The organism is Streptomyces sp. M92, assembly GCF_028473745.1.
Classification (GTDB): domain Bacteria; phylum Actinomycetota; class Actinomycetes; order Streptomycetales; family Streptomycetaceae; genus Streptomyces.
In genome coordinates this window covers 1-57,671 of record NZ_CP101138.1, presented here as the reverse complement: position 1 = coordinate 57,671, position 57,671 = coordinate 1, and the positions used below count along the sequence as shown (strand labels likewise).

Sequence of the window (57,671 nt, the reverse complement as noted above, 5' to 3'; positions counted from 1 at the left end):
TTCTTGGGACCACCCCCGCGGGTGCGGGGAGCAGCCGGGGGCGAGTAGTCAGCGCGTGGTATCCGGGGGACCGTCCCCGCGGGTGCGGGGAGCAGATGACGGCCTCGGCCAGGCGCGGCGGCATCGCGGGACCATCCCCGCGGGTGCGGGGAGCAGAGTGCGGTGTAGAGGCCGCCGACCCGGTCCGGGGGACCATCCCCGCGGGTGCGGGGAGCAGTCCAGGCGGCCGTCTACCTGTACCTGGGGCTCGGGACCATCCCCGCGGGTGCGGGGAGCAGCTCGTTCAGCTCGTCGACCAGCTCCAGCACGAGGGACCATCCCCGCGGGTGCGGGGAGCAGTTCGTCTACTGACGGCCGGGGCAGCGCGCGACGGGACCATCCCCGCGGGTGCGGGGAGCAGGAATGGCTGTCGGCGACGTGGACCGACATCGTGGGACCATCCCCGCGGGTGCGGGGAGCAGGAGGATCTCGACGACTTCCCGATGCCGCAGCCGGGACCATCCCCGCGGGTGCGGGGAGCAGGGCGGTGTCGTCGGTCCCGAGAAGGTCGAGCTGGGACCATCCCCGCGGGTGCGGGGAGCAGCACGGGGGGTTGCACCAACTGTTGCGCCATCTGGGACCATCCCCGCGGGTGCGGGGAGCAGACTGCTTGACCTGCGTCTTTATGACTGCAGGGACGCGGTTTCAGTGACTTTTGCAGATTCCGACAAATAGGGCATGGGTAGCTCCGTAGCTACTTGGCGGGTCAGCCGCTCATGCTACGTCTCGAAGTGCCTTCTTCCTGAGTGCGTGTTTCTGATCCCGGGTTCTGAGTAGCCTTGGGTTCTACGCTGGCGTGGTGTCCGAGGGCACCGGGCGGGCCGGGGAGAGGAACTGTCGGGCTTGTGGTGACCGGCTGAGGCCGGGCTCGCGGCCTGACGCCTTGTTCTGTTCCGCGGCATGCCGTGCCAGGCAGTGGCGTACGGACCGGCGGTTGCGCAAGCTCACGGCTGCGGTGCTGGGCGGTGCGGGCGAGGTCGAGTGTCCCGAGTGCGGGGCCCGGTGGGTGGCCGGCGTCGACCGGCGGTCGAACGCCGTGTACTGCTCGCGCCGGTGTGTGGTGAGGGCCTGGCGACGCCGGAAGGAAACGTTTGGCGAACGGGCGCAGTGACCCTATCGCGAACGCATCCAGGGTCCAACTTCGCTCAGAATTCGGTCACTTGCGGTCAATCGTTGTGATTAGTGGATTTACGGTCTGACTCTCGGTGATGAGCGGGCCGTGTCCACGTCACGGACGTCAGCTCCGTGCTGCGGCCCGCATGGGTGGTGAAACCCATGCCGGAGGAGATCGACAAGGTCGGAAGCGTCAGTCAGTCCCGTTACGAGCAGATCGTGTCCGAGCTGCGGGACGTGGTGGAACAGCAGACGCGCGGGCAGTTCACGATCGGGGACCGCGCCCTGGAGATCGAGCCGATGAGGGAGCCGGGCGGCCACCACGCGGTGGACCCGGAGTGGTCGGTGACCACGACGCTCACACGGCTGGCCGAGGACATCGGCCTGAAGTTCAGCACGGTGAAGTCGGCGAGGTGGACGTCCTCGCGCTGGCCGGCCGACCGCCGGCAGAGGGGCGTCTCCTACACCGTTCACCGGATCCTGGCATACATCGAGGACGACCAGGAGCGGTTCGCCGCGATCCTCACGCCGCCCGGGGGCAAGGCCCGGTGGACGCCGGACGACGCCAGCCGTCGGGTCGGCAACCGGGTCGAGACGCCGGTGACGCCGAGGGAGAAGATCACCGCGATTCACACGCTGGCCCAGGACGATCAGGTGGCTGCTGCGGTGACCAGCGACTTCCTGATGCGGCCCGAGGTGACGGCCAAGGTGACCACGGTGGACAAGGCCCGGGTGGTGGAGGAGTTCACCCGCGACGAGCACGTGGCCACCACGGCGGCCACGAACCTGCTGCGCAGGCCGGACGTCGCGTTCAAGGCGATGAGCGACGACCACGCTCGCTTCCAGGTCAACCATGCCCAGGTCGAGCGGTCCCGGCAAGCCCGCGACCACTTCGAGGACACCAGCCCGGTCGCGCCGGCGGTGAGGAAGATCGACCGGACGGTGGAGTTCCTGGACCTCGTCACTGCCTGCCACTCCTTCGTCGCCGCGGCCGGCCGGGCCGTTCCCGGCCTGCGCGACCGTACTCTCGGCGAGGACGAACGCACGATCGTGCACGAGAACGTCGCGAAGGTACGGGCGACGCTGGACTGGATCGAGACCGCGGTCGACACGGGCAAGGTCGACATGGACGACGAGCTCGCCCGCATGCTGCGGGGCGAGTAGTCGTGCCCCGCGCTTCACGGCGCCGGGGCGAGGTCGCCCAGCGGCATGCGGACACCCTGCGGTTCGTGTTGTTCGAGGCCAGACCAGCGGGGCTGCTGTTTCCCCAGTTGACCCGCGCGAGTGGGCTGTCCCCCAGCCAGGTCCGGTCAGGGCTGGCGGCCCTGCGGGACATCATCGCCGAAAACGGCTGGCCACCGCTCATCTGGACCAGGGCCGACGGCTACCAGCTCGGCGCCGAACGGGCCGCGCTGGAGGCATACGAACGGGCCGTGCTCACCGAGAAGCTCACCGAGTTCCGCCGGTTCATCACCGGCACCGTCGCCCCTCACGCCGCCGCCCACCCGGGCGACAAGTGGGTACGCCACATCGTCGCCCAGCTCAACTCCATCGAATCCACCCTCGACCTCGTCGTCTCTGCCTGACCACCACCGGGGGCACCCGGCCGGAGGCCGGGCGCCCCTCCCCATCCGATCTGGAGGGAAGCCGCAGTCATGCGTCAGCGTCGCTATCCCTCCGACACCACGAACGCCGAATGGGACCTGCTCGAACCGCTGCTGCCGGAGCCGGCCTGCGAGACCAGCCGCGGCGGCCGGCCCGAGAAGCATCCCCGGCGGGAGATCGTCGACGCGATCCGATACGTGGTCGACACCGGATGCAAATGGCGGGCCCTGCCTGCGGACTTCCCGCCTTGGAGGACGGTTTGGGGGTTCATGGCGCGCTGGGCCGCTGCCGGGGTGATCGGACAGATCCGCGATCACCTGTCCGGCCGGATCCGCCGCGAGATGGGCAAAGGCCCCCGAGCGGTCGCCACCGTGATCGACTCGCAGAGCGTCAAGGCCGCGGAGACCGTCTCGAAGGCCACCCGCGGCTACGACGCAGGCAAGAAGATCAACGGCCGCAAGCGCCACCTGGTCGTGGACACCCGCGGCCTGCCCCTCATGGTCATGGTCACTCCCGCTGACCTGCACGACGCCGCCGCCGCGAAGGAAGTCCTCTTCCGCCTGCGTCTGATGCACCCCGAGATCACGATCGTCTGGGCCGACTCCGCCTACGCCGGCAAGCTCGTCGACTGGGCCAAACGACACCTCAACCTCACCATCAAACCGGTCAGCCGCCCCAAGGACGCCTCCGGCTTCGTCGTACTTCCCCGCCGCTGGGTCGTCGAACGCAGCCTTGCGTGGATGATGCACGCCCGCCGCCACGCCAGGGACTACGAACGGCTCATCCAGCACTCCGAAACCCTGATCACCTGGGCCGCCATCACCCTCATGACCAGACGCCTCGCCCGGAAAGGCGCTACCCCCAGCTGGCCGAGGAAACCGGCGTCGGCCGGCACCTGAGCTCAAAGGCCCAGGCCACGGACGCCCGCCGGGCGTCGAGCGGAGCACTATGCCACTTCGGGCAGACGGTCGAGGCGATCGCGGTGCACCGGGGGCATTTCGAGACGCTCCGCAACGAGGTTCTCCTCCAGGTGATCGATCCGGGCGGTGCCAGGGATTGGGAGGATGACGGGTGAGTGGCCGAGGAGCCAGGCGAGCGCGACCTGCGTGGGGGTGGCATCGAGATCGGCCGCCACGGAGGCGACCTCGGCCTTCGCCCCTGACTTGCCCCAGGCGACGGGGCGCCACGGCAGGAACGCGATTCCTGCCGCTTCGCAAGCCGTGAGCACGGGCTCGTGCTCACGGTCGAGCAGGTTGTATCGGTTCTGCACGCTCGCGACGTCGACGATCTCCCGTGTCTGGTTGAGTTCGTCGACGGTGACCTCGGACAGCCCGATCCGGCCGATCTTGCCCTCGGCCTGCAGGTCCCGCAGCGTGCCGGCCTGGTCGGCGAGCGGCGTTTCGGGGTCGATGCGGTGGAGTTGAAGAAGCTCGATCCGCTCGACACGCAGTCGGCGGAGCGCCTGCTCGACCTGCTCCCGCAGTACGGCCGGCCGCCCGTCGAGCTTCCACTCGCCTGAGGAGTCCGATCGAGCAACGCCAACCTTGGTGGTGATCACCAGTCCATCCGGATACGGGTGCAGGGCCTCAGCCAAGAGTTCCTCATTGGCTCCCCCGCCATAGAGATACGCGGTGTCGATCAGCGTGACACCCAGATCGACGGCCCGCCGGGCGACCGCGAGAGAGGTCTCGCGGGCCGGACCCGGTTCCGTCGGCAAGTGCATGGCCCCGAACCCCAGCCGTCGTACTTTCAGATCCCCGCCGATACAAAATGCAGTCGATGTCACGTGCCGCCTTCTTCCCCCTCGTCAAGCAGCAACGCTAACACCGCAGTTGGCCCCGATAAGCGTCCACCAGCAAGGATCGGCCACCGACCAGAACAACAGCTACCTGATTGACGACGGACTCGGTTCAGAAACACGCACTGAGGACTCTTCGAGCTGCCCTTCTCAGGCTCTCTTCACGGGGGCGTAGGTCCAAGGTCGAACGCTCGGGCGAGGCTTGCCCGGATCACTCTGTCTCCGGTGCCCACGACCGAGACGAGACCTCCTCGCAGCTCGTCCGGCATGCCCCCTCCCCCAAGGGCGCAGGCACTCACCAGGTCACGGCAATCCTGCGCTTGCCGGCCCGAGGCGATCGCGGTGAACAAGGGGCTGGTCAGGGTCTCGCGGGCCGCGTAGCCGTCCCGGGCCTTCGTCGTCCTGCGGTGAAGGTGGTCGACGATGCGGCGTGCGGCAGGTGTATCGGTTGAACCGGTCGCGTCGAGGGCTGTGAGGCCGAGGCGGGTGTCGAAGACGGTCATGCCCGGTTCGGGCTTCCTACCGATGTACGCCGTCACCAGGTCCGCCACTTGGCGGTCGACCGGCTGCCCGGCGGCGCGGCGGCACAGGACGGTCAGGCAGGCCGTGACGGTCTGTTCCCACGGGTCGCCGGGCGTCGTGTCGGCGAGGAGGGCAGCGGCCCGGGCGGTGTCGCCGACGGTGAGTGCGGCGAGTACCGAGGTCTGGCGTCCGTCGAGCATCCGGCTGCCGACGCCGCGATGGGCCCTGATGTGCGCTTCGGCCTCGGCCCACCGTCCCGTGGTCGTGAGGGTGCGGGTGCCGTCGGCGAGGAGCACGCGCCACAGCCACGCACGGACCTCGTGACGGTCCTCGTCCGTCGCGGTGAGGTCCGACGGTACGGCGACGCCCTCGAACTGGGCGAACGTACCCGCCTCGACCGCCGCGTACAGGTCGAGCAGTCGCCGACGTCCCTCGTCCGCGTGTCCGGCGCGGATCTGGAGGCGGGCGAGGTTGACGACGGGTTCCAGGCCCCGGATGGCGCTCATGCCAGGCAGGGGGCAGGCGTGGAGGTAGGCGGCGGCGTGGCGGTGGCACAGCTCGCGGGCGAGGTCGGGGAGGCCGACGTCGGAGGCGATGAGCGCGGCCTGGTTGCAGGCGGATGATGCGAGTCCCTGGTCGCTCTTCTCGACGGCGGTGCCGGCGAGCTCGACCAGGGCGCGTACGCGCTCGGGCAGAGGCAGGCAGGGAGGCCGGAATCGGGCGACGAGCGGGAAGCGTTGGGCTGTGGGTCCGTGCGGGTCCATGGGTCCCCCGGGTGGGAGTGGGAGATGGTGCCCGCCGGCCACATGCCGGCCGGCGGGCACCGTCCGTCCGCTGTGTGGGGCGGTGTCAGCGCCAGTCGACGACGATGCGGTTCAACGGGGTGTCGAGTGTGAACAGGCCGGGGCTCGGCTCGGTCGTGGGGGCGTCGAGGGGCTGGAGCTCGAAGGTGGCCTCACGACCGCGGTACTCCCGGTCCCAGGTGCGGACGGCTTCGGCGACCCGCGCGGCCAGCTCGTCGCCGCCGGGGCCGTGACCGATGACGCCGAACTCCCAGAGTTTGCCGCCCTCCGGTGTCTTCCGTTCCGACACGCGCCGCGCGAGGTAGGCGACGGCGCCCTTGTCGACGACCGCCGAAGAGGAGGGGTAGGGGTCCTCCGTGAGGAGAGTGCCCTTGGCGGTCCGGGGGAACAGCATCCGGATCAGGCCCGAGGGCAGGGAGCAGGTCACGAACAGTTCCATCCACTCGGGCGACTCCATGGCGCGGACCGTCATGCCGGTCCATTTCTCGGTGCGCGGCTGGTACAGGACGCCGGTGAGGGCGTCCGCGTCGATGTTCTGCCCGGCCGGGGCCTGCAGCCGTACGGTGCCGTCCGTGCTGAGCGGGATGACGCGGCGGGCGTCGTCGGCGATGCCGCGCCGCAGCGGCATGAAGGTGTTCATCTGGCTGCCGAGCGACACCCACCGGCCGTCGCGCTGCTCGTAGGCAACGGAGCGGGACACTGTGCCCTTGAGGCGCTGGGGCACGAGGAGGCGGCCGCCGGGCGCGAGTTGCCGCAGCCAGGCGTGCGGCACTCCGTGTGCGCCGACGGTGGCGACGATCCGGTCGTACGGTGCGCCTTCCGCGTGGCCGAGGGCCCCGTCGCGGGTCACCGCCGTGACGTTGCCGATCCCGGCGCCGGCGAGGTGCGCGCGGGCGCCCTCCACCAGGTCGTCGTCGACGTCGAGGGTGGTCACGTGGCCGCTCTCGCCGGTCAGGTGGGCGAGCAGAGCGGCGTTGTAGCCGGTGCCGGCGCCGATCTCGAGGATGCGCTCGCCGGGACGGACGTCGAGCTGGTCCAGCATGAGGGCCACGACGCCCGGCTGGGAGGCGCACGAGATCGAGGTGCCGTCGGTGTCGTACTTGATGTTCACCGGCGCGTCGGCGTAGGCGTCCTCGAGCGACGCGCCGGGCACGAACACGTGGCGCGGCACGGTCCGCAGGGCGTGCTCGACGGCAGGTGTACGGGCGTACCCCTGCGCGCGCAGTCCGTCGACCAGGGTGTTGCGGAGGCGTTCGGCGTCTGCCCCGGGGGTGGCGATCGTGTCGTTCACCCCGTGGACGCCCTCCCTCCCGGTCGCCGTTCCACTGGACGGTGCGGCGTTGTCGCTCGTTCCCATGACTACCTCTCGTGCGATGTCGGACATGGCGCTCTGGTCGTCCCTGAGGAGACCGGCGCGGTTGGAGTGGAAGATCGTGTGGTGGGCGATGACGGCTCGGAGACCGCGGGTGAGGGCGCCACGACCGGCGAGGGCGGCCAGCTCGGCACCCGCCCGCTCGAAGGCTGCCACCCATCCGCCGTGCCCTGCGAGCGGGCCGCCCGGGCGGCACAGGCCGTGGGCGTCCACCGTCATCAGTTTGCGCATGGCGGGGCCGAGTTCGGCGGCCCGGTCGCCGGGCGGACGGCCGGTTGCCGGCCGGAGGGCGGCGACCTTCGCCCACACGTCGCCCTGCTCGAACCAGTCCAGTCCGGCCGCCCGCATCATCGCGCTCGCCAGCAGCACGGCGGTTTCCCGGCGCCCGAGGCTTTCCGGGCCGGGCCGCCGGTGGGTGAGCAGGTGGCAGCTGTCCCGATGGAACAGCTCGTGGGCGACTTCCATGGCATCGGTTCCGCCGAAAGCCTCGGTCTCGGGCTCGTAGACGCAGGGCAGCCACGACACGACCGGGCCGCCGTCCTGGACGAGGTCGCTCAGCACCGCTTCCACGGCGGGTGACGGCTCGTCGGCACGGTACCGCAGCGGCCAGGGCTGCTTGTTCATGAACCACCAGCCCGCGAGCTGCCCGTCCTGTTCGGCGGCGAGGAGGACGGGGGCGATGCGCTCGGAGACGGCGCGCTGCGCGCTCTCACGGTCGGCGAAGGTGATGTTGTGCTGCTGCCAGCGGTCAGGGGGCACGCTGATGTCCTTCGGTCGGTGGTCGATCGTCGTGGTCGGTCAGGCGACGAGCAGGCAGGCGTCCCAGGCGGTTCGGGGCGGTTCGGCGGCGCCGGACGCGAGGAGGGCCAGCGCGATCCCGGCTGCACCGTCGAGGAGGCCGGGGCCGCGCTCCTCGTCCCGGATCAGCGCCGTGGCGGTGTGCGCCGGGTCGGTGCCGGGCGGATGTGCGGCGGCCAGGAGTGCCGGGATCACGAAGCGGAGTTGACCGGCCGTCGAGGGGTGGGCGTCGTCGGCCGCCCGGGCGGCGATGTGAGCGAGGCCGGCGAATCCGTGGCACAGGGCGTTGTCCGTCGTGGCTCCGAGCTGGACGGGATCGGTGAGAGCGGCCACGAGGGCGTTCTCGGCGTCCAGTCGGCGACGGGTGTCGCCGAGGGCGAGTGCGGCGAGTTGCCGGGCGCGGGCGAGGCCGGCGGTGCCGTAGCACCATGACGGTCGCCGCGGCGCGGACGGGGCGAGGCGGCCGGCGCGCAGCTCGGGCCGGGTGACCCAGTACGGCCACGCCGGGCCGTCGTCGGTGTCCTCCTGCCAGTTGTCCAGCCAGGTCAGGATCCGGCCCACCGCTTCGTACTGGCCCGCGACGGAGGTGCCGTGCCGGGCGGCGAGGGCCAGCAACGCCAGTACCCCGCCGATGCCGTGCGCCATGCCGCTGTTGGCGTGTCCGCCGGGGAAGCGTTCGTCCGGCCGGCCCGACGGATTCGTTGGCGTCCACCAGCCCGGCAGGGTTTCTCCGTCATGGGTGATCGGCTGGGTGAGGCGTACGCAGTAGCCGAGGACGGCGCGCAGGACGGAGGAGTCGGGGGCGCGGCGCAGGAGGTGGGCGCCGTAGCCGGTCAGGCCCCGGACGGTGTCGAACTCGGCGAGCGCCGGGAGGCGTCCGGTGTCGATCCGTCGGTGAGCGGCGTCGACGCGGCGTTTCGCATCGGCCGCCGTCTGCCGGTCCAGGGTGGCGAGAGCGCGTCGGTAGGCGCCGGGCAGGTGATCGGCGGCGCAGGCCAGTGCGTGCGCGAAGGCGGGGGCCCCGTAGAACGGGTGGCTGTCGGGACCGCTGGTGAGCGGCTCGCGGGAGGCGGCGGCGAGCCAGTCGTGGGCGCGCTGCCACGGGCCGAGGCCGGCCGCGGCCCGCTCGATGTGCAGGAGTGCGATGCCGGGGAGACCGAGGGCGAGGTGCTGCCGGTGTGCCGTCGGGAACGACACCCCGCCGGGGTCGGCGAGGTGCTCGGCGACGGCGTCGGCCAGGCCGAGTGCCGTCTGTGCCGTCAGTGCTGCCTGTTCTGCCTGTGCGGTCATGGCGTCCTCCCGGTGGTGCGGGCGGTCCAGGCCAGGGCGGCGGCTCGGGCGAGGTGGAGGCAGGCCTCTTCTTCGGGGAAGTTCACCGCGATGTGCCGTACGAAGTGGACGTGCAGCAGCGAGGTCAGGACGTCGTCGAGGGCGATGCCCTGCGTGTGGGGTCCGGGCAGATGCCTCCGGTAGGCGGCGAGCGCCGCGTCACGGTCCGCCCACGCCTGCACGATGGGCGTTCCTCCGGGGGCGGCGCGCAGGGCAGCCCAGTCATCGCCGGGGTCGGCCAGACGTACGGCGTCGGCGAACTGCGGGCGCGGTACGGGGCCGGGCGCCGTGGGCGGGATGTGGTCGATCAGCCAGCGCGTCCCGGCTTCCGTGCTGCCGAGGAACGCGGAGGCGATGGAGACGGTGTGCGCGGCCACCAGTGTGCGCTCGTGGGGGCGCCGCGGTTGGGAGAGCTGGGCGAGGACGGCCCGCGAGTCCGCGCGGAACACGTCTTCGGCCGCGTCCCATGCGGCGCCGCAGCCCCAGCGTCCCGTCTCCCGGTAGGAGGTGGGGTACCGCAGGTCCGCCAGCAGACCGGCGTCGCGCAGTTCGTCCACCCACACGCTCATCGTCCGGGCCGTCTCGGCGAATGCATCGGGCGTGGGGAGCGCGATGCGCAGGCGCAGGTGCTGCTCGGGGTCGCGGAAGCGGACGAACCACCACGGCGGGCCTCCGAGCCGTTCGAGCAGATCGGGCAGGTGGCGGGAGAGCAGCGTGTCCTGGCGGCGAGCGTCGCCGTACAACGCGGCCAGCAGCACCGACGATGCGGCCGGGGTCTGTGTCTGGGCCGTGGAGAGGGCGCGGGCCGGGGTGGGAGCGGGCAGCTCTGGCCACGGAGACGGGCGGGTCGCCCGGAGTGGCACCACCACCTCGTGGGCACGGTCGTCGCACCAGCCGAACGCCCCCGGCTCCGCCGCCTCGACGAGTACGGCCTGGCGTCTCCGGTCGAGGTGGTGGCGCAGCAGCGTCCGGTGGCCGGCCTCGTCGAGGTCGAGGAAGAGTCGCCGGTCGTCCTCCACGAGGTGGACCCGCCGGGGCAGTCGCCGTCGGGCCCGCCAGCCGGTGAAGGCGGCGTCCCATTCGGCCCGTGGGCGTGCGTGGCCAGGCAGCTCGGACGCCTCGAGGCGCCATCGGGCCGGGGTGAGCACGACGCGCCCGTAGCGCAGGCGCGGCAGGAACGGCATCGTCGCCGCGGCGCCCCAGTCGAACACGGTGACCTGCGCGCACTGGGCGCGGGGCAACTCGGTGAGGAAGCGCACGAGCGGTGGGGTGTGCGTGCGGAGGTTCAGCGCGTGCATCCCGACGGCCTCGATGCGTCGGCCGCGCTCCGGATCGGCCAGGTACATGCGGCGGCCGTCGCACCCCACCGCCAGGTCGGCGGGGACGAGGACGTCGGCGTCGGGTGCCCGGTGTTCTTGGAGGCTGATCACGGTCGGCAGGACTCGCGGGGTCCGCGTGACGTGGGTGCTCTCCGGCAGGAGCGGCGGAAAGGAGAGCTGCGCGGGCACGGTGGCGCCGTCGGCGGCCGGGAGGCCGGACAGTTCGGTGGCCAGGGCCGCACGGTCGTCCGGGGGCAGGGCGCCGAGGAAGCGGCCCGTGGTCACACCGGCGCCGCGGGACACGCTCACGATCTCCAGCCGGAACCGCCCGCGCCGCAGCTCGTCCACGTCGGCTGCATGGACCCGGACCCCCACCTCCAAGTGCGGCGGCACGCGAGGTTCGTCGGGCCCCACGTCCAGGACGTCGATCAGCTCGTCGGTGAGGAGCACCTCGTCACGGCCGTCGAGCGCGGCGGCCTGCGCCAGCCGTACGAGGGCGTCGTCCCGGGCGGAGAGGCGTGGCCGACGGGCGCCGGGCGAGGAGCCCGGGTAGCCCTCGGGGTAGCCGATGCCGCTGTCGGCGACGACTTCCTGGAGCGGCACCATCGTGCCGATGCCGTACCGCTCGTAGAACCGCTGGTGGTACGCGCCCCACGCCGCGGTGCCGTAGGGGCGGGCGCTGACGCGGGTCAGGAGCAGCGCGGCGCGCTCGGCTTCACGGGCGACGGCGTCCGGCAGTACGAGCTGCGCGTCCAGGCGCAGGTCGAGCGCGACGGGGTGGCGGCGCAGGCCGGGCACGAGGGCCCTCATCCGGGCTGCGGCACCCTCGCGCCCACTGCACGAAGCGCACCTCGTCAGCGCGGTCCGGATTTCCCCCAGTTCGCGCACCATCCCGGCGAGAGCGGGGAAGGAATCGGCGCCGGCCAGGCGGAGCTGGTCGAGGAGATGTCCGAGGGCGTCGGTCTCGGTGCTCGGCGCGTGCAGGCCCGTGATCAACACCCGACGTCGGATCAGCTCGGCCAGCAGCCGACGTACCTTCTCCGGTCCGGCTTCGGGGAACTCCGGCTCGAGCTTGTCCGCGAGCTCACCGGCCCGGACCGGCTCTCGCGCCGCGGCGAGGACAGCGCGCACCGGCGCGGTCAGGGCCAGGGACGCCTCAACCGCGCGAGGCCGCTCACTGCGCTTACCCCGGTCGCTCCGGTCGCCTCGGTCGCTCCGGTCGCCTCGGTCGCTCCGGTCGCTTCTGTCATCGGATTGGAACGGCACGACGAGCCGGTCACCGCGGCTCGTCACGGTGTTGTTGACGACAACGGGCAGTCGTTCGAGGAGGTCCGGGCAGGACTCCAACCGCTCGACGACAGCGGCCAGCCACTCCGCGCCCGCACGGCCGACGGCCACGTGTTCCCCACCCCAGGCCACACTCGCCTGCATGCCGAATCCCGCGACGGTCACACCGGCGAAGAGCCCGAACGGCGTCGCCCTGTGCTGGGAACGCAGCAAGTAGCGGGCGACGGAGAGCACAGCACGCCGTACGTCGCGCGCGGACGGCTCGGCGCCCCCCGTGGACAACTCAGCGGGCATGCAAAGGCTCCGTACCCGCGCGGCCAGAACCGGGCTGGCGTGTTCGAGTGCTTCGGCGAGGTCGTCGTCGGCCAGGACCGCACGCAGCCACGCGGTGCAGGCGGCGACTCCGGCGACGGAGCGATCGTCGAGGTCGGGTAGCGGAGGGCACGGTGGCGCCGGCCGGGCAACGGCTCGTAGAAGAGCGGTCGTGCCGGAGCGGAACGCCGGGTACTGATCAGCCACCACTACCTCCGTGTGTGCGGGACGGGACGGGGCGGCTGGTGCCGCTGCGCCGCGAGATGCGGCGGCGGCACCAGCCGCGAAGGCGCGGAGAGCGGAGTCTCCGGATGCCCTCGGGATGCTCAGGCGACGTTCGTGGTGCAGGCGCCGCAGGTGGATCCGCAGTTGTCGTCGGTCAGGTTGACCAGACCCGCCGGGTCGGCCACCTCGACGAGGGAGACGTCCAGGTCGAAGCCGTCCGGAGTCCCCGGGGCCGGCCGGCTCACCTGAGTGCTGTTCGGTACTACCGTGTTGCGGGTCATCTTCGACTCCTTGGTGGTTGTTGGAAGGTTCTGTGCGGTGCCGCCCGCCCCCGGCCGTACGGCAGGGCGCCCCATGACCGGAGGCGGGAGTCTGGTGGGGTGGCGGCAGTCGGCCGCCGCTCTCCGGGGGGGGGCATGCGGAGACGGGCGAGGTCAGTCAGGTCCGGGAGGCCGGGGCAGCCTCTGAGGCGCGTACTCACGCCCCGCTCCTCAGCAGGAGTTCGGCCCAGACCTCCTTGCCCCACGGGCGACTGCGCGGACCGTGCAGGTCGTAGCCCCAGCGGTCGGCGATGCCGTCGATCAGGAGCAGGCCACGCCCTGACTCGTCGTCCTCGCCGGCCCGCCCGAGAGCAGGTAGGCGTGAGGGCTCCCGGTCCACCACCCCGACACGTATCCGTGTCGCGCTCGGCCGCCCGACGATCAGGCGGATCGACCGGCACGTCGTGTGCGTGACGGCGTTCGCGACCAGTTCCGACATGATCAGCGCGGTGACGTCGGCGAGGTCGTCGAGGTGCCATACGCCGAGGGCGTCACGAACGAGCGTCCGGCCTGCTTCGGCCGTGGACGGCTCGCACGGGCAGGTCCGGCTGTAGGCGGGATGTCCGGTGGCTGCGGTTTGCATGAGAGTGATCAGACTCGTCATCGGGGTTGAGCCCTCGCGTCGTCTCGGTGCCCGGCCCACCCTGAGAAGGCGCCAGGAGAAGGCCGGACCGTCACCGGCCGCCCGCTCCGGAGAAAGGGGGCGAGCGGCCGACACCCAGACAACTCGCTCCCGTAGTCGGGTGGTTAGGACGATCCACCCTCCGCTCCGAGGAAAGACCTAGGGCGATTTGACTACTGCTTTACCTGGTGGGTGAGGGGTCGTCAGGGCTACGGTGCGGGCATGGACACCACGCGCAACGTCGTGCTCGAGGCGTGGATGGCCGAACACGGCTACAGCTCCAACAGCCTCGCCGATGCCGTGAACAGTGCTCTCGAGCTCCTGACGGGGCGGCTTGGCGGACTCGACGGCTCGTCGGTCCGAGCCTGGAAGGCGGGCCGCGTCATGTGGCCCAAATCAGCCACCCGCAAGGCGCTCGAGGACATCAGCGGCCTGCCCGCCGTCGCTCTGGGGTTCGTGCCACGGGGCCGGTCTTCGTCCACCCCAGCCCCACCGCAGCAGGAGGACCCCGACATGAAGCGCCGTACCCTCGTCGGCGGCATCGCTGCCGTTGCCGCAGCAGCAGCGGCCGCGCCCGGCACCGCAGGGCCCCGCCGCATCGGCATGAGTGACGTGGACCGCCTGAACAAGCGCTTCGCCGAGATCATCGCCAGCGATCACCGACACGGTGGGCAGCTCGGCATCGAACAGCGGGCGGCCGCGCTCGCCGACGAGGCACTGAACCTGCAGAACGCCGGCAGCGCCACCCAGCGCGTACGCAGCAGCCTCTACGCCTCCGCGGCGGCCTTCCGGTCCTCGGCGATGTGGGCCGCCATCGACGGCCGCCGCTACGACGTAGCCAAGGGGCACATGCGTGAGGCCCAGGCCCTGGCCGAGATGTCCGGCGACCAGGCGATCAAGTTCCGCATCTGGAGCCACACGGGCACCATGTACCGCCACATGGGGCGACCCGCCGACGCGTTCGCCGCGAACGACGTAGCCCGCAGCCTGCACATCACGCGCCGCGACCCGATGTTCGCTTCCCTCGGCATGGCCCGGCAGGCGGCGATCCACGGCGCGGCGCACGACCGCACCGGCACCCGCCGTGCGTTCGACCAGGCACAGGAAGCCATGCTGCGCGCCGACCCCGGCGACTACCGGCCCGTGTGGCTGCTCGCCTTCTACGACCAGGCCGAACTGCACTCCCTGGCCCTGTCCGCCCATCTGGCACTCGGCGACCACCCGACCGCCGAGTACCACGCCCACCGCTGCCTTTCCGCTCTGCGGCCCCACATGGTCCGCTCCCGGGCCATCACCACGACCCGTCTCGCGCACGCCCAGCTCGCCCAGGGCGCCGCCGACGCCGCCACGACCACCGCGATGAAGGTTCCCGCCGACGCCGCCACCCGGCACGCCCGGGTGACGCGCATGCTGCAGGAGTTCGGGGCCGCGCTGCGCGCCACCGCACCGCGCAGTTCCACCGTGCAGGCCTGGACCGAGCACACCGCCTCCTGGAGGATGGCCGCATGACCACGGCGCCCACCATCGAACTGCGCACGTTCACCACCCTCGACACCGCCCGCGGCGACCTGCTCGACGTCTACGCCGATGTGCGCGCCCCGCTCCTCCACCTGCCGAACTACGCGGTCACCGCGTTCGGCGAACGCCTGGACCGGCACGGCGGCGAGCCGGGATTCACCGCTGTCCTCGCCTACGCGGACGGGCACCCGGTGGGCTACGCCTACGGCAACTCCATCGAGCACGGCGACCGCTACTGGCAGCGCACCAGCCCGGCGCCGGCGGACACGTACACCGAGCGCCCGGCCGTGGCCCTGAAGGAGATCGGCGTCCGGCCGGCGTGGCGGAAGACCGGCACCGCCCGGCGTATCCACGACGCCCTCCTCGCCAACCGCGACGAGCCCTTCGTCACCCTGATGGTCAATCGGGCCGCGGGCGACGGCAAGGTCCACGCCCTCTACAGGTCGTGGGGGTACGAGGACATCGGCCAGAGCCAGCCGTCACCGGCGTCGCCGGTCCTGACCGTGATGATCCGCGCCGTTCGCTGATCGCGGCGCGGGGCAGAACGCTTCGAGCGCGACGGCATCGGAGGCCGAGCGCTTCGTCCCCGCGGGTGCGGGGAGCAGGAGCATCAGATCCGCCGGGACCTGGAGGCGTACGGACCATCCCCGCGTGTGCGGGGAGCAGGCGGATGCTCCGCCCCGCCACGTCTCCGTGGCGGGACCATCCCCGCGTGTGCGGGGAGCAGACTGTTTGACCTGGGAGCCTACGGTCGCAGGGGCGCGTTTGCAGCGACTTCTGCAGATTCCGGCAAATAGGGCATGGGTGGCGTGGACTCGGGCGCCAGCAAACCGTAGGCCCGGACCACAACCTGTAGGCCACGGTCACCGACCCGCAGCGCGGTTGGCTCACCCGGACTGCAAGCGACCTCACCCGGCTGAGCCTCTCCCCTGCCCCTGGTCTCCCCGGGCCCCGGAACGCAGGCCAGGATGTGCTGGCGCCGCAGCCCGAAGCGGTCGGCGTCGTCGGAGGGGCAGCCTTGGTTAACGGAGCGGCCGTCTGCGATCTGGGCCTCCCTCGGGACGTGGGGCGGGTAAGGCCGGGCGGCAGGGTGACCGCGAGCCGTCCCCCGCAGCGTTCGGCCAGCGAGGTGGCGGCCCGCAGGGCGACCAATCCGCCTGTCGGGCCCGCAGCAGCGGGTGCAGTGCCACGGACACCGGGAAGGCGAAGGGGTCGAGGTCCGGTGCTCTCCTCCTCGAGCAGACTGAGGCTGTAGCGGAGCCACCTGTTGAAGTCGTCGTATAACGGCACGCCGACGGAGAGCGACAGGGTGTCAAGTGCCTCCCCGTCAGCCGCTACCACGCTTCCCGCGCTGCGGCCCGGGGCCGGGATACCCCATCTCTCATTCCGGACCACCGTCAGCGTGCCCCGACCTCGTCGATGCGGGCGTCTCCAGCACAACGTATACGGCCTTGGGGGCAGAGCGGCCGGGCTCGGCAGGACGGAGAAGCGGTGAGCTGTGCCATTGATCTTGGCGTGTCGGCATGGATGCGAAAGTGTGTTGTCTTTCCGTACAACCCTGCTTAAACGTCGGGTTCCTCACGTGGCCTTCCTGAACTTGGCGTGTTGTTGTCCGTTTCCTGGCTGTTGACCCGTCGCTCTGGTGAAGCGTTAGTTACTCCCTGGCTACTTTGTGAATCTTGTGGGCGGGGTGTGGCAAGGATGTGGACTCGGTTGCCAGGTGGGCGAGAAGTGCTGCCCGCACCGAAGGTCCGGGCTGGGAGGCCTGGCAGAAGACGTGACCGCAGGGCCGTCGCGGGCATGACCGCGGTCGTGTGTGCGGCGGTGGTCGCGGCTCTCGTTCCTGGTCCGGTGGCCTCCGCGGTCGGTGACGATGTGGCCGATGTGCCGTTGTCGGAGGGGCAGAAGGCCCTTCAGGCGGCCCAGGCATCTGGCCAGCGGGTGGAGGTGACCACGGAGCGCGGGGAGCGCACCACGGTTTTCGCCAACCCGGACGGTTCGACGTTCACGCTGGAGGAGTCGTCGGTGCCGGTGCGGGTGGCGAAGCCCGGTGGCGGCTGGCAGGCACCCGATCCCACGCTGGAGACGCGGTCCGATGGCTCGGTGGGGCCGAAGGCGGCCTCCGCGGAGATGTCCTTCTCCGGTGGTGGAGACACGTCGCTGGCGCGAATCGAGGAGCAGGGCCGGTGGCTGGAACTGGACTGGCCGGGTTCTCTCCCAGAGCCTCGGCTGGACGGCTCCAGCGCCGTGTACCCCGAGGTGCTGCCGGGTGTCGATCTGAGGGTGACCGCGACGGTCGAGAGCTTCCAGCAGGTGCTGGTCGTGAAGACGCCCGAGGCCGCCGAGAGCGAGGAGCTGAGCAAGCTCACCTTCGGCCTCAAGTCTGACGGTCTGGACGTGGTGGAGGGCGCCGCCGGCAATCTCGCCGCGCTGGACGACGACGGACAGGCCGTCTTCAAGGCGCCGCCGGCGCAGATGTGGGACTCGGCGGGCCAGAGCGCTCCGGAGCCGAAGACGCAGCTCCTGCGGGTGGAGGCGGGGCAGCCCGAGCCGGCGGATCCGGCGGAGAGTGCGGCCTCGGGGACGGGTCTGGAGCCGGGGCAGGGCGACACGGTCGCCCGGATGGATGTCCAGGTCTCCGAGGACGCGCTGACGGTTGTGCCGGACGCGCAGATGCTGGCCGGCACGGACGAGTCTGCCTTTCCGTTGTTCATCGATCCCACGATCACTTGGGGTGAGTCCGAGCGGACCCTGCTGCGCAGCGACGGCTACGAGTCCTACGGCTGGGGCAACGGCAGCGACAACCGAGGCAAGGGAGCCGGCAAGTGCGGCTCCTGGAGCGGCTACTACTGCGGGCCGGGATACGTGCAGCGGCTGTACTTCGAGTTCTCGCCGGCCAGTCTCAAGGGCAAGAAGGTCCTGGACGCCACGTTCCGGGTGACTGAGCCGTGGGCGTTCCAGTGCAGCCCCCGCTGGGTGGACCTGGTCCGCACGAACAACATCTCCTCCTCCACCACCTGGTCCTCACGGCCCAAGGAACTGGACTGGATGGGCGACCGGTACGTGTCCGCCGGCCGTGGCTCACTGTGCGACCCGGACGCGCCGGACGCGCCGATCGAGTTCAACGACAACCCGGAGGAGACCAACGAGAACCTCACCCCGACCGTGCAGAACTTCGCGGCGGGCAAGTTCTCGCGGCTCACACTCGAGATCCGCGCCCATGACGAGTCGGACACCTCGGCGTGGAAGCGGTTCCGCAACGACGCGGTACTAGCCGTGGACTTCGTGGGACTCCCTGACAAGCCGACCGGTATCGCGCTGATGACCGGCTCCGGCGCTGTGTGTGAGCGGTCGGAAGCTGATCCAGCGGTTGTCTCGGACCCGACCCCGACGCTGCGGGCGTACGCCCAGACCAAGTCCGGAGGCGAGAAGGAGGCGCAGCTGCGGGTCTACTTCGACCTCGATCACAAGAACGCGGACGGTACGTGGACGGACACCACTCCCGGCAACGGATCGGTCCGGCCCTCGTCCGGATATGTAGGAGACGGCAAGTCCGTCACCCTCACCTGGTCGACGCTGACCGACGGCAAGTTGTACCGCTACCAGGCCTGGACACACTCGTTCTACAACGCCGGTAAGAGCCATCTGTCGAGCAGCACCTCCGGCTGGTGCTACTTCAAGGTCGATTCCACCGCGCCCAAGGCACCCAAGGTCACCGTCGGGGAACCGTACAGCGTGTGCACGGCCACCGCATGTGCTCCGGGTGGCGGGCCCAACCAGCCGGCGGCCCTCTCCTTCGCCGCCGCGACCGGGGACGCGAACAACGTCTCCTACCAGTACAAGCTGTCTTCGGATGACGCCTGGTCGAGTGAACTCAAGGGCGCCTCGGTTACGCAGAAAGTCACGCCGCAACGTTCCGGCACCTACAGCGTGTACGTCCGGGCGAAGGACGACGTCGGCCGCTGGGGCGCGCAGAATGTCGTCGACTTCCTGGTGGCGGCGGGAGAGGGGCCCATCGGGCGGTGGCACTTCGACGAGGCGAGCGGTGTCGCCGTGGACGCCGCGACAGCGGACGGAAAGGACGACGCGACCCTGGGAGGGGGCGCGGTTCGTGATGACCGCGGACGTCGTGGGCTGATCACCCATGACGCCGAAGGGCAGCCGCTGGAGACGGCGATCACGGACAAGGGGCTGTCCCTCAACGGCAGCACCGGGTACGCCGCCACCGGCGGGCCGGTGCTGGAGACGCGGTCGGCCTACACTCTGTCCGCTTGGGTTCGGGCGGACAGCCTGGACAGAAAGGCGGCCGTGCTGTCGTCACGGGACGGCGTGAGCAGTCCCTTCATCTTCTACTACAGCTCCACTAGCAAGACCTGGTACTTCGGTGTGCGCCAGACCGGTGAAAAGGACTGGTACTGGGGCAGGTCAGCGGTCTATCCGGCGCAGGCCGGCGTATGGACACATCTGGCGGGCACGTACGACCCGGCGAAGAAGGAACTCAACTTCTACGTCGACGGCCGCAGGCAAGGGGGCGCCGTCACAGCCGAGGGCTCCTGGCCGTCGACCGCACCGTTGGACTTCGGTCGTCACCAACTCAGCAGCGGCCCGGCATTCTATTTCCCGGGCTCGATCGACGAAGTCGCGGTGTGGCAGCGCGTGCTGTCCTCGAAGGAGATCGCCGACGAGGCGCAACTGCTGACCTCGGAGGGCTTCGCGGGCGCCGAACTGGTCGCCGACTGGTCGGCCGCGCGCGGAAGCGGTTCCACGATCACCGACACCACCTCCGGTTACGGCAAGACCCTCATGCTCGAGGGAGGTGCGGCGATCGACGGGGAGTCGATCGTCCTGGACGGGGTCGACGACGCCGCCACCACACCCGGACCGCTGGTGTACGACCACAGCTCCTTCACCGTGTCGACCTCGGTTCAGCTCGACGGGACCAAGCTGCTGGCCAAGGACATCGGCTACGCCGGCCAGGTCCTGGGGCAACGCACGGCAGACGGCTCCTCATGGGGCTTCTGGTTCGAACTGACCGGCAAGGACACCTACCTCGACGACAACCGGGAAGAACAGACGGTCCCGGTCGGCAAGTGGCACTTCGGCCGGCTCAAGGCCGACGGCACCTTCTCCTCGGTGGTGTCCGACGATGTCGCAGCCGTCGACAGCCCGGTGCGCCTGACCGGCATCTACAACTCGTTGAACGGAACGATCAGCCTCTACCTCAGCCACGTCCAGAACGGCGGAACCCAGGCCTACACGATTGCGCTGGGCAGTGGCGACTTCGCCGTCGGCAAGGGATTCACCGGCGGCGCGTGGAAGCACTACCTGCCGGCACGCATCAACGAGGTCCGGCTGTGGGCGGGTGCGATGGCCAGCAGCGATCAGATCGACTACCGCATCGGCGACTGACCACCGCATGCCGGGTGTGGCGCCGGCCTGGCCGGTGCCACACCCGACGTTCCAGCACACCACTTGCCGACCCAGACGACGCCGGAGAGCGCAGGCGGAACGGATAGACATGGATATTGGCATAGGCACGACAAAGAGACGTGATCGGCACAGAGGGCGCGGTGCGACCGTGGCAGCCGTCCTGGCATTGGCACTCGCCGTCCCCACCGGGCTGGCCCCCGTGGCGGCGCAGGCCGCTGAGGGCGGGCTCGGCCGACCGGATCTTCCTGGTCAGCGAGTGAGCAAGGTCAAGGAGACTGAAGGACCGGGTGCTCGGAAGGCCCGTGCCAAGGTTGCCCAGGGCGAGAAGGCGGACGCTGAGCGCGCTCGACGGTCGAAGGACGAGCAGCGGGCGGCGGCCTGGCCAAAACAGGGCGATGCGATCGTCGAACTCCGTGCCGGCAAGCGCGGCAGGGCCAAGCCCGGCGGCCTCCCCGTCACCGTCAGCCCGTCCGGAGGCAAGAACAGCGCCGCGTCCGGCACCGAAGCCCGTATCCATGTCCTTGGCCAGCAAGCCGCCGAGAAGGCCGGCATCACTGGCGTGCTGCTGACCGCCGAAGCCGACGAGGCGGGGCAGGCCCAGCTCAGCATCGACTACAGCAGCTTCGCCTCCGCGGTCGGCGGCGACTGGGCCGACCGGCTGCACCTCGTTCGCCTTCCCGGCTGTGTGCTGGACACGCCGGACAAGGCGGCGTGCCGTACCACCACTCCGGTGACGTCGGACAACGACCGCGCTCAGCAGACCCTCACGGCCGCTGTTCAGCTATCCGAGACCGACACCGGTCCTTCGACTCAGCTGGCGCGGGCGGCGGCCTCCACACAGACCGCGGTGTTCGCGGTGACCGCCGCCTCACCGGGAGCAGGCGCGTCCCCGTCCGGCGCCGGCGACTACTCGGCCACCGACCTCTCGGAGTCCTCGTCCTGGGAGGCAGGGGACAACTCCGGTTCGTTCACCTGGAACTACGACATCAGCATGCCGCCCGCGGCGGCCGGGCCGACACCGGAGCTGGCCCTGTCGTACGACTCGGGCAGCGTCGACGGCCGCACCGCCGCCACCAACAACCAGGGCAGCGCGGTAGGCGAGGGCTTCAGCCTGACCGAGTCCTACATCGAGCGGTCCTACGGCTCCTGCGACGACGACGGCCACGACAAGGCCAACGACCGATGCTGGAAGTACGACAACGCCCAGCTGGTCCTGAACGGCAAGGCCACCCGTCTGGTGAAGAAGTCCGGCGACGCGGAAAGCACCTGGCGGCTGGCGAACGACGACGCCTCCACGGTGACCCGCTCCACCGGCGCCGACAACGGCGACGACAACGGCGAGTACTGGACCGTCGTCACCGGCGACGGCACCAGGTACGTCTTCGGCAAGAACAAGCTCGACGGCGCCGGCAGCCAGCGCACGAACTCGACGTGGACGGTGCCGGTCTTCGGCGACGACTCCGGTGAGCCCGGTTACAGCAGCGGCGACTCCTTCGGCGACCGGGCGGTGACCCAGGCCTGGCGGTGGAACCTCGACTACGTCGAGGACACCCACGGCAACGCCTCCACCTACTGGTACGCCAAGGAGACCAACCACTACAAGAAGAACAAGGCAGCCACCGCCAACGCCTCCTACACCCGCGGCGGCTACCTGAAGGAGATCAAGTACGGGCTGCGCAAGGGCGCGCTGTTCACCGACGACGCCGATGCCAAGGTCACCTTCAGCCACGCCGAGCGGTGCACCGCGTCCGACTGCTCGTCGCTGACAAAGGACACGGCCAAGAACTGGCCCGACGTCCCCTTCGACGCCATCTGCACCGACGGCGACGACGACTGCCTGGGCACCGGTCCGTCGTTCTTCTCCCGCAAGCGCCTGACCGGCATCGACACCTTCTCCTACAACGCCGCCGGCGGCGACTACGACCCGGTGGACTCCTGGGACTTCACGCAGGAGTACCTGGACGGCGGAGACATCGGTGACACCTCCGACCACGTCCTCACTCTGAAGTCGATCAAACGGACCGGCAAGGCCGGCGGCACCGCCATCCCGCTCGCCCCGGTGTCGTTCACCTATCAGTGGCGCGAGAACCGGGTGGACGGCACCGATGACATCCTCCCGCTGACCCGGCCCCGCATCGCCACGGTCACCTCGGAGACCGGATCGATCACCACGGTGACCTTGTCCTCGCCGGAGTGCACGCGCAGCGAGGTACAGGGCGCTGCCGAAGACGTCAACACCCGCTCCTGCTTCCCGCAGTACTGGAACGTCAACGGGGCCGAGGACGCGTCGGTGGACTGGTTCCACAAGTACCGGGTGGAAGCCGTCGTCGTCTCGGACCCGGCGGGCAACAACGACGCCGTCGAATACGCCTACGACTACAGCGGCGCCGCCTGGCACCACAGCGACAACCCCTTCACCCCGAAGGACGAACGCACCTGGTCCGACTGGCGCGGCTACCGCCAGGTCACCGTCCACACCGGCGCCAAGGAAACCACCCGCTCCAAAACTGTCTCCCTCTACATGCAGGGCATGCACGGCGACAAGCAGAAGGACGGCACCACCCGCTCCGTCTCCGTGACCCCGCTCGCCTCCCCGTCCGTCGGCGTCGCAAGCATCACCGACAGCGACCAGTTTCAGGGCATACGACGCGAGCACGTCACCTACAACGGCTCGACACCGATCACCGTCGAAGTCACCGACCCGTGGTCCAAGGAGACCGCCCGCCAGAGCGCGCCCGGCGCCGCCGACCACGTGGCCCGCTACGTCCGCACCGCCAAGTCCACCACCTACGAGTATCTGTCCGCCGCCGACGCCTGGCGCTCCCGCTCCCTCGCCACCTCCTACGACGACTACGGCATGCCCGTCACCGTCGGCGACTCCGGCGAGATCGGCAAGGGCGGCGACGAGACCTGCACCCGCACCTGGTACGCACGCAACGACGCGGCCGGCATCAACGACCTCGTCTCCCGCACCCGCACGATCGGCCGGTCCTGTTCCATCATCGACACCAGCCTGAACCTGCCCGCGAACTCCCAGACCCGCGGTGACGTCCTGTCCGACACCGCCACCGTCTACGACAATCCCGACGCCACCACCTGGTCAGCCTCCCAGAAGCCCACCAAGGGCGTAGCCACCTGGACCGGCCGCGCCACCGGCTACAACGCCACGGCGGGTCCGGACAAGCTGCGTGCGGCCTCGGGCTGGCAGACCACGTCGACCACCGCCTACGACGTTCTCGGCCGCCCCGTCGGCGTCACCGACGCCGACGGCAACACCACTCACACCCGCTACACCCCCGCCACCGCGGGACCGCTGACCAAGACGACCGTCACCAACCCCAAGGGCCACGTGACGGACACGTACATCGACCCCAGGCACGGCCAGGCCGTGCGCGTGTACGACGCGAACGCCAAGAAGACTGAGTCCACCTACGACGCCCTCGGCCGCCTCACCGCGGTCTGGCTGCCCAACCGCAGCAAGGCCGGCGGCTACAGCGCGAACACCACCTTCAAGTACCACCTCGGCAGCAGCTCACCGTCCTGGGTGTCCACCTCCACCCTGAAGAAGGACGGCAAGACCTACAGCACGAGCTACGAGCTGTACGACGCGATGATGCGGCCCCTGCAGACCCAGACCCCCAGCCCGCTCGGCGGCCGGGTACTCACCGACACCCGCTACGACACACGCGGACTGGCCTACGAGAAGTACGAGGACATCTTCGACACCACCTCCGCCCCGAACGGCACCTACACCCGTGCCGAGTACGGCGAGGCCCCCACACAGACGGAGACGGTGTACGACGGCGCGGAGCGCCCGACCACCAGCACTCTGTACGTGTACGGGGTGAAGAAGTGGTCGACCACCACGAGCTACACCGGTGACTCCACCGCCACCACGGCCCTCAAGGGCGGTTCGGCCAGCCGCACCCTCATCGACGCCCGGGGCCGGACCGTGGAAACCCGCGAGTACGCGGGCACGAGCCCCGCCGACCCGCAGTTCGGCGGCGGGACAGGGACAGCCTCGTACACCTCCAGCACCTTCCAGTACACGCTGGACGACCTGAAGACCCGCGTCACCGGGCCCGACGGCGCCCGGTGGACGTACGGGTACGACCTGTTCGGCCGCAAGATCAGCGCGGACGACCCCGACAAGGGCCTGACCCGTCTGTCCTACGACCAGCTGGACCGGCTCACCCAGACCACCGACTCCCGCGGCAAGAGCGTCATCACCGCCTACGACGCTCTCGACCGCATCACCGGCACCTGGGCTGGATCGAAGACCGATGCCGGCCAACTGACCGCCTTCACCTACGACGCCCTCCTGGAGGGACAGCCGGACACCAGCACCCGCTACGTCGGCGGCAAGAACGGCACGGCCTACACCAAGACCGTCACCGCCTACGACAAGCTCTACCGGCCCACCACCACCGAACTCACTCTGCCGGGCTCTGACCCACTGGTCGCCGCTGGGGCACCGACCACCCTGCAGTTCGAGGGCCACTACAACATCGACGGCACCCTGCAGAGCACCAAGGAACCCGCCCTCGGCGGACTGCCCTCCGAGGTCGTCGGCTACCAGTACACCGCCACCGGACAGGTCACCTCGATCGTCGGCAAGACCGGCTACCTCCTGGACGCCGACTACTCCGCCCTGGGGCAGGCCCGGCAGCTGACACTCGGCACCGCCGACACCGAAGAGCACAAGAAGGCGTACGTCACCAACCTCTGGGAGGAAGGCACCAAGCGCCTCCTCGGCAGCCACGTCACCGACCAGACCCACCCGTACAAGCTGCAGAACCTCGCCTACACCTACGACCAGACGGGCAACGTCACCTCCATCGCCGACACCAGCACCCTCGGCGGCACCGCAGCAGCGGAAACCCAGTGCTTCGCCTACGACGGTCACCGGCGCATGACCGGAGCGTGGACCCCCGCCTCCCAGAAGTGCTCCGACACCCGCAGCGCGCACAGCCTGGGTGGAAGAGCCCCGTACTGGACCAGCTACACGTACAACGACGCCGGCCAGCGCACCACGCAGACCGAGCACGCCGCCGGCGGCAACACCACCACGAACTACTGCTACGAGAAGGAGGGCCAGCCCCACGCCCTGACCGGCACCAGCACGACGGCGGACTGCACCAGCCCCGACCGCGCCTTCACGTTCGACAGCACCGGCAACACCACCAGCCGGCCCGACGGAACCGCCACACAGGACCTCGCCTGGTCCGAGGAAGGCAAGCTGACCAGCCTGACCGAGGACGGCAAGACCACCGACTACCTGTACGGGGCGGACGGTACCCTCCTCGTCCGCGACACCGAGGACGGAGAGCGCATCCTCTACGCGGGCGCGACGGAGCTTCACCTTCGCGCCGACGGCACCGCCTGGGCCCAGCGCCGCTACGGCTCCGGTGATGTGACCGTCGCCGTCCGGTCCAACGAGAGCGGCAGCAATGAGCTCAGCTATCTGGTCAATGACCCGCACGGCACGGCCACCCTTGCCATCGACGCCACTGACCAGGCCTACTCCCGGCGCTACATGACCCCGTTCGGCGCCCCCAGAGGCACCGCAACAGGATCGGCATGGCCTGACGACAAGGGCTTCCTCGGCAAGACCACCGACACCGGCACCGGACTCACCCACGTCGGCGCACGCCAGTACGACCCGGAGATCGGACAGTTCATCAGCGTCGACCCACTCCTGCAGACCGGCATCGGGCAGACCCTCAACGGCTACAGCTACGCGGTTCAGAACCCGCAGACCGTCGCGGACCCCACCGGCCTCGGTGTCCCCGGATGCCACACCGGCGAAATCAAGAACTGCCGCAACGGCGTCCCCGTCAGCAGCGGCAAAAAGGCCAGCAGCGGTAGCGAAGGACCGGTCCGCGCCTGCCGCTGCGGAAAGCGCCCCCCGCTCGTGAAGGGCATGAAGCCCACCGGCCTCGGAGGCATCCCGGGCCGCCGCAACATCACTCTGCCCTCCACGCCCGCACCCAAGGGCTGGCTGAGGACCGTACCGTCCACCTCCGGGGGCAGCCCTGCCCCCAACCCCGGCCCCAAGCCCAAGCCGGAGGCCAACAAGAACTGGTTCGGTAAAGTACTCGACGTTATCGGCGTGGGAACTGAGCCCAACACGTGGGGCGCTTGCATTAGCGTTTCCGGAGGAGCGGTCCTGATGGGGACTCTGGGGGGCTGCGTTATGGTGAGCCGTAACGCCGACGGGGACTGGGATCTCGGCGTGAGTGGTTCTCCGGCGATCTCCGGGGTCGGAGGGGGCCTCTCGGCAGACCTCACGGGACTGACGAGTAACGCGGACTCGCTCGACCAACTCCGAGGCTGGGGCTGGGACAAGGAAGTCTCCGCGCACTACGGAATCGGAGGTCTTGCCAGCCATGAATCCAGTTTCAATCTCGACGGATCATGGGTGAGGAACAGCAAGGGCGAGCCGGTATGGGCCACTGAGGTAGGTGGGGGCCCCGGCGTCGAAGGAGGAGTTGAGACAGGACTCAACTACACCTGGGGTTGTTCGCTGCGGCTCGGCTGCAGTTGATTCTTACCTTCTTGCCGTCGGCCCGATAAGCGAGCACTCGGGCCGACGGCCTCCGACGCGACAGAAATAGAAGGGCTGTTCTCCATGTTTATCATTCCACTAATCCTCGGGCTTGCTTGCCTCACCTTCGGACTGGCGCTAGCCACGAACCATCGCGGGTTCCGCGACCGCCTGGCAGCTTCACCCATCAATATCGCGCCAGGAGATACCAAAGTGCCGGGCACCTTCAAGGCTGTCGGCGTAATGGCCTCTATTTTGGGTGTTTTCATGACCCTTTTTGGGGTAGTTTTCGCAATCTTCACCTGATTCAGGCGCAAGCATGAGATTGTTCTCTCTTTCATTCGGCGGGTTCGCCGCCCTTTTCGGCTCCGGAGTCCTCCTATTTGGCTCTTCCGTCATTGTCAATTACCGCGGCGCGAGGGACCGACTGTCTGAATCAGCGGCGGCATCCACGGCGAGCGGGAACTGGAGACCGTCACTCATCAGACTACTGGGGTGGCTCTGGGTATTCGTTGGACTACTTGCCATCTTTTTCGGTCTCATGCCCCGGATGTGACTACGGTTAGCCCTCCGGGTGGAGTAGGTGTCTTGTTCGGCTTGACAGGAGCCGGCGCCGTGGTGGCGGAGTGGTACGTCTTTGGTCACTGACGGGGAGGCGGCCCGTGGTTCAGTCGCTAACGGGCGGAGAGAAGGAATCATGTTCCTCCTGATAGCGGGGCTCGCTCTGATCGGCTTCGGAGTATGCCTGATAGCCAATATCAAAGAAATCGCCAACCGGATTTTCGATTTCTACGCTTCATCCATGAACACCGGAAGGGCTACGCGTGAGACCTTTCGGTATGTGGGGATTGGCGGCGTTCTGGTAGGGATGCTCTGGGTTGCGGCCTCATTCTCCATGATGTGACCGTCGTAGCCGGAGAGCTAAACGAGGGAAGCGTGCTTCCCTCACTACTCCGAGCCGTCAGATAGGACCCCGCCAAGGGCGTACGCCTTCAGGCGCAGCCAGCAGCAGACACTCCGCTCCTGGCTGCGTCTGAACGCGCACGCGGCATCACGCCCACTCCTGGCCGAGCTGCGACGGAATGGCACTTCGTTGCACGAGAACGTTGCCCGAGAACCTGTGCAAGGACCATCCCTGCGGGGTGCAGGGAGCAGGCGAAGCCGCCCGCGCTCCCGGGTCGCGACAAGGGACCATCCCACGGCCCCCGCCGCGGCCCACTGCTTCGCCTCGGGACCATCCCCGCGGGTGCGGGGAGCAGCCTTGGTCTGCGGGCCGGTGAGCTTCAAGGGCGGGACCATCCCCGCGGGTGCGGAGAGCAGCGGGTGCGCGACCTCGCGACCCGGATGGAAGAGGGACCATCCCCGCGGGTGCGGGGAGCAGGGCCCGTCGTTGACGCACAGGAAGCCCCGCCCGGGACCATCCCCGCGGGTGCGGGGAGCAGGCGGTCATCACTCGGGTCCTTCCGGTGTCTGGGGGACCATCCCCGCGGGTGCGGGGAGCAGTCCCAAACAGGCCAGGCCTCAATATCGCCCGGGGGACCATCCCCGCGGGTGCGGGGAGCAGTCCGGGGTCGGGTCCCACGTGGTGCCCGTGCTGGGACCATCCCCGCGGGTGCGGGGAGCAGTCCCTCCCGAGCGGGGCCAAGCCGATGCCGCCGGGACCATCCCCGCGGGTGCGGGGAGCAGCGGACAGGAGGCCGTGCGCACCATCTGGCCCCAGGGACCATCCCCGCGGGTGCGGGGAGCAGAGGAACTGCACCTGCGCCGTGGCCCCCTGGTTGGGACCATCCCCGCGGGTGCGGGGAGCAGTACTCCAGGACCCAGAAGTCGGGCTCCGTCTGGGGACCATCCCCGCGGGTGCGGGGAGCAGTTGAAGCGGGCGGCGACGAACCTCGGGGACCAGGGACCATCCCCGCGGGTGCGGGGAGCAGATCGGGGCGGATCAGTCGTCTTCGTCCGGAGGCGGACCATCCCCGCGGGTGCGGGGAGCAGGGCTTTTGGGCACAGCATCGGACGCGGGACCTGGGACCATCCCCGCGGGTGCGGGGAGCAGTTCGTTCCCGATCCGCAAGCCTGTGACCTGCGGGGACCATCCCCGCGGGTGCGGGGAGCAGCATCTGCCAGGTACGAACAGTGGCTGCCTCGTGGGACCATCCCCGCGGGTGCGGGGAGCAGCTCGCGGGCGAGGGAGAGCAGCGCCCCGCGTAGGGACCATCCCCGCGGGTGCGGGGAGCAGGGCGTGCCTGGCTCCTCGTTCCCGCTGCAGTTGGGACCATCCCCGCGGGTGCGGGGAGCAGGCCTGGTCCGCTCACGTGGAAGTTGCTCTTCTCGGACCATCCCCGCGGGTGCGGGGAGCAGCACAGCCCCGGCGCCGCCCGACCCGCGCCGCCGGGACCATCCCCGCGGGTGCGGGGAGCAGACTGCTTGACCTGCGAGTTTATGGCCGCAGGGACGTACTTTCCGCGACTTTCACAGATTCCGGCAAGTGGGACACCAGGTAACAATTGACTCCGTAGGCGCTTCCAGGATCGACCGATGATCATACGACTTGAGGGCGCCGTCTTCCTACGAATCGTTCTGTTTTCTCATTTCGGCGCGTGAGACCGGGTTCCCCCTGTATCAATCCCTCATGAGGGATGGGGGGAACGCCCGTTCCGGCCTGCTGTGTCGGCTTGGGGAGCCGGCTAGGTCGGTATGGGCCAAACACGACTACGACACCGATGGTTGGCTGCCGTTGTGGCGGCACATGGAGGACAGTGCCGCGGTGGCCGGCCTGTTGTGGGACCGGTGGCTGCCCGTAGGGGTGCGGAAGCTGATCGCCGAGGCGCTGCCGCAGGGGGAACCGGACGCACGTGCTCTTGCCGTGTGGCTTGCCGGTGTGCACGACATCGGCAAGGCCACCCCGGCGTTCGCGTGTCAGGTCGAGCAGCTCGCCGACGCGATGCGCGATCAGGGTCTGGAGATGCGTTCCAGGCGCGCGTTGGGACCGGATCGTCGGATCGCGCCTCATGGTCTGGCCGGACAGGTACTGCTGGGGGAATGGCTGGAGGAACGGCACGGGTGGGCATCCGCTCGGACCGGGCAGTTCACGGTCGCTGTGGGTGGGCATCACGGTGTGCCTCCCGAGCATGGTCAGATCAAGGCTCTCTACGAGCATGAGGAGTTGCTGCGCACTCCCGGTGCGAGCAGAGGGGCCTGGCGGGCGGTGCAGACCGAGCTGCTCGACGCCTGTGCCGAGCGTTTCGGTGTGGTCGAGCGACTGAGTGAATGGCGGCGGGTCAGGCTGCCGCAGCCGGTGCAGGTGCTGCTCACCGCGCTGGTCATCGTCTCCGACTGGATCGCCAGCAATCCGGACCTCTTCCCGTACTTCCCCGACGGCGCATCCCGCACCGACCATGAGCGCCTCGCCGCGGCATGGCAGGGCCTCGACCTGCCGGAACCGTGGCAGGCCGAGGAACCGGGCCGCAGCGCTCAGGAACTGCTCGCCTCCCGGTTCGAACTGCCGGCGGGAGCCGAGATCCGCCCCGTCCAGGAAGCGGCCGTGGAACTCGCCCGGGAGATGGAGACGCCCGGTCTGCTGGTCCTCGAGGCGCCGATGGGTGAGGGAAAGACGGAGGCCGCACTCGCGGTGGCCGAGATCTTCGCGGCGCGTTCGGGTGCGGGCGGGGTGTTCTTCGCCCTGCCCACCATGGCCACCGGCAACGCCATGTTCCCCCGGCTGCTCGACTGGCTGGGCCGGCTGCCAGGGGTGGCCGGCTCGCGCCGTTCGGTGCACCTGGCCCACTCCAAAGCGGCACTCAATGAGGACTTCGCCGGACTGATGGCCCGTACGGGACAGGTCGTGGCAGTCGGCGTGGACGAAGCGACGACCGCGCCCCGGCAAAAGCCGGACGAACAGCACCGCGCGGGGGCCGAGCTCGTGGCGCATGCCTGGCTGCGGGGCCGTAAGAAGGCCATGCTGGCCTCGTTCGTCGCGGGCACCATCGACCAGTTGCTGTTCGCCGGGCTGAAGAGCAGGCACTTGGCGCTGCGGCACCTCGCTGTGGCCGGGAAGGTCGTCGTCATCGACGAGGCGCACGCCTACGACACGTACATGAGCGTGTACCTGGACCGGGTGCTGTCCTGGCTGGGTGCGTACCGGGTGCCGGTGGTGGTGCTGTCCGCAACGCTGCCGGCCTCACGCAGGCGTGAGCTGGTTGCGGCGTACTCCCGTCGGGACGAAGCAGTGTCCCTCGGGGGAACGCAAGCGGCTGTGCCGGACGCGTACCCGCTGCTGACCGCCGTCGCTCCGGGCGGTGTTCCGATGGTTCGCAGTCCGCAGGCGTCCGCTCGGTCCTCGCAGGTGCGCCTGGAGCGGCTCGCCGACGGCCTGGACGTCCTCGCCGACCGCCTGGAGAGCGAGCTGGCCGACGGCGGGTGCGTCCTGGTGATCCGGAACACGGTCAAACGGGTGCTGGAAACGGCGCGCGCGCTGCGCGACAGGTTCGGCGCCGAGAACGTGACCGTCGCCCACTCGTGCTTCGTCGACCTCGACCGGGCGGGCAAGGACAGGGAACTGCTCCGCCTCTTCGGGCCGCCGGAGAAGACGGACGCCAGGCCCTCGGGCCGGCACATCGTGGTGGCCAGCCAGGTCGCCGAGCAGTCCCTCGACGTCGACTTCGACCTGCTGGTCAGCGACCTGTGCCCGGTCGACCTGCTCCTGCAGCGCATGGGCCGCCTGCACCGCCACCGGCGCGGAGCGGCCCAGCGAGAGCGGCCGGAACGCCTGCGCATCGCGCGTTGCCTGGTGACGGGAACCGACTGGACAGCGGACGTACCCGCTCCGGTGAGGGGGTCGGTCGCGGTGTACGGGCAGCACGCCCTGCTGCGGTCGGCCGCGGTGCTCCTCCCGCACCTGGACGGCGGGCCCCGGCGCCCCGTACGGCTCCCGACGGACATCAGCACCCTCGTACAGAACGCGTACGGGGACAGCCCGGTCGGGCCGGACCACTGGCAGGAGGCCATGAAGGCAGCGGGCGAGCGGTTCGAGCGGCACCGCGACGACCAGGCCGAACGTGCCGCCGTGTTCCGTCTGGGGGACGTCGGCAAACCGGGACGGCCGTTGTTCGGCTGGGTCGCCGCCGGCGTGGGAGACACCGACGACACTCCCACAGGGCGTGCGCAGGTCCGCGACAGCCGGGACAGCCTCGAGGTCGTGGTGGTCCAGCGGCGCGGCGACGGCAGTCTCGCCACCTTGCCGCGGCTCGAACCGGACAGCAAGGGACGTCGGCGCGCAGGTATCGAACTGCCGCAGGACGCGACACCGACACCGTTCGCGGCCCGTACGGCGGCGAGCTGCGGACTACGACTCCCCCTGCAGTTCTCCGGCGAGACGATGGACCGCGCGATCGAGGAACTGGAGCAGCTGTACCTGACCAACTGGCAGGGCAAGAACAGTCCTTGGCTCTCCGACCAGCTGATTCTCGCTCTCGACGAGGACTGTCAGACCCACCTGGCAGGGTTCGTACTCCGCTACAGCCCGAGTGACGGTCTTGAGGTGACCCGTGACGCAGACGACTGAGCCCACCGGTGCCGGCGTGGGTGGGGGTGAAGCGTCGTCCTTCGATCTGACCAGCCGGCCGTGGATTCGTGTCCTGCGGCGGAACGGCTCCCAGGACGAGCTGTCGCTCGGTCAGGTCTTCGCCCAGGCCGATGATCTGCGGTGCGTCGTGGGTGAGCTGGCCACTCAGGAGTTCTCCCTGGTCCGCCTCCTCTTGGCCGTCGCGCACGATGCGTTGGACGGTCCCGGGGACATCGAGGACTGGGCGGACCTGTGGGGGGACCGTGACTGTTTCGCTCCGGTCCAGGCGTACCTGGAGCAGCAGCGTGAGCGGTTCGACCTCTTGAGCCCCGTCGCACCGTTCATGCAGACCGCCGGGCTGCGCACGGCGAAGGGCGAGGTGTTCTCCCTCAACCGGATCGTGGCCGACGTACCGGCCGGGGAACCGTTCTTCAGCGCGCGGATGCCGAACGTCAAGCGGCTGTCCTTCGCCGAGGCCGCGCGCTGGATCGTTCACGTCCACGCCTACGACACCTCCGGCATCAAGACCGGCATGGCCGGCGACGACCGGGTCAAGGGCGGCAAGGTGTACCCGCTCGGTACCGGCTGGGCAGGCGGGCTGGGCGGCGTGTTCGTGGAGGGCGACACCCTGCGCGAGACCCTGCTGTTCAACCTGGTGGCGGCGGACACCGAGGAGCTGGACTTCTCCGCCGCCGACCGGCCGGCCTGGCGCCGTGAGCCCTGCGGGCCGGGCTCCGACGGGCGGGCCGCGACCGGCATGCGTGATCTGTACACCTGGCAGTCACGCCGAGTGCTTCTGCACCACGACGCGGACGGCGTCCACGGTGTCGTCCTCGGTTACGGCGATCCCCTCCCTTCCCGGAACCTGCACCGCAGCGAGCCGATGACCGCATGGCGGCGCAGCCCCGCGCAGGAGAAGAAGCTGGGGCGGTCGCCGGTGTTTCTGCCGCTCGAACACGATCCGGGCCGCTCTGCCTGGCGGGGCATCGCCGCCCTCCTCGCCGATCGGCTGGAGGAGGGCGGGGGCGCCGAGGGGCCGTCGCGGCTGCGGCCGCGGGCCCTCGAGTGGGTGGCTCGGCTGGTGACCGAGGGCCATCTGCCCCGTCGTTTCCTCGTCCGTGCCCGGGTGGTGGGTGTCAGGTACGGGACCCAGCAGTCCGTGGTCGACGAGGTGGTCGACGACCGCTTGGCCATGCCGGTCGTCCTGCTGCACGGGCAGGACCCCGCCTACGCCGCGCAGGCCACCGCTGCGGCCGAGGACGCCGACAGGGCGGTGCGGGTCTTGGGGGATCTCGCGGCCGATCTGGCCCGGGCGACCGGATCCGAGCAGGAAGGGCCGAAGGCCGCCGCTCGGGCCGAAGGGTTCGACGCGCTGGATCACCGCTACCGCGGCTGGCTGTCCGACATGGCGGAGGCTCCCGATCCCTTCGAGCACCGGAGCACCTGGCAGCGACAGGTGCGTGAGGTGGTGGGCCGTCTCGGTGACCGTCTCCTCGCCGGCGCGGGGGACGCGGCCTGGGAGGGGCGGATGCACACCGACAACAAGGGCGGCGTCCATTGGCTGAACGCCGGACTGGCCGACGTCTGGTTCCGCGGAGGCCTGGCCAGGGCGCTGGGAGACCCCGGCGCGCCGGACTCCCCCGGCTCCGGCGAGAAGGCCGCCGTCTCGGCCGACGAGGGTCCGCCCGGGCCGGAGCCTGCCGACCCGTCGGGAACCGAACACGCCGCGACCGACCCGGAGGTGCACCCATGACACCCACCGCATCCACATCCGCCCTGCCCGCTGACGCCCCGGTACAGCAGCGCGTCGCGGACCTCGCCGCCACACACATCGCCCCCTGGCAGGAGGGCTACCTCAAGGACCGGTCCAACGCCGTCGCCGCTCTCGCCCGGTTGCGCCGCGGTGCGGGCCGTGAGGCGGGCGAGACACCCGACCTGTGGAGCCTGATCGACACCGATCCGCTCCATACTCCGGTCGCCGGCAGGGGACCGTTGAGCGAGCAGGAGCTGGTGCGTGCCGAGAACGCGCTGCACGCGGCCCTCACCCTGTGGGCGTTCCACCAGCAGTCCCGCGGGGCCCCCATGCACCGCCGGCACACGCGTGAGCGGCCGGGTGGTCTGGGCGCGGCGGTCCGGCGCCTGATGCCGGCCGATGGCGTCGACGAACCGGTCCGCAAGCGCCTGGTCCGCGCGGGAACCGCCCCCGACCTCGCCACACTCACCCAGCGCCTGCGCGACATCGTCGCCCTGCTGCGCCGCGAAGACATCCCGCTCGACTACGCACTCCTCGCCGGCCAGCTCTACGTCTGGCAGTGGCCCGACGGGCCCGCCGCCGTACGCCGCCGGTGGGGCCGCTCCTTCCACGAGCAGCGACGGACCCGGCCGACACCCGACGGCACCACCGCCCCGTCCTCCGACGAGAACACCACCCCGGACACCGACAAGGACGCCTCGTGAACCGCATCTTCCTGGACGTGCACGCCCTGCAGACCGTCCCGCCCAGCAACCTCAACCGGGACGACACGGGCGCGCCCAAGACGGCCGTCTACGGCGGAGTCCCCCGCGCCCGTGTCTCCAGCCAGGCGTGGAAGCGGGCCATCCGCACCTGCTTCAAGGACGAGCACCTGCTCGACCCCGCCGACTTGGGCGTGCGCACCAAGAAGATCGTGGAGCTCCTGGCCGACCGGATCACCGGCCTCGACCAGTCCGTCGCGCAGGAGACGGCACTGAAGCTCGCCGACGAGACGGTGCGGGCCGCCGGCTTCAAGACCGAGGTCCCCAAGCGGAAGGCCGACCAGGCGAAGAACGGCGGAGGTCCCGCTCCCGCCCCCGAGAGCAAGTACCTCGTCTTCCTCAGCTCCCGGCAGCTCGACGGCCTGGCGCGCCTCGCGCTGGAAGGGGCGGACGACATCACGGCGTTCATGAAGACGAAGGAGAACAAGGCCCGGGCCAAGGAGCTGGCGGACACCCGGCACTCCGTGGACATCGCCCTCTTCGGCCGGATGGTCGCCGACGTGGCCGACATCAACGTGGACGCCGCCGTGCAGGTCGCCCACGCCCTCAGCGTCCACCGGGTCGACAACGAGTCCGATTACTACACGGCCGTCGACGACAAGAACAAGGACGAGGAGACCGGCGCCGGAATGATCGGCACCGTCGACTTCAACTCCGCGACCCTCTACCGCTACGCCGCCCTCGGCGTACACCTGCTCGCCGACAACCTCGGCCAGGGCCTGCGCGACGAGGAACCGCGCACCGAGCCGGTCCGTCGCGCCGTCGAGGCGTTCGTGCAGGCCTTCGTCGACTCGCTCCCCACCGGGAAGATCAACACCTTCGGTCACCACACCGAGCCCGACGCCGTGGTCGTCAAGCTCCGCACCACACGCCCCATCAGCTACGTCGCCGCCTTCGAGGACCCGGTACGCAGCGACGGCGGCGGACATCTGCGCGAGGCCGCCGACCGTCTCGCCTCCTACGCGTCCGACGTCGAGCGCGCCTACGGGGACCCCGAGACCACCCTCACCTGGGTACTGCGTGTCGGTCCCGCCACGCAGAAGCTCGCCGACCTCGGCACCGAGACCGACACCCTGCGCGAACTGGCCACCGCCGTCGGACAGGCCGTCGCCGAACGCCTGGAGAAGCCCGCATGAGCCGCACCGGCGTGCTCGTCCTTCGCCTGGCAGGCCCCCTGCAGTCCTGGGGGGCCTCCTCCCGCTTCACCCGCCGCACCACCGAATCCGCCCCGACCAAGAGCGGCGTCGTAGGCCTTCTCGCCGCGGCGGCCGGCGTCGAACGCGGCGACGACACGCGTCTGGCGCCTCTGGCCGCACTGCGGTTCGGCGTCCGCATCGACCAGCCCGGCACCCGTATCCGGGACTTCCACACCGCCCACCACGGTGTCACCGGTGCGTCGATGCCGCTGTCCGAGCGGTTCTACCTCGCCGACGCCGTCTTCGTCGCCGCCGTCGAGGGAGACCACACCCTCCTCACCGGCCTGCACGACGCCCTGCGCGTCCCCGTCTACCCCCCGTACCTCGGCCGGCGTTCGTGTCCGCCCGCCGAGCCGGTCGATCTCGGACGGTACGAGGACACGACGCTCGAGGACGCGCTGACGAGCGTGCCGTGGCAGGCCTCCGCCTGGTACCGCAGACGCCACCGGCCCCCACAGAGCCTGACCGTGCTGCGCGAGACCACCGCCGCCGAATCCGCCGAGTCGGCCGACGTCCTGCGCGACCAGCCGGTCAGCTTCGACGCCGCCCACCGCCGGCACGCGCTGCGCACCGTCGTCACCACCGCCGTACCCACTCCGCTTCCCGCCGGTGACGGCAGCCCGCACAGCGCACACGACCCGTTCGCAGCCCTCGACGTTCTGGAGAATGAGAGCGCCTGATGTTCCTCTCCCGCTTCCGCGTCAACACCGCGCGGCCCGGCGCTCGCCGCCTGCTGTCCTCACCCCAGGCCATGCACGCGGCCGTCATGTCCTCCTTCCCTCACATCCTGCCCTCCGACAGCCCGCGGCCCGACGCACCGCGTGTGCTGTGGCGCCTGGACCAGCGAGCCCGCGCCGAGGTGCTGCTGTACGTCGTCAGCCCCGACCGTCCCGACCTGACGCACCTGGTCGAGCAGGCCGGATGGCCCGCCGTCGCCGGCCCCGAGAACCCCGGCTGGCAGACCCGGCCCTACGCCCCGCTGCTCGACCGCCTGGCCGTCGGCGACCGCTGGGCGTTCCGGCTGACCGCGAACCCCGTGCACACGGTCCGCCGCAAGGAGGGCGAACCCCGCAAGCTCACCGCCCACCTCACTCCCGTCCACCAGATGCGCTGGCTGGTCGACGAGGAACGCCAGAAGCGTCTCGGTTTCCGCGTCTGCGAGAAACCGGCCGACCGACGGCTGCTGCCCGACGGCACCACCCACCACAAGCAGCCCCACCCCGGCGACCGCTACGAGCTGGCCGTACAGGACACACGGTCCCTCGCCTTCGACAAGTCCCGCGACTCCGACGGCCGCCGGGGCAAGTCGGTCACCGTCGTCACCGTCACCTTCGAAGGGCGGCTGGAAGTCACCGACCCCGCAGCGCTGCGCCGTACCCTCACCCAGGGCATCGGCCGGGCCCGCGCCTACGGCTGCGGACTCCTCACCCTGGCGCCCCTCGCCCAGCCCACCCACGCACGGCCATGAACACGGTCTCCCGCCGCCCGGCGCTCACTCCCAGGCAGCTCACCCGCACCGGCGAACGCCTCTCCTTCGTCTACCTGGAACGCTGCACGGTCCATCGCGACGCCAACGCCATCACGGCTCAGGACGCGGAGGGCACCACCCACATCCCCTCGGCGACCATCGGCACCCTCCTCCTCGGCCCCGGCACCCGCGTCACCCACCAGGCCATGAGCGTGCTCGGTGAGACCGGTGCGGCGGTCTGCTGGGTCGGCGAACACGGCGTGCGCTACTACGCGTCCGGCCGCGCCCTCAGCCGCTCCTCCGCCCTCATGGAGGCCCAGGCCCGGCAATGGGCCAGTCAACGCAGCCGCCTCGCCGTGGCGCGAGCGATGTACCGGCTGCGCTTCCCGGACGAGGACCCCGCCGGCCTCACCCGGCACGAGCTCCTCGGCCGCGAGGGAAAGCGGGTCAAGGACTGCTACCGGGCCCAGGCCTCCCGCACCGGCGTCCCCTGGCGCGGCCGCCGCTACACCCCCGGCGACTTCACCAGCGGCGACGCCGTCAACCAGGCCATCACCGCCGCCGCCCAGTGCATGTACGGCATCGCCCACGCCGTCGTCACCTCCCTGGGCTGCAGCCCGGCCCTCGGTTTCATCCACTCCGGACACGAACTGTCCTTCGTCCTGGACGTCGCCGACCTCTACAAGACGGAGATCGGCATCCCGCTCGCCTTCGACGTGGCCGCACAGGACGAAGAGGACACCGGCCCGCGCACCCGCCGCGCCCTACGGGACCGCATCAACGAAACGTCCCTGCTGAACCGATGCGTAGACGACATCAAACACCTCCTGCTCCCGGACCCGGCCGGCCCCCTCCCCCTCGGCGACGACCGGGACGTAGTCACCCTCCAGAGCGACCGCGGCCACCAGGTCCCTGCGGGCGTCAACTACGACGGTCCAGAGGACTACGGAGACGAGCTCTGGTGACCGTCATCGTCCTGACCAACTGCCCGGCCGGCCTACGCGGCTTCCTCACACGCTGGCTGCTGGAGATCTCCGCCGGCGTATTCGTGGGCAACCCCTCCGCCCGGGTCCGCGACGCCCTCTGGGAAGAGGTCCGCCAGTACGCAGACCAGGGCCGCGCCCTGCTGGCCCACACCACGAACAACGAGCAGGGCTTCACCTTCCGCACCCACGACCACGCCTGGCACCCGACCGACCACGAAGGCATCACCCTGATCCACCGCCCAGACCCGAACGCACCCGCCGCCGCCCCAACTCCCCGGAGCGGTCCGCCATCCGGCTGGAGCAGGGCCTCCAAACGCCGACGCTTCGGCAGAGGCTGATGCAATTCGAGCCACGTATGCCCTATTTGCCGGAATCAAAGCAAGTGCTCGAAAACGGCCTGCAGCGCCAGTAAAGCCGCAGGTCACCCAGTCTGCTCCCCGCACCCGCGGGGATGGTCCCAAGGCCCGCCAGTACATCGCCGGTCGGCCAGCCTGCTCCCCGCACCCGCGGGGATGGTCCCGAGGAGATCGACGGGATCATGTCCGGCCTGGTCTGCTCCCCGCACCCGCGGGGATGGTCCCGGCGGCGTCGGCTCGGTCGCAGCGGTCGGCCGCTGCTCCCCGCACCCGCGGGGATGGTCCCCCGAACTCGAGACGCCTGCCCTGGGGGGCTTCCTGCTCCCCGCACCCGCGGGGATGGTCCCTTGGCTGGTCATGTCGCCGCCGAAGTTGGATTCTGCTCCCCGCACCCGCGGGGATGGTCCCCGGTCGGTGACGGTCACCTACACCACCGTGTACCTGCTCCCCGCACCCGCGGGGATGGTCCCGGATTCCTCGTCGAACTGGCCGACGCCGGCGACTGCTCCCCGCACCCGCGGGGATGGTCCCCAGGCCGACACACATCCGTAGTCACGAAGGAGCTGCTCCCCGCACCCGCGGGGATGGTCCCTTGTCTCGGCCGGGGAACGGAGGCGTCGGCTTCTGCTCCCCGCACCCGCGGGGATGGTCCCGGCGCACGCCGAGTGCACACAGGGCGCACTCCCTGCTCCCCGCACCCGCGGGGATGGTCCCGGAATGCTGCCGACCTTCCAGGGCCCGGACGGCTGCTCCCCGCACCCGCGGGGATGGTCCCCGGGTTGGGTGCCGTCGGCACCCTCTCCCGATCTGCTCCCCGCACCCGCGGGGATGGTCCCCATGGACACCGCCGTCATCGCGACGGCCGGGGCCTGCTCCCCGCACCCGCGGGGATGGTCCCTTCCGCCGAGTGTGGGTGCCGGCCATTCAGGACTGCTCCCCGCACCCGCGGGGATGGTCCCAGCACGCCGAACACCAGCGCGCCGAGGACCACCTGCTCCCCGCACCCGCGGGGATGGTCCCCCCGACGCGTGGGAAGACGGCAAGCTCCCCGACTGCTCCCCGCACCCGCGGGGATGGTCCCGCGGTCGCCATGGCACAGCGAGGCGAGCCGATCTGCTCCCCGCACCCGCGGGGATGGTCCCCCAGCCGGGGCCAGAGACTTGACCGGTTGTCCGCTGCTCCCCGCACCCGCGGGGATGGTCCCCGTCGGATTGGTGTTGGTCATCTGGGGTTCGCCTGCTCCCCGCACCCGCGGGGATGGTCCCGGCACTGGCGCCTCGACCGCCCTGCCGAACTTCTGCTCCCCGCAGCCGCGGGGATGGTCCCGCGGCGAGGGCGACCCCCGCTTCAGCGAGCTGCTGCTCCCCGCGCCCGCGGGGATGGGTCCCGCTCCGGCTTCGCGGTTAAACGTGGCGATGGCCTGCTCCCCGCACCCGCGGGGATGGTCCCTACCTCCGCTCCCTCGAGGAGCTGGACGCCGACTGCTCCCCGCACCCGCAGGGATGGCCCCTGAGTGCAGGTGGTGGCCGACTCCCCGGTGGACTGCTCCCCGCACCCCCGGGGGTGCCCCGGCCCCCCTGCCGGAATCAGCCACGCCGATCCCTGCTCCCCGCCCCGCAGGTAAAACCCCAACCCCAGATCCGCCTCCGTTCGATCCCCGCGCCTTCAGCAGCCCATGACCGATCAGTGAAGGCGCTGCGCTCCTGGAGACCCTCACCGACAGGTCCGGCACGACACGCCGAGCCGACACTTCCTCTCTCGCCGACAGGCCAAGGCCCCCACCACCGCCCCCAGTTGATGCGACCGAAGCGGCAGCCGAGGACCCCGATTTGATCTTGTTTCGGGGTTAAGGTGCGGCTTCACGACACTGCTCTCGGAGGTGCTCGCCTGGTGGCCGACAGCTTTGTTCACCTGCACAATCACACCGAATACTCGATGCTCGACGGCGCTCAGAAGCTGAAGCCGATGTTCGCCGAGGTGGACCGGCAGGGCATGCCGGCCGTGGCCATGAGCGACCACGGCAACATTTTCGGCGCCTACGAGTTCCAGCAGGTGGCCAAGGGCTTCGGCTCGGTCAAGCCGATCATCGGGATCGAGGCGTACGTCGCCCCGTCCTCGCGCCGGAACCGGCGGCAGGAGTTTTGGGGACCCGGCGGCCGGCGGGCCGTGTCGGACGACGGCGTGGGGTCGAAGGACGTCAGTGGCGGTGGCCGCTTCACCCACATGACGATGTGGGCGACGGGGGCGCAGGGCCTGCGGAACCTCTTCTACCTGTCCACGGAAGCCTCGTACACAGGCCAGTTCCCGGCGAACACGCCCCGCATGGACATGGAGCTGATCTCCGAGCACGCCGAGGGCGTCGTCGCGACGACCGGTTGCCCGTCCGGCGCCGTCCAGACACGGCTCCGCCTGAACCAGTACGACGAGGCCAGGCAGCTCGCCTCCGCCTACCAGGACGTCTTCGGCAAGGAGAACTACTTCCTGGAGCTGATGGACCACGGCCTGTCCATCGAGCGGGACGTGCGGGACGGGCTGTTGAGGCTGGCCAAGGAGCTGGGCATGCCGCTTCTGGCCACCAACGACGCGCACTACATCCACGAGAGCCAGGCCGACGCGCACGACAACCTGCTCTGCATCGGCGTGGGCAAGAACAAGGCCGACGAGAAGAGGCTGCGCTTCGGCGGCAGCGGCTACTACCTGAAGACGGCGGCCGAGATGCGGGCGCTGTTCGCGGAGCTTCCCGAGGCCTGCGACAACACGCTGCTGATCGCCGAGCGGGTCGGGTCGTACGACGAGGTCTTCGACAACGTCGACGAGATGCCCCAGTTCCCGGACGTGCCGGACGGGGAGACCCAGGAGTCCTGGCTGCGCAAGGAGGTCCTGGCCGGCCTCGCCATGCGGTACGGCGATCCCGTACCGGCCGAGGTTCTGGAGCGCTTCGAGACCGAGATGTCGGTCATCGGTCCGATGGGGTTTTCCTCGTACTTCCTCGTGGTCGCGGACATCTGCAAGTACGCCCGGGACAACGGCGTGCCGGTCGGCCCCGGCCGTGGTTCGGCGACCGGCTCGATCGTCGCCTACGCGACCCGCATCACCGAGCTGTGCCCCCTGGAGCACGGCCTGCTCTTCGAGCGGTTCCTCAACCCCGAGCGGATCAACCCGCCCGACGTCGACCTCGACTTCGACGACCGCCGGCGCGACAAGATGGTCCGGTACGTCACCGAGAAGTACGGCGACGAGTACACCGCGATGGTGAACACGTTCGGCAAGATCAAGGCCAAGAACGCGATCAAGGACTCGTCACGGATCCTCGGCTACCCCTTCAGCCACGGTGAACGGATCACCAAGGCACTGCCACCGGACATCATGGGCAAGTCGATCCCGCTGGACGGCATCTTCGACCCCGCGCACCCCCGCTACGGCGAGGCCGGTGAAATCCGGACGATGTACGAGAACGAGCCGGACGTGAAGACAGTCATCGACACCGCCAAGGGCGTCGAGGGCCTGACCCGCGGCACCGGCGTGCACGCGGCCGCCGTCATCCTGTCCAAGACCAGGCTCACCGACCGAATCCCGCTGCACATGCGCGCCTCCGACGGCGTGAAGATCACCGGCTTCGACTACCCCAGCTGCGAGAACATGGGGCTGGTCAAGATGGACTTCCTGGGCCTGCGGAACCTGGGCGTCATCGACCACGCCATCGAGAACATCCGCGAGAACCGCGGCGTCAGGCTCGCCACCGTCGACCCGATGGACGGCGACAGCGGCACCGTCGTCATTCCGCTGGACGACCGGAAGACCTTCGAGCTGCTCGGCCGCGGCGACACCTTCGGGGTGTTCCAGCTCGACGGCGGCGGCATGCGCGCACTCCTCAAGCTGATGGCGCCGACCCGCTTCGAGGACATCGCCGCCGCCCTCGCCCTGTACCGGCCCGGCCCGATGGCGGCCAACGCGCACACGAACTACGCGCTGCGGCAGAACGGCAAGCAGGAGCCCGAACCGATCCATCCGGAGCTCAAGGAGGTCCTGGACCCGATCCTGGGCTCGACGCACCACCTGCTCATCTTCCAGGAGCAGATCATGGCCATCGCCCGGACCCTGGCCGGCTACACCCTCGGCGGCGCCGACATGCTGCGCCGCGCGATGGGCAAGAAGAAGCCCGAGGTCCTGGCCGCCGAGTGGGAGAAGTTCCACGACGGCATGACCGCCAACGGCTACTCGGAAGAGGCCGTCAAGGCCATCTGGGACGTGATGCTCCCCTTCTCCGGCTACGCCTTCAACAAGTCCCACACCGCCGGCTACGGCCTCGTCTCCTACTGGACCGCGTACCTGAAAGCCAACTACCCGGCCGAGTACATGGCGGCGCTGCTGACGTCCGTCGGCGACGACAAGGACAAGGCCGGCATCTACCTGGCCGACGCCCGAAAGCTGGGCGTCACCGTCCTGCCGCCGGACGTCAACGAGTCCGTCGCACAGTTCACGGCCGTCGGCGACGACGTGCGCTTCGGGCTGCGATCGGTGCGCAACGTCGGCGACAACGTCATCGACACGGTCGTCGCGGCACGGAAGGCGAAGGGGAAGTTCACCGGCTTCGCCGACTTCCTCGACAAGGCCGACCTGCCGGCCCTCAACAAGCGGGCGGTCGAATCGCTCATCAAGGCCGGCGCCTTCGACTCGCTCGGTCACACCCGCAGGGGACTGTGCGCCGTGCACGAGTCGGCTATCGACGCGGTCGTGCCGCTGAAGAAGGCCGCGGCCTACGGCCAGGACGACCTCTTCGCCGGACTGGGCGGCGGCACCGGCGACGACGGCGACTCCGGCTTCGGCCTCGACGTGCGGATCGACGACGGCGAGTGGCCGCGCAAGCAGCTGCTGTCCACCGAGCGCGAGATGCTCGGCATGTACGTCTCCGCCCACCCCCTGGACGGCACCGAGCACATCCTCGCCGCCCACCGGGACACCACCATCCCCGACCTGCTGGCCTCCGGCCGGACCGAGGGAACGGTGCGGCTGTCCGGCCTCGTCACCAGCGTCCAGAACAAGGTGACCAAGCAGGGCAACGCCTGGGCCATCGTGAACCTCGCCGACCGCGACGGCACGATCGAGGTCCTCTTCTTCCCCGCGACCTACCAGCTCGTGCTGGGCGCGCTGGTGGAGGACAGCGTGATCTCCGTCCAGGGGCGCATCAACGACCGGGACGGCGCCATCAGCGTCTTCGGCCAGGAACTCCAGGTCCTCGACGTGACGGCCGCCGAGCGCACCGGTGCGGCGCCGGTCCAACTGGCCTTCCCCCACCACCGCGTCAACGAGCCGATGGTCAGGGAACTCAAGCGCATCATGGGCGCCCACCCCGGCGAAAGCCCCGTCCATCTCTTCGTACGCGGCCCCCGGAAGACCACGGTCTACGTCCTTCAGTCGATGGTGAACGCCGCCACGATCGCCTCCGACATCAAGGGCTCCTTCGGTCAGGACACCTGGCACGGTGTGGCATGACCGACGGTGATGAGATCGCCGTCAGGGTCGGCGAGGTGCCGCCGTGCGCCCGCTGCGGAGGCGCGGCTCTGCTCCGTGTCCGGTTCGGTCATGCGTGGACGAACAACGCCGGGCGGCCCGTCCACGGCTACCGGGAAGCGGACCTGTGCCGGGCCTGCGACAGCGGTGACACGTCGGCGGACGGTCTGCTGACGCTCCTCACCGCTGCCAGGGACATTCCCCTCTCACGGGTCGCCGACTTCGGCAGCCACGTGGTCGCCTGGGTCGAGGCGGTACGACAGCGCGGAGTCGACATGGACCGTTTGCGAGGTGAGGAACGCGCTCACCGGCTCCACGGCGAGCTGCCATGACCGACGGCCTGGTCACGGCAGGCAACGATCCCCGGGCGCAGTACATCGATCGGTGAACGAGCCGACGGCCTCGACCCCTCCCTGGACCCGCACCTGATCGCGTGCTCCGGAGCCCGACCGACACGTACAACGTGCTCCACGGAGGCGTGGTCAAGAGCAACAGCAGGGAACTACCGCAGATCGAGAAGGGATACCTCGACCAGAACACCTCCCTGGTCACCATCAGCATCGGCGGCAACGACCCACGCTTCGCCGACGTCATCCAGAAATGCCTGATCGCGATCGGCGACGGCAGCTGCGCCAACAAGGCGTTCGAGAGCGGCGACACCGACTCCCACGTCGGCGGCAGGGACACCAAGGACATCGGCAAGCCCCTGGCCGAAGCGATCCCCGGAATCATCAACACCATTGTCCGGCCGGACATCACGGAAACGCTGAAGCAGATCAACGCCAAGGCACCGAACGCAAGGATCCTGCTCACGGGCTACCCGCCGCTCTTCTCCGACAAGGCCAACTGCCTTCGACCAACAAGCAGCCACCGCCAAAACCCAGGAGGTCAAGGCCGCCCTCAAGACGCAACAGCAACGTGGGCGCATCTCCCCCGAACACCTGCTGCCCGTCCTCGAGGACATCGCTGTCCCCTGGCGCGTCGAAGTCAGCAACCGCACCACGGGCACAGCCGCCACCATCCCGGCCGACGGGAGCGTCTTCGGCATCTACGTCGGCCAATCCGCCTGCATCTCCGGCGCGGTGAGCAGTTCACGCATATGGGTCAACGTCAACGGACACTTCCCAGAAACCGGATGCATCGAGCCTCCCCCCGCACACTGACCCACTCGTCACCAGTGATCATGCGCGAACTGCCCGAAGAAGGGCGGGGCACGACCGACTACGCCGGCAAACGAACAGACACGGCCCCGCCCGCCGTCACGAGGAAGGCGAACAGGGCCGTGGGGCGACTGCCGGTCCGCTACCGGGCTCCCAGCTCGGCCAGCAGGGCTCTGTACTCGTCCGGGTGCCGCTCCCGCAGGATGTCCATCCACACCCGGGACCCTTGGACGAACGTCTCGGCCGTCATCTTCTGGTGGAGATGGTGCACGCAGTAGAAGGCGTCGTCGTAGGGGAGCCGCTTCGGCTGCTTCGGCTGCGCCTCTTCCGCGTTCGCCGGACCGGGCTCCGCCGCACCGGCGCGCGGTACCGGGATGGACTCGGAAGCCGCCTGCTCACGCTCGGCGGGCGGTGTCGGTGCGCCGGGACCGGGCGCTGGTGCCTGTGACGCGGCCGACGCGGTAACCGGTGAAGCGGAAGGAGAGGGGGTGACCTGCTCGGCGGGCGTCTCCGGGATTATCACGCCGTGATAATCGGCGGGGCCCGCCTGGCGCTCGACGACCTCACGCGCCGACTGGGCCTCCGCCTTGGCGCGGGCCGCCTCCGCCCGTTCGTCCGCCTTGGCCTTCTGCTCGTCGGCGGACAACTTGCCGAGGTTGCGGACGTGTTCCACCTTCCGCGCCCCGGTCACCAGGTCCTTCTGGAGCTCGGGAGTGAGCTTCAGCAGGGACAGCTTGCTGGAGATCGTGTTCTGCGGAATGCCCAGCCGCTTGGCCGCCCTGGTCTGGGAACCGTAGTAGTCGACCAGGGTCTTGAGGGCGTGGGCCTCCTCCAGGTCCGTCATGTCGTCGCGGTGGTAGTTCGCGACGAACGCGGCCTCGAGGAGCGCCTCGTCGGTGGCGACCCGGCCGTTGTCGACGCGGACGGGGATGGTGGCCAGGCCTACGCGGCGGGCGGCCTCCAGGCGCCGGTGGCCGTCGACGACGATGTACTTCGCTCCGTCGTCGAGGTCGTCGGCGCGGTCCGGCCGGCTGCGCAGGTAGGCGTCGACCGTGGCGACGGCGATGGGGATGATGATGCCGACCTCGCGGACGCTCTGCACCGTCTCGTCGAGGTTGCGCAGGTGGTTGCGCGGGTTGTCGGGGTTGTCGCTGATGAGGGTGACCGGCAGCTCCGTGATGGCCGCCGTGGTCGACTCCTCACCGGCGATGGTCTTGTCGATGAGGTTGCGCCGGGAGGACCGGGCGCCGCGGGCCGCGCCGAAGGCGGGTGCCGACCCCAGGGTGTCCGCCTTGCTCACCGGGTGGCTCCCCTCGCTACCTGCCGCATGGCTTCCGCCTGGTCGCTCTGGGGCGCGTAACTCAGCAGCGGCATCCGCTTGCGGACCGCTTCCCGCTGCTCCTTCAGGTCGCCGATGACGGCGAGGACCTTCGGGTCGCCGAGCGACTTCCAGTTGTCCAGGGAGGAGGTGGCGACGTAACCGCGGCGCGAGTCGTAGAGGTTGACGACGAGGCCGAGGTAGTCGATCTCGAGGGAGAGGTCTTCGCAGAGGTCCTCGATCTGCTGGGCGAGCATGCCGTAGGCGGTGGCGGAGGAGTCCTCGGCGAGTACGGGGATGACTACCCCGGAGCCACCGGCGGCTTCGCCGCGGCGCCGGCGCCCGTAGTAGAGGGCGGCGTCCATGGCGATGCCGAGGCTGGGGGGGCAGTCGACGATGATCACGTCGTAGTCGGCCTCCAGCGGGCGCAGCGCCAGCTCGAGGGCGGCCTCCTTCTGGAAGCCGCGCTTCTGCGTGGCCACGACGGCGATCTTCGCGTCGAGGAGGAACCCGTCGAAGCAGGCGGGCAGGACGTGCAGGCGCTTCTGGAACCGCGGGTCCTCTATCACCACGACGAGGTCGCGCAGGTCTCCGCTGCCGTCGCCGCACATGTGCGAGACCAGGCTGTCGTGGTCGGGTTCGATCTGGGGGACTCCGAGCTGTTCGCTGAGGTGGCCCTGCGGGTCGAAGTCGACGATGAGGACGCGCTTGCCCGCCTCGGCGTAGGCCTCGCCGATGCCGGCGGAGATGGCGGTCTTGCCGACCCCGCCCTTCTGGTTGCCGACGATCTTCCGCTCGGGTTCGGTGCCGCGGGCGCCGTGCTGGGGGGAGGGGTTGGCGTCGAGCCAGCCGCGGATGGACTGGGCGAGGCCCTGCGTGTAGGAGACGCCGCGATCGGTGCACGTCTCCTTGAACTGCTCGTACAGGCCTGGCGGAAGCCACGTGGAGAACGACCGCGCACCGGCGGTGTCGACCTCGGCGCCGCCGCTCGTGCTGTCGCGCCAGTCGTTGATGGCCGCCTCGACGGCGTCCTGGATGTCCAGGCTGAGTTCGGCGGCGCGGACCTTGAGCGCTTGCTGGAGCGCCGAGGGCAGCTTGGACGCTACCTTTTCCCGGTCTCCGTCGGGATAGGGGGAAGCCATGACGTCAGCATACTGACTTCTGTGGGCGCGATGACAACCGCTTTGCATGTTCTGACGTGGTTTCACCCGTTGGGCGTCCGACCTGACATGGTCAGCGCCGAGTGGGGATGGCTGGTGACGTGCACGCATCGTGCGCTGAAGGAGCAATCGCACCTCGTCTCACCCATGGTGAGACGGCACGGCTCTTCCGCAGTGGCCCTCACGAACCGCCCTCGTCGTGATCGATGAGGGACATGCCGGACGCCAAGGAGCGTGCGGCAGCGGCGAAGTACTGCTCGTCGGCACCAGGAGCAAGACCAAGGGTGACGCCCTGGCTGAGGCCGACGAAGAGTGCCCTGAGCGCGGTGGTCAGGCGTTGCGCCTGCTGCGACGTCACGACGCTCCCGCCATGTGTCCTTCCGGTGAACAGCGCGATCAGATGCTCCTCCTGCGACCGGATGGATGTGGCGAGCCGGGATCCCAACTCCGGGTCATGCACGGCCATGTCCAGCAAGGTGATCTGAAGCGACAGGCGCGACCGCGCATCCGGGGCGTCACAACTGCGCCGGTAGTACCGGGCAAAGGCGTCGACCGCTTCCAGCAGGTCGAGTCCGGCGGGAACCGCCTGCTCGATCTCGTCGTAGTACGGCCGCAGGTAGTCGGCGACCAGGGCCACCACCAAGTCGTTCTTGCTCCCGAACAGTGAGTAGACGGCGCCCGTGGTCAGATCGGCGCGCTGGGCGATCTCGTCGAGCTTGGCCCGGTACCCGTCCCGGGACACGACCTCGAACGCAGCGTCCAGCAAGGCGCGACGGTTGCGTTCCTTGGCCTCTGCTCTCGTCATTCTCATAATCTGATTATTGCCGTAATCTTGTTACGGGATCAATCAGCCGGAACGAGCTTCTGGGGGGAACATTCATGACCCAGGTCGTGGCACCGCGGATGAGCCGCCGGACGGTGGGGGCCATCGCCGATGGCGCCTTCAAGGTGTTGCTGGCCGCTGTCTACATCGCCGGCGCTGCCCCGCTCGGCCGGCTACTCGGCACGCCTGCCTGGCTGATGGTCGTCTCGGGCGTGGCCCTGCTGATCGGCGGCGGGGTCGGGATCGGATACACACGCCGCCGGTCGATGCGCACCTACATGCGGCTCATGATCGCCTACGACAGCGGCTGGGTACTGGCGGCCCTGGCCGGCCTCCTGACGGCGTGGCAGGGCAGCGGCGCCGGTGGTGAAGTCTGGGTGGTCTACCAGACAGCCGCCCCCGTCGCGTTCACCGCACTGCTGATCGCTGCCGCCCCTGCGCAGACGGACTGAGCAGTTTCAGATGCTCTGCGCATCGGCCCTCAGACGCCGTGGCGGGGACGACTCGGGCTCCTTCGGAGCCGGCAGATCCGCACCCTGTCACCTGCGCTCGAGGACCCGAGCGATTCGCTGCTCAAGCCTGGTGCGGCAGTCCGGCCACTCCGCTGAGGTGATCGAAAAGATCGCGGAATCACGGAGAAGTCCATCCTCGCCAGGGGCCCACGACCGGGACCAGTTCCGCAGGACACCTTCGAGACGGGCGCCTACTCCTTCGATCGCAGCCCGACAACGGGTATTCCGTGCGTCCGTCTTCAAGTCGACACGCGCTACCCCCCAGCCCTCGAACGCGTGCCTGAACAACAAGTACTTGGCCTCGGTGTTCGTCCCGGTGCCTTGAGCCGACGCCGCAAGCCAGGTGAAACCGACCTCGATCGCGCACAGACCGTCTCCCGTCGGCCACAGCCGCGGATCCCAGAAGGCCGTGGCCCCGACCGCCCGCCCTGATACCCGATCCACCTGAGCGTACGGAGCAAGCTTGCCGTCAGCGGCGCGGGCGAGCTGGGCGTCGATGTATCCCTCGACCTCGGTGGCCTTCGGCACCCATGTGAACCCATACGAGCTGCGGTTCTCCTCTGCCGCCGCGGCCAAGTCCTCCGCATGCCGGTGACTGAGCGGCTCCAGGCGTACGACACTGCCCTCCAGAACCGGTCCCTCAAGCACGAAGTCCATTGATCACCACTCCAGTCTCTGCACCGATCGAACGCCCTGCCCCGCAGGCCCAAACCGCAGAGTTCCAGAGCCGACGCTCCAAGTCGCATGAATTACGCGGCACCGGAGAGACCCGGAAAGGCAGAGTGCTGAGGACGTTCGTCCGTAAGCAGCTGGGGAGTCAGCGCCGTGTGCCGGGACCCGTACGCCGACATGCAGGGTCACATACCGCGGTCCGGCCCGCTCCACGGCTCCGGCCGTTCGTCAGCGGTCATCGGAAGTCGGCGCAGCTGTACCGGGCCGGGGTAGAAGACGGAGGTATTGGGGCCCGCCATGTCTTCGCCGATGAGGTATCGGTAGAGCCATTCTGCGAAGCTCATTTCGAACTGAGCCCAGCCGCCTTCGCCGTCTTCAACCAGGAGCCGGGGGGCCGTATCGTCCACAGCCACGAGGAACAACGTCTCGCCTCGGTCGGTGCTCGCGATCTGCCACAGCCCGTTGCGGGTGCCGAAGCTCAACTCCGTGAGACCGAACAGCAGGCGAGGGTCCTCGTCCGGGTCGAGGTCGTGCCAGGAAACTTCGGACCAAGCGCGGATCGTGTCCCGTATCTCCTGGCCCAGATTCCAGCGTTCGGTCGCGGGGTGGTGCAGGTACAGGTGGCCGTTGAGCTGGATGGGAGCGTATGCGTCCACGACGGTCTGATAGTCGGTTGGCAGCCGGATGCCGAGTTCTGCGTGGAGCCGGTCCCAGGCGGGAGGGTTCGCATAACGGTTCTGGGCCGGGCCGAGCATCGCCATGGCGGCGGCCAGGTAGTCGGTCATGGCGTTCCTCACGCTGCCCCATCTTCCGCGACATCGCACAGCGTCCGGCCCGGATTATCACGCCGTGATAATTGTCGGCTCCCTCGAGACACCGAGGGCCGTGCCGAACTACTGGCGGTTGTGTTCGGCGGCCCGCTGCCGGAGTCGGTGACGATCTACCCGCCCTTCTTCACCGAGTACGGCCTGGGCACGAAGTTCGGGACGAACGTCTTCGTCAACCAAGGCTGCACCTTCATGGACCACGGCGGCATCAGCATCGGCGACAACGTCATGATCGCCCCGAAGGTCAGCCTCACCACCGGCGGCCACCCGCTGCCCCTGGCAGAGCGGCGCGCGTACGTCACCAGCGCCCCGATCGTGATCGAGGACGACGTCTGGATCGGCGCGGCCGCTGTGGTCACGCAGGGTGTGACCATCGGCGCCGGAGCGGTCGTGGCCGCCGGTGCGGTCGTCACCGGCGACGTGCCGGCCCGCACCCTGGTCGCGGGCGTGCCCGCCCGAGTGGTCAAGGGCATCGACTGCTGACCCGTGATGTCCTCCGCCTCGACGGCCGGTCACCCCGGGCTCCTCCTGCAAGTACGCGTGCACGTGGCTCGGGGAGGGGCTGCTCAGCGGAAGGCGGCGACATTCTCCAGGACCCACTGACGGAACGGCCTGGCGGCGGTTCCGGTGACCCTTGAGACCGTGTCGCGCACCGTCAGCAGTTCGTCGTTGACGTCCCCGCCCGTCAGATCCAGCACCGCGTCCGCGGCCTCGGCTCCCAAGAACGTGGACATGTGCCGGTGGGCCTCCGCCCGGCCGATCTCCGCGAACGGCACCTCCCGTCCCAAGGCCGCCGCGATGGCCTCCACCTGTTGCCGAGCCGTCACACGCTCCGGGCCGGTCAGCGCATACGTCCGCCCCTGGTGACCGGGCTCGGTCAACGCCACTCGCGCCACCGCCGCGATGTCCGCAGGGTGAATCGTGGGCAGCCCGGTGTCCGCGTACGGCACACGGACCTCTTGGCGCGCACGGACCGACTCCGCCCACCACAGGGCATTCGAGGCGAACTGCGTCGGCCGCAGAACCGTCCAGGCCATGCCGCTGCCCTTGAGCAGCCGCTCGACAGCCAGGTTCTCGCGGGCAGGGCCCAGATCCGGATGCGTCTGGACGGTGATGGAGGACACGAGCACCACATGCTCGACAGCCGCCTGCCGGGCGGCGTCGAGGATGTCGGCATCAGGGCCCATCCGCGACACGAGAAACAGCGAGCGCACCGCGTCCAGCGCGGGCTTCAGGGAAGCCATGTCGGCGAAGTCGCCCTCACTCACCTCCACCCCTTCCGGGAACGAGGCCCGCGCGGCGTCACGGGTGAGCCCCCGCAGCGGCCCGGCACCGCACGCGTGCAGCTCATCGAGCAGAGCACTTCCTACGTTCCCGGTGGCACCCGTTACGAGAATCACGCGTCTGCTCCAGTCGTCAGGTGATCGGCCGTCAGGTGATCAGCCGGAGAAGACGCTAGAACTTCAACCATGCTTGAGGTCAAGAAGATCGCTGGCAAGGCGCCTGCTTCAGCAGCGTCCAGCCGGGATTATCACGCCGTGATAATCACCTGCCGCAGCCGTCCGTGATGCTCCCGCTGGTTCTCGTGCGGAGAAACGATCCGACTCTGGAGTCGGATCGTTTCAAGTCTCGACCAGGCGCGGTGCCGAGGCAGACGTGGCAGACGTGGCACAGTACGAATGACGAGAGAGGCGCGAGAGACCGTTGAGTCTCTCGCGCCTCTCTCGACTGGTGCGCTTGCTCAGCCGGTCGGTCGGTTCAGCAGGGGAACCACGACCTGACGCGCAGTTGCCGCCTCGCCCAGACGGAAGAACTTCACCTGCCCCATGGTGTGGGTGCACTCCAGATAGCCGGCCGCCTCGAGCTCGCGCCGTGCCCGGGAGAAGTGCGGTGCGGGTACGCCGATCAGCTCGGCCAGCTCGGCCGCGGTGCGCTCGACGCTGTTGTCCAGGCCGCCCAGGATCGCGTAGGTCATCAGCACGTTCTGCTTCAGGTGCGAGAGATCGCTTATGCGCGCCTGCAGGGCTTCGAGCTCTGGGTATGGACTGTTGCGTGCCATGGTCAGGCCCTTCGTCGCTGCGCCGGACGGCCCGGCAGGGTCGGCAGGTGGTAGGCGGCTGCCTCTTCGGATTGTTCCCGTCCGGAGAGACTGGAGACGATGTGCGGAGTCACCCGGTACTTGATGGTCCGGCCGATCACATCGGCCACCAGGAGCATCTTGTGCTCGGCGAGCTTCTTGGCCATCCTCCTCGTCGCCTGCGGGGTCAGTCCGAGGAAGTCGGCGGCCTCCACTGCTGTGGCACCACCCTTCCCGTTGTACGTCATGATCCCGCAGTAGAAGAACAGCCGAAACTCGTTACCGGTGATTCCTGAATCAGCCGCGAGCATGGCAAGGACTCGTTCGAAGCTGAACTGCCCGTGCCGGCCGCCGAAGGCGTAGGACCGGCGTGGGGCGCCCTCGTCCTCTGGTTCCAGCAGCTCGTGGACCTCACCAGTCGCGGTGTTGACCAGCGCACGGCTGCGTCCACTGCGGCCCTGATTTGGCACTTGCGACCCCTGACCTGGGCTTTGTCTCTGACAACCGCGACATTACCACTGGCGACATGTCGTGTGGGGTAACCGAAGGAACCCGGCGTTTCCTTCACATACCCGTACCGACATGTCGCTGAGGGTCGTCGAAGGAATCCTGAGGTTCCTTCGACGACCTACTGCGTCATGTCGCCATAGGTCGTCGAAGGAACCGCCCGGTTCCCTCGATGACCACTGACGACATGACCACTGACGACATGTATCGGCATCCTAGTGTGCTCATATCGGCATCTCAGAGTGCCGATATCGGCATCCCTCGGTACCGATCCACCAGGTGTTTCCGCAGGTCAAAGCGTCGCGGAGGCTACGCACTCTCCATACAGGGGAAGGAACCCTGCAAAGGAACCCTCCGTACGGGCTGCCCTGCGGTACTCGCGCAAGCGCTCCGTTCCTCGGGGTGCCCCTCTGCCCGTAGGTTCTCCTCAGCACGGTGCCACTTTCCGAGCTCAGCAGTTACACAGCGTGGCGGAGGTTCGGGGTGGGTTCTCAGGCATACGCGCGCCGGCTCGGGAGTCTGCAGGTATCGCCCTGGCTGGCTTTCGCTGGCTGGGGGTGTCTGAGCGCGATGGTTGGCAACGCAAGGCAGGAGTCGGGAAAGCCGGGAAGCCTGCCCGGCGTACTTCTGGAGTCCGTCGCTAGGCTCCGGGTCCATGATCAGTGATACGGGGTTCACCTGCGGGTGCTGCGGGGCCCATCATCCGGAGCTGCCGATGAACTACACGGCCGATGCTCCTGCTGTGTGGGATCCGGCTTTCGCCGATGCCGACGACTGCCTGCTGACCGCGGATCAGTGTGTGGTCCTCGGTCAGCACTACTTCGTCAAAGGTCTGATCGAGATACCGGTCAGTGGCAGTGACGAGGTGTTCTCCTGGGAGGTCTGGGTCTCGCTCAGCCGAGAGAGCTTCTCCCGGGCCTCGGATCTGTGGAACAGGCCCGGCCGTGAGGCCGAGGAGCCGTACTTCGGTTGGCTCACCACCGACCTTCCGGTGTACCCGACGACGACCCTCAACCTGAAGACGCACGTCCATACCCGCCCGGTGGGCGAGCGCCCCTTCGTCGAGCTGGAGCCCACCGATCATCCCCTCGCCGTCGAGCAGCACACGGGAATCAGCCTCGACCGCGTGTGGGAGATTGCGTCGGCCGTACTCCACGCCCGCAACGGCGAGCAGCAGTAATGGCTGACCGGCCCGTATCGCCCGTCCCGGTCGCGCCCGCCGGCCTGAGCCGCAGAGCCCAGTGGTTCATCGAGACGGAAGGCGTCCGCGTCTGCCGGCGGGACGTCGAACGGCACCGCGACGTATGGCTGGGGCACGGGATCCCTGTCGCGGAGATCGACCGCGCCGCTGCCTTCCAGGACCGCTGGGGCGGCCTTGCCCTGCCACCGGCCCCGTTCTACGAGGGCGGTCCGCGCGTCTTGGCCGCCGGCTGTCCCTCGGGGACGCCTACGGAAGGCTGGTCGTTCCGGGCAGGGGACTGCCGGGTGTCCATGGCTTACGGATTCATGATCGGCCCCGACGGTGCGTTCGGCATCGACGCCGACCGCTGGACACCCCTGCATGCCGGCACAGACGGATGGGTGGAATCCCTGGCCCTCGCCGCCCATGCCCGCCGGTGGGCCACGACCGTCACGAGGGTCAAGCGCGAGGCCGTCGACTCACTGGATCTCGATGGATTCGAGCCGGTCCCCGAAGTACAAGGAGTGACCGACACCTGGTGGCGGGGCAAGGACTCCCTCATCGCCGTGTACCGAGGCGAGGCCGAGGGCCTCGACGCCCCGCAATGCCTCGAAGCACACGTCTACAGCGGCCTCGACAAGTGGGGCCTCTACGGCGGCTGAGCCACGGGCACCGGTCCTGGGCCCTGAGACCTACTGGACAGGCCGACCCAAGCTGCCGGTCGGCCTGAGCCGGGCGTTAGCCTCGGCGCATGATCCCTGTACGGCCTCCAAAGGTGATCACGCGCCACCGTGGCGGGTCGATATGCGGGTACGTCCTGAACTCCGGCGAGCTCGGCACGCTGGAGCCCGTCGCGGTGTTCCGGCCGCGACCCGGTGACGAGGTGGTGGAGTCGGCGGTCTGGCCCGGCCTCGATCGAGTCGTGTACGTGACGCTGAACAGCGTTGTCTGCCTGACACGCGCCGGTGAGCAGGTGTGGACGGGGGAGTTCGAACCGCACTCGGACGAGAGCCATGGCCACTGGCCCGGCTGTGCGCTCGCTCTGAACGGCCGGAGCGTGTGGGTCTACCGACCGGACGCGATGGCAGGACGAGGGAACGCCGACCAGTGGGTCGTGCACGACGCCGACAGCGGGGCCGTCCTGGTCCGACGGGAGCTGGAGACGGCCGGGCACGGTGCCGGCCATCACGTACACCCCGTTGACGGCAGTATCTACCTCGACGTCGGTGAGGGCCAGGACGGCTCCGTCGTCTTCAGGGCTTTGGCCGAGGCGGACGGTGAGCCGGCATTCGTGACGGTGCCATGGGAGGACCGGTGTCTGATCGACCTGGCGCCGGACGGGCAGCAGGCCATGACCGTCGACCACGGACAGGCGGACGTCGCCTTCCATCGCCATCCCACCGGGGAGGTGCTCTTCACCTTGCCCGTCGAAGCCTTCGGATACGACCCGGACGAGACGTTCGTGGAATGGAGCGGCGGCTATCTGACCCCGGACCTGGCCGTCGTCACGCTGGGCGGTGAAGGCCAGGACGAGGACGAGGACGAGTGGTTCCGCTACCACCTTGTCGACGTGCGCACCGGCACGGTCAGGGGCGAAATCACCGTCGAGGTGTCCAGCCCGTACGAACTGGTGCCCCTGGGCGACAGCACCTGGCTCACAGACGGACCAGACGGCAACCCCGTACGCTGGTCGTGCTCCCCCTAGCCTCCCGGCACCGGATTATCACGCCGTGATAATTGCCTGCCGCAGCAGATCCGTGAAGTCCCCGCTGCTTCACTCATGGAGAAACGATCCGACTCCAGAGTCGGATCGCTTCACGGCATCGCCCCTTCAGCTGCCGACGGCTCGCAGGTGACGTCCGGCCTGACCTCGGTCCTCGAAAAGTGCCGGGTTGAGCCGGTAGTGCTTGGCGCTTCCCACACTGCCGGTCACCTCCAGCCAGCCCGCCTCGAGCAGTTCCTTCCGGGTCCGGGACAGCACCGGTGGTGTCATTCCCGCCGTGGCGGCCAGTGTGCTGGCCTTGATCATCACCGTGCCGTCGGGACGTTGCTCCGAGGACGCGTAGAGCATGACGACGATGCGCTGGTTCGGGCTGAGGACCCGTCCGGTCTTCTTCAGCAGGTACTGCACGTCTGCCGCGTCGTGAATCCTCATCAGGCCTCGCCCTTCTTCCCACGCCGACGGACACGGGGCTCGCGCACCCTGGTCTCCGGAGGGTTCCAGTCCTTCACGGCCTCGCGGTGGGCGAAGCCGGTACCGATGAATGCAAGGTAGGGCGTGCACCTGTAGAAGGTGGTCCGCCCGAGCCCGCCCGCCTCGACAAGCAGCCGAGCCCGCTTGAGCACTTTCACCGCCCTCGACAGAGCATCCGGGCTCATGCCCAGCTCCTCAGCGATGGCGGACCCCGTACGCATGACGGCTTCCTCGCTCGTCTCCGTGGCGAACCAGTACCAGACGAGGACGCGAAACTCCCGGTCGGTCAGGCCCGAGGCCGCCGAGGCGAGTTCCCGGCCCTTGCGGATGCCCACGTTGATGTGAGCTCCGTCGAACGCGTAGTTGGCGCGGTGTACCTCCTCGAACTCTCCCGTGTCCTGATCGACCAGGGCGAGGATCTTTCGCGCCTGCTCTGCCATGTGGGGGCCGTCCCTGCACGTCGGTATGGGGGCGGTAGGCGATCAGCCTCTGGGGAACGGATCACTTACCGGGAAGAGCATTACCACATTGCTAAGCGATCCCGCTGCACAGTCGGATCGGTGTGCGATGTGCACAGATGGCAGACGTGTGCACATAGCTAAGTGATCCGATTCCAGAGTCGGATCAATCCGATCCTGGAGTCGGGTTGATCCGACTCTGGAATCGGGTAACCCGACTCCAGGATCGGCAT

General features: G+C 69.4%; 42 protein-coding genes, 1 pseudogene and 3 CRISPR repeat arrays. Of the genes and pseudogenes, 24 read left to right on the top strand and 19 right to left on the bottom strand.

Annotation, left to right across the window (positions count from 1 at the left end):
- Positions 1-5: 5 nt before the first annotated feature.
- Positions 6-644: a CRISPR direct-repeat array (repeat unit 29 nt; unit sequence GGGACCATCCCCGCGGGTGCGGGGAGCAG).
- A gap of 670 nt (positions 645-1,314) precedes the next feature.
- The 3 genes from M6G08_RS35640 to M6G08_RS35630 all read left to right on the top strand — a co-directional run bounded on the left by M6G08_RS35640 (position 1,315) and on the right by M6G08_RS35630 (position 3,656).
- A complete protein-coding gene (locus M6G08_RS35640) occupies positions 1,315-2,316 on the top strand; it encodes a DUF6192 family protein (protein ID WP_272591532.1) in 1,002 nt (333 codons plus the stop codon).
- A gap of 2 nt (positions 2,317-2,318) precedes the next feature.
- On the top strand, positions 2,319-2,738 hold the full coding sequence (locus M6G08_RS35635; RefSeq protein WP_272591597.1) for a RacP protein: 420 nt from the start codon (positions 2,319-2,321) through the stop codon (positions 2,736-2,738).
- Between the two features lie 69 nt (positions 2,739-2,807).
- Positions 2,808-3,656: an IS5 family transposase gene (locus M6G08_RS35630; protein WP_336299036.1), complete on the top strand. Its 849-nt coding sequence runs from the start codon at positions 2,808-2,810 to the stop codon at positions 3,654-3,656.
- A 47-nt stretch (positions 3,657-3,703) separates the two neighbouring features.
- On the opposite strand, the gene M6G08_RS35625 is transcribed toward M6G08_RS35630, so the two are convergent.
- From M6G08_RS35625 to M6G08_RS35595, 8 genes and pseudogenes are all read right to left on the bottom strand, one after another.
- Complete coding sequence (locus tag M6G08_RS35625; protein WP_272591596.1) at positions 3,704-4,543, bottom strand: aldo/keto reductase; 840 nt, start codon at positions 4,541-4,543, stop codon at positions 3,704-3,706.
- A gap of 173 nt (positions 4,544-4,716) precedes the next feature.
- Entirely contained in the window at positions 4,717-5,841 is a 1,125-nt protein-coding gene (locus M6G08_RS35620; protein ID WP_272591595.1) for a hypothetical protein, read from the bottom strand.
- Positions 5,842-5,926: 85 nt separating this feature from the next.
- On the bottom strand, positions 5,927-8,011 hold the full coding sequence (gene fxlM, locus M6G08_RS35615; protein WP_272591594.1) for a methyltransferase, FxLD system: 2,085 nt from the start codon (positions 8,009-8,011) through the stop codon (positions 5,927-5,929).
- A 39-nt stretch (positions 8,012-8,050) separates the two neighbouring features.
- Complete coding sequence (locus tag M6G08_RS35610; RefSeq protein WP_272591599.1) at positions 8,051-9,313, bottom strand: lanthionine synthetase C family protein; 1,263 nt, start codon at positions 9,311-9,313, stop codon at positions 8,051-8,053.
- A gap of 23 nt (positions 9,314-9,336) precedes the next feature.
- Positions 9,337-10,137 carry a thiopeptide-type bacteriocin biosynthesis protein gene (locus tag M6G08_RS36195; protein WP_524540354.1) on the bottom strand — a complete coding sequence of 267 codons (801 nt, stop codon included), beginning with the start codon at positions 10,135-10,137 and terminating at the stop codon, positions 9,337-9,339.
- Between the two features lie 261 nt (positions 10,138-10,398).
- Positions 10,399-12,306 (bottom strand): annotated as a pseudogene (locus M6G08_RS36190) (lantibiotic dehydratase); the annotation flags it as partial.
- 317 nt (positions 12,307-12,623) lie between these two features.
- Positions 12,624-12,803 carry an FxLD family lanthipeptide gene (locus M6G08_RS35600; protein ID WP_272591593.1) on the bottom strand — a complete coding sequence of 60 codons (180 nt, stop codon included), beginning with the start codon at positions 12,801-12,803 and terminating at the stop codon, positions 12,624-12,626.
- A 196-nt stretch (positions 12,804-12,999) separates the two neighbouring features.
- Positions 13,000-13,446 (bottom strand): ATP-binding protein, encoded by a 447-nt coding sequence (locus M6G08_RS35595; RefSeq protein ID WP_272591592.1) that lies wholly within the window; start codon positions 13,444-13,446, stop codon positions 13,000-13,002.
- A gap of 240 nt (positions 13,447-13,686) precedes the next feature.
- On the opposite strand from M6G08_RS35595, the gene M6G08_RS35590 reads away from it, so the two are divergent.
- From M6G08_RS35590 to M6G08_RS35515, 16 genes are all read left to right on the top strand, one after another.
- Complete coding sequence (locus M6G08_RS35590; protein WP_272591591.1) at positions 13,687-14,973, top strand: NsdA family TPR-like regulatory protein; 1,287 nt, start codon at positions 13,687-13,689, stop codon at positions 14,971-14,973.
- Complete coding sequence (locus M6G08_RS35585; protein WP_198941547.1) at positions 14,970-15,509, top strand: GNAT family N-acetyltransferase; 540 nt, start codon at positions 14,970-14,972, stop codon at positions 15,507-15,509. The genes M6G08_RS35590 and M6G08_RS35585 overlap by 4 nt, the downstream gene beginning before the upstream one ends.
- A gap of 1,273 nt (positions 15,510-16,782) precedes the next feature.
- Positions 16,783-20,391 (top strand): LamG-like jellyroll fold domain-containing protein, encoded by a 3,609-nt coding sequence (locus M6G08_RS35580; protein WP_272591590.1) that lies wholly within the window; start codon positions 16,783-16,785, stop codon positions 20,389-20,391.
- 109 nt (positions 20,392-20,500) lie between these two features.
- The gene (locus M6G08_RS35575; RefSeq protein ID WP_272591589.1) at positions 20,501-26,959 is read left to right on the top strand and encodes an RHS repeat-associated core domain-containing protein; all 6,459 of its coding nucleotides are present in this window, start codon (positions 20,501-20,503) and stop codon (positions 26,957-26,959) included.
- 84 nt (positions 26,960-27,043) lie between these two features.
- Entirely contained in the window at positions 27,044-27,265 is a 222-nt protein-coding gene (locus M6G08_RS35570; protein WP_272591588.1) for a hypothetical protein, read from the top strand.
- A gap of 391 nt (positions 27,266-27,656) precedes the next feature.
- Positions 27,657-27,863, top strand: coding sequence for a hypothetical protein (locus tag M6G08_RS35565; protein ID WP_272591587.1), 207 nt, complete (start codon positions 27,657-27,659; stop codon positions 27,861-27,863).
- Positions 27,864-28,189: 326 nt separating this feature from the next.
- A CRISPR array of direct repeats spans positions 28,190-29,378; the repeat unit is 29 nt; unit sequence GGGACCATCCCCGCGGGTGCGGGGAGCAG.
- 210 nt (positions 29,379-29,588) lie between these two features.
- Positions 29,589-32,519 carry a CRISPR-associated helicase Cas3' gene (cas3, locus tag M6G08_RS35560; protein ID WP_272591586.1) on the top strand — a complete coding sequence of 977 codons (2,931 nt, stop codon included), beginning with the start codon at positions 29,589-29,591 and terminating at the stop codon, positions 32,517-32,519.
- On the top strand, positions 32,503-34,272 hold the full coding sequence (casA, locus tag M6G08_RS35555; protein ID WP_272591585.1) for a type I-E CRISPR-associated protein Cse1/CasA: 1,770 nt from the start codon (positions 32,503-32,505) through the stop codon (positions 34,270-34,272). Before cas3 ends, casA begins: the two co-directional genes overlap by 17 nt.
- Complete coding sequence (gene casB / locus M6G08_RS35550) at positions 34,269-34,976, top strand: type I-E CRISPR-associated protein Cse2/CasB (RefSeq protein ID WP_272591584.1); 708 nt, start codon at positions 34,269-34,271, stop codon at positions 34,974-34,976. Before casA ends, casB begins: the two co-directional genes overlap by 4 nt.
- Complete coding sequence (cas7e, locus tag M6G08_RS35545) at positions 34,973-36,169, top strand: type I-E CRISPR-associated protein Cas7/Cse4/CasC (protein ID WP_272591583.1); 1,197 nt, start codon at positions 34,973-34,975, stop codon at positions 36,167-36,169. Before casB ends, cas7e begins: the two co-directional genes overlap by 4 nt.
- Positions 36,166-36,909, top strand: a complete 744-nt coding sequence (gene cas5e, locus M6G08_RS35540; protein WP_272591582.1) for a type I-E CRISPR-associated protein Cas5/CasD — start codon at positions 36,166-36,168, stop codon at positions 36,907-36,909. Before cas7e ends, cas5e begins: the two co-directional genes overlap by 4 nt.
- Positions 36,909-37,697: a type I-E CRISPR-associated protein Cas6/Cse3/CasE gene (cas6e, locus tag M6G08_RS35535; protein ID WP_272591581.1), complete on the top strand. Its 789-nt coding sequence runs from the start codon at positions 36,909-36,911 to the stop codon at positions 37,695-37,697. Before cas5e ends, cas6e begins: the two co-directional genes overlap by 1 nt.
- Positions 37,694-38,662 (top strand): type I-E CRISPR-associated endonuclease Cas1e, encoded by a 969-nt coding sequence (gene cas1e / locus M6G08_RS35530; RefSeq protein ID WP_272591580.1) that lies wholly within the window; start codon positions 37,694-37,696, stop codon positions 38,660-38,662. Before cas6e ends, cas1e begins: the two co-directional genes overlap by 4 nt.
- Positions 38,659-39,021, top strand: a complete 363-nt coding sequence (gene cas2e, locus M6G08_RS35525; protein WP_272591579.1) for a type I-E CRISPR-associated endoribonuclease Cas2e — start codon at positions 38,659-38,661, stop codon at positions 39,019-39,021. The genes cas1e and cas2e overlap by 4 nt, the downstream gene beginning before the upstream one ends.
- A gap of 92 nt (positions 39,022-39,113) precedes the next feature.
- Positions 39,114-40,610: direct repeats of the CRISPR family, unit length 29 nt; unit sequence CTGCTCCCCGCACCCGCGGGGATGGTCCC.
- A 319-nt stretch (positions 40,611-40,929) separates the two neighbouring features.
- Positions 40,930-44,532, top strand: coding sequence for a DNA polymerase III subunit alpha (gene dnaE, locus M6G08_RS35520; RefSeq protein WP_272591578.1), 3,603 nt, complete (start codon positions 40,930-40,932; stop codon positions 44,530-44,532).
- Positions 44,529-44,882: a DUF6300 family protein gene (locus M6G08_RS35515; protein ID WP_272591577.1), complete on the top strand. Its 354-nt coding sequence runs from the start codon at positions 44,529-44,531 to the stop codon at positions 44,880-44,882. Before dnaE ends, M6G08_RS35515 begins: the two co-directional genes overlap by 4 nt.
- 170 nt (positions 44,883-45,052) lie before the next feature.
- Here M6G08_RS35515 and M6G08_RS35510 read toward each other — a convergent pair whose 3' ends face one another.
- From M6G08_RS35510 to M6G08_RS35495, 4 genes are all read right to left on the bottom strand, one after another.
- Positions 45,053-45,442, bottom strand: a complete 390-nt coding sequence (locus M6G08_RS35510) for a hypothetical protein (RefSeq protein WP_272591576.1) — start codon at positions 45,440-45,442, stop codon at positions 45,053-45,055.
- A gap of 410 nt (positions 45,443-45,852) precedes the next feature.
- Positions 45,853-47,010, bottom strand: coding sequence for a ParB/RepB/Spo0J family partition protein (locus M6G08_RS35505; protein ID WP_272591575.1), 1,158 nt, complete (start codon positions 47,008-47,010; stop codon positions 45,853-45,855).
- On the bottom strand, positions 47,007-48,170 hold the full coding sequence (locus M6G08_RS35500) for a ParA family protein (RefSeq protein ID WP_272591574.1): 1,164 nt from the start codon (positions 48,168-48,170) through the stop codon (positions 47,007-47,009). The genes M6G08_RS35505 and M6G08_RS35500 overlap by 4 nt, the downstream gene beginning before the upstream one ends.
- A 199-nt stretch (positions 48,171-48,369) precedes the next feature.
- Positions 48,370-48,993: a TetR/AcrR family transcriptional regulator gene (locus tag M6G08_RS35495; RefSeq protein WP_272591573.1), complete on the bottom strand. Its 624-nt coding sequence runs from the start codon at positions 48,991-48,993 to the stop codon at positions 48,370-48,372.
- Positions 48,994-49,067: 74 nt separating this feature from the next.
- Between M6G08_RS35495 and M6G08_RS35490 the strand changes: the two genes are divergently transcribed.
- Entirely contained in the window at positions 49,068-49,463 is a 396-nt protein-coding gene (locus M6G08_RS35490) for a hypothetical protein (RefSeq protein ID WP_272591572.1), read from the top strand.
- Positions 49,464-49,550: 87 nt separating this feature from the next.
- On the opposite strand, the gene M6G08_RS35485 is transcribed toward M6G08_RS35490, so the two are convergent.
- Together M6G08_RS35485 and M6G08_RS35480 are read right to left on the bottom strand one after the other, a co-directional pair.
- Positions 49,551-50,180 (bottom strand): GNAT family N-acetyltransferase, encoded by a 630-nt coding sequence (locus M6G08_RS35485; protein ID WP_272591571.1) that lies wholly within the window; start codon positions 50,178-50,180, stop codon positions 49,551-49,553.
- 200 nt (positions 50,181-50,380) lie between these two features.
- Positions 50,381-50,980 (bottom strand): SMI1/KNR4 family protein, encoded by a 600-nt coding sequence (locus tag M6G08_RS35480; RefSeq protein ID WP_272591570.1) that lies wholly within the window; start codon positions 50,978-50,980, stop codon positions 50,381-50,383.
- On the opposite strand from M6G08_RS35480, the gene M6G08_RS35475 reads away from it, so the two are divergent.
- Positions 50,933-51,505 (top strand): DapH/DapD/GlmU-related protein, encoded by a 573-nt coding sequence (locus M6G08_RS35475; protein WP_443049037.1) that lies wholly within the window; start codon positions 50,933-50,935, stop codon positions 51,503-51,505. The two genes, M6G08_RS35480 and M6G08_RS35475, sit on opposite strands and share 48 nt — an antisense overlap.
- Before the next feature lie 83 nt (positions 51,506-51,588).
- Here M6G08_RS35475 and M6G08_RS35470 read toward each other — a convergent pair whose 3' ends face one another.
- The 3 genes from M6G08_RS35470 to M6G08_RS35460 form a co-directional block, all read right to left on the bottom strand.
- A complete protein-coding gene (locus M6G08_RS35470) occupies positions 51,589-52,422 on the bottom strand; it encodes an NAD(P)H-binding protein (protein WP_272591569.1) in 834 nt (277 codons plus the stop codon).
- A 341-nt stretch (positions 52,423-52,763) separates the two neighbouring features.
- On the bottom strand, positions 52,764-53,081 hold the full coding sequence (locus M6G08_RS35465; protein ID WP_019329406.1) for a helix-turn-helix domain-containing protein: 318 nt from the start codon (positions 53,079-53,081) through the stop codon (positions 52,764-52,766).
- Positions 53,082-53,083: 2 nt separating this feature from the next.
- Complete coding sequence (locus tag M6G08_RS35460) at positions 53,084-53,569, bottom strand: helix-turn-helix domain-containing protein (protein ID WP_019329405.1); 486 nt, start codon at positions 53,567-53,569, stop codon at positions 53,084-53,086.
- 752 nt (positions 53,570-54,321) lie between these two features.
- Between M6G08_RS35460 and M6G08_RS35455 the strand changes: the two genes are divergently transcribed.
- The 3 genes from M6G08_RS35455 to M6G08_RS35445 all read left to right on the top strand — a co-directional run bounded on the left by M6G08_RS35455 (position 54,322) and on the right by M6G08_RS35445 (position 56,491).
- Entirely contained in the window at positions 54,322-54,786 is a 465-nt protein-coding gene (locus M6G08_RS35455; protein WP_272591568.1) for a DUF2199 domain-containing protein, read from the top strand.
- Positions 54,786-55,448, top strand: coding sequence for a hypothetical protein (locus tag M6G08_RS35450; RefSeq protein ID WP_272591567.1), 663 nt, complete (start codon positions 54,786-54,788; stop codon positions 55,446-55,448). Before M6G08_RS35455 ends, M6G08_RS35450 begins: the two co-directional genes overlap by 1 nt.
- Before the next feature lie 89 nt (positions 55,449-55,537).
- The gene (locus M6G08_RS35445; protein ID WP_272591566.1) at positions 55,538-56,491 is read left to right on the top strand and encodes a hypothetical protein; all 954 of its coding nucleotides are present in this window, start codon (positions 55,538-55,540) and stop codon (positions 56,489-56,491) included.
- Positions 56,492-56,617: 126 nt separating this feature from the next.
- Here M6G08_RS35445 and M6G08_RS35440 read toward each other — a convergent pair whose 3' ends face one another.
- Complete coding sequence (locus M6G08_RS35440) at positions 56,618-56,941, bottom strand: cyclic nucleotide-binding domain-containing protein (protein ID WP_073732247.1); 324 nt, start codon at positions 56,939-56,941, stop codon at positions 56,618-56,620.
- Positions 56,941-57,420, bottom strand: a complete 480-nt coding sequence (locus tag M6G08_RS35435; protein ID WP_272591565.1) for a MarR family transcriptional regulator — start codon at positions 57,418-57,420, stop codon at positions 56,941-56,943. The genes M6G08_RS35440 and M6G08_RS35435 overlap by 1 nt, the downstream gene beginning before the upstream one ends.
- Between the last annotated feature and the right edge of the window lie 251 nt (positions 57,421-57,671).

Coding starts and splice junctions, on each gene's coding strand:
- M6G08_RS35640 (WP_272591532.1), top strand. CDS start 1,315: ATGCCGGAGGAGATCGACAAGGTCGGAAGCGTCAGTCAGTCCCGTTAC.
- M6G08_RS35630 (WP_336299036.1), top strand. CDS start 2,808: ATGCGTCAGCGTCGCTATCCCTCCGACACCACGAACGCCGAATGGGAC.
- M6G08_RS35620 (WP_272591595.1), bottom strand. CDS start 5,841: ATGGACCCGCACGGACCCACAGCCCAACGCTTCCCGCTCGTCGCCCGA.
- M6G08_RS35600 (WP_272591593.1), bottom strand. CDS start 12,803: ATGACCCGCAACACGGTAGTACCGAACAGCACTCAGGTGAGCCGGCCG.
- M6G08_RS35595 (WP_272591592.1), bottom strand. CDS start 13,446: ATGACGAGTCTGATCACTCTCATGCAAACCGCAGCCACCGGACATCCC.
- M6G08_RS35590 (WP_272591591.1), top strand. CDS start 13,687: ATGGACACCACGCGCAACGTCGTGCTCGAGGCGTGGATGGCCGAACAC.
- M6G08_RS35585 (WP_198941547.1), top strand. CDS start 14,970: ATGACCACGGCGCCCACCATCGAACTGCGCACGTTCACCACCCTCGAC.
- M6G08_RS35580 (WP_272591590.1), top strand. CDS start 16,783: ATGACCGCGGTCGTGTGTGCGGCGGTGGTCGCGGCTCTCGTTCCTGGT.
- M6G08_RS35575 (WP_272591589.1), top strand. CDS start 20,501: ATGGATATTGGCATAGGCACGACAAAGAGACGTGATCGGCACAGAGGG.
- M6G08_RS35570 (WP_272591588.1), top strand. CDS start 27,044: ATGTTTATCATTCCACTAATCCTCGGGCTTGCTTGCCTCACCTTCGGA.
- M6G08_RS35565 (WP_272591587.1), top strand. CDS start 27,657: ATGTTCCTCCTGATAGCGGGGCTCGCTCTGATCGGCTTCGGAGTATGC.
- cas3 (WP_272591586.1), top strand. CDS start 29,589: ATGAGGGATGGGGGGAACGCCCGTTCCGGCCTGCTGTGTCGGCTTGGG.
- casB (WP_272591584.1), top strand. CDS start 34,269: ATGACACCCACCGCATCCACATCCGCCCTGCCCGCTGACGCCCCGGTA.
- cas5e (WP_272591582.1), top strand. CDS start 36,166: ATGAGCCGCACCGGCGTGCTCGTCCTTCGCCTGGCAGGCCCCCTGCAG.
- cas6e (WP_272591581.1), top strand. CDS start 36,909: ATGTTCCTCTCCCGCTTCCGCGTCAACACCGCGCGGCCCGGCGCTCGC.
- cas1e (WP_272591580.1), top strand. CDS start 37,694: ATGAACACGGTCTCCCGCCGCCCGGCGCTCACTCCCAGGCAGCTCACC.
- M6G08_RS35515 (WP_272591577.1), top strand. CDS start 44,529: ATGACCGACGGTGATGAGATCGCCGTCAGGGTCGGCGAGGTGCCGCCG.
- M6G08_RS35500 (WP_272591574.1), bottom strand. CDS start 48,170: ATGGCTTCCCCCTATCCCGACGGAGACCGGGAAAAGGTAGCGTCCAAG.
- M6G08_RS35495 (WP_272591573.1), bottom strand. CDS start 48,993: ATGACGAGAGCAGAGGCCAAGGAACGCAACCGTCGCGCCTTGCTGGAC.
- M6G08_RS35490 (WP_272591572.1), top strand. CDS start 49,068: ATGACCCAGGTCGTGGCACCGCGGATGAGCCGCCGGACGGTGGGGGCC.
- M6G08_RS35485 (WP_272591571.1), bottom strand. CDS start 50,180: ATGGACTTCGTGCTTGAGGGACCGGTTCTGGAGGGCAGTGTCGTACGC.
- M6G08_RS35480 (WP_272591570.1), bottom strand. CDS start 50,980: ATGACCGACTACCTGGCCGCCGCCATGGCGATGCTCGGCCCGGCCCAG.
- M6G08_RS35465 (WP_019329406.1), bottom strand. CDS start 53,081: ATGGCACGCAACAGTCCATACCCAGAGCTCGAAGCCCTGCAGGCGCGC.
- M6G08_RS35455 (WP_272591568.1), top strand. CDS start 54,322: ATGAACTACACGGCCGATGCTCCTGCTGTGTGGGATCCGGCTTTCGCC.
- M6G08_RS35450 (WP_272591567.1), top strand. CDS start 54,786: ATGGCTGACCGGCCCGTATCGCCCGTCCCGGTCGCGCCCGCCGGCCTG.
- M6G08_RS35445 (WP_272591566.1), top strand. CDS start 55,538: ATGATCCCTGTACGGCCTCCAAAGGTGATCACGCGCCACCGTGGCGGG.
- M6G08_RS35440 (WP_073732247.1), bottom strand. CDS start 56,941: ATGAGGATTCACGACGCGGCAGACGTGCAGTACCTGCTGAAGAAGACC.
- M6G08_RS35435 (WP_272591565.1), bottom strand. CDS start 57,420: ATGGCAGAGCAGGCGCGAAAGATCCTCGCCCTGGTCGATCAGGACACG.